The following is a 57,671-nucleotide window of genomic DNA, read 5'->3' as shown; positions in this document are numbered from 1 at the left end:
CGCCGCCGACGTCGATGCGTTGTGGCGCAACGTGCTCGCACAAGTGGAAGCCGTCACCGAACTGGATGAAGCGCTGCTGCGCGAGCGCGGCGTCGACGCGTCGGCCTTGGCGGATCCCGGCTACGTCAGGAAGGCGATTCTGTTCGATGGGATGGAGCGCTTCGACGCCGGTTTCTTCGGTTACGCGCCGCGCGAGGCGGAGCGTATCGATCCGCAGCATCGCCTGTTCCTGGAGACCGCATGGCAGGCGCTCGAGCATGCCGGCTATGCGGGTGCCGACGGCCAGGCCGCCGCGCGCTTGACGGGCGTGTATGCCGGCAGCGGACCTAGTCTTTACATGATGCGCCACCTGCTGCCGTCGCTGAACCTGGAGGATAGCGACATCGCTTCGCTGCTCGGGGTGCTGAACGGCAGCGATCCCGATGCGCTGGTGTCGCGCGTGGCCTATAAGCTCGATCTGAAGGGGCCTGCGGTCGCCGTGCAGACGGCGTGTTCCACCTCGCTGGCGGCCGTGCACCTGGCCTGCCGTGGGCTGCTCAATTACGAGGCCGACATGGCGCTCGCCGGCGGCGTCTGGCTCAATCTGCTGCAGGGACGCGGTTACCGCCACCAGCCCGGCGCCATCCTGTCGCCGGACGGCCATTGCCGCGCCTTCGACGCCGGCGCCGGCGGCACGGCGATCGGCAGCGGCGTCGGCATCGTGGTGCTCAAGCGCCTGGCCGATGCCATCGCGGACCGCGACACCATCCATGCCGTCATCATTGGGTCGGCATTGAACAATGACGGCGCCGACAAGGTCGGATATACCGCGCCGAGCGTGGCCGGCCAGACGGCGGTGATACGCGCCGCCCACGCGATGGCCGATGTCGACGCCGGCTCGATCGGCTATGTCGAAGCGCACGGCACCGGCACGACGCTCGGCGACCCGATCGAGGTGGCGGCGCTGACCGACGCCTTCCGCGCCAGCACGGCCCGCGTGGGATACTGCGCGCTCGGTTCGGTGAAAACCAATGTCGGCCACCTGGACGCGGCGGCCGGGGTGACGGGCCTGATCAAGACGGTCATGGCGCTGAAACATGGCGTGCTGCCTCCCAGTTTGAATTTCACGCAGCCCAATCCGCAGATCGACTTCGCCGCCAGCCCGTTCCGTGTCAATACGGAGGCCCGGCCCTGGCCGGCGCAGGCCACGCCGAGGCGGGCCGGCGTCAGCTCGTTCGGCATGGGCGGCACCAACGTTCACCTGGTGCTGCAGGAGCCGCCCAAAATTACATCGGCATCGACGGCGGCGCCGGCCGGCGACGGCGTCGTGGCGCTGATGCTGTCCGCCCGCAGCGCGGAGGCGCTGGATGCGGCTTGCCGCGACCTGGCGGCGCATCTGGCCGACCATCCCGAAACGCCATTGGCCGACGTCGCGCATACCTTGCGCGTGGGCCGCAAGCACTTTGGCCATCGTGCCGTCGTCATGGTGCGCAACCACGCCGAGGCGCGGCGTGCACTGGCGGAAGACGACCCGTTGCTGTTGCTGCGTGGCGTGGTGGCGGTGTCGCCACCACCGGTGGCATTCCTGTTCCCCGGCCAGGGCTCCCAGCATGCGAATATGGGAAGGGCACTGTACGAAGCCGGAGGAGTATTCCGGGAGACGGTCGATCGTTGCAGCGTGCTGCTGCAAGCCGACCTGGAACTGGACCTGCGCACCTTGCTGTTCCCGGAACCGTCGGCGCAGGCGGACGCGGATCGGGCGTTGGCGCAAACCGCGCTGACCCAGCCGGCCTTGTTCGTCATCGAATACGCGCTGGCCCAATGGTGGCTTGCCCAAGGCGTGCGCCCCGACGCCATGCTGGGCCACAGCATCGGCGAATACGTCGCGGCGTGCCTGGCCGGCGTCTTCTCTTTGGAGGATGCGTTGCGCGTCGTCGCCGCCCGGGGGCGTCTGCTGCAGGCCACCGTGCCCGGGGCGATGCTGGCGGTCGGTCTGACGGAAGCGCAGTTGCTGGCGCAGCCCCAAGCCGGTTGCGACGTGGCCGCCGTCAACGCGGTCGACAAGTGCGTCCTCTCCGGCGCCGTGGAAGCTGTCGCCCGGGCCGAGCGGGCGCTGGGCCAGCGCGGCGTCGCCGTGCAACGGCTGCACGTATCGCACGCGTTCCACTCGGCGCAGGTCGAACCCATGCTCGCCGAATTCGCGGCGCTGCTGTCGCAGGTGCCGCTGGGCGAGCCCCGCATTCCATTTGTTTCCAATGTCAGCGGCCGCTGGATCACGGCCGACGAGGCGCGCAGTCCGGCTTACTGGGTAAGCCATGTGCGCGGTGCCGTGCGATTTGCGGACGGGCTGGAGGTACTGCTGGCCAAAGCGGGCCGGGCGCTGCTCGAAGTCGGACCTGGTGACACGCTGGCCGGCTTGGCGCGCCGCCACCCGGCGGCAACCGGTCATGCCGTGCTGGCCTCTCAATGCCATGCGCGCCGCGCCGAGCACAATGCCGGCCAGCCGGCACGCTGCCTGGCGCAGTTGTGGAGCCTCGGGGCCGAAGTCGGGCAAGCGCCATTGTTCCATCAGTCCGAACCCCGTCGCGTGCCGTTGCCCACCTATCCATTTGAACGGGAATCTTATTGGCTGGAGCCGGCCGCCACGCGGGTATCCAGGTCGGAAACCATGCCGCCCGCCCTGGATCCGGGCATCGATGGATGGTTTTATACGCCGGTCTGGCGCCGCGTGCCGCTGGCGGCGCGGGACCATGCAGGCGGCACGGTGCTGGTGATCGGCGACGCCGGCGGCGACACGGAGCAGCTTTGCCTTGCCTTGCGAACGCGCGGACGGCGGGTGCTGCGGGTGGAGCGGGGCGCCGAATTCGCGCAACTGGGTGAATACCGCTTCACGGTGCGCGCCGGTGAGCGCGAGGACTACGCCCAGGTTCTGCGGCGGATCGGCGGCGAGCACGGGCCGCTGGCCGATATCTGCCACGTATGGAATCTTAACGTCGTGTCGACGCCCGAGGATGAAGCCCAAACACTGGAATCCGGCTTCTTCGGCCTGATCGCACTGGCACAGGCGCTTGGCGCCGACGATGGGAACAAGCTGCGGATTACCGTGGTGGCCAATGGTCTGGAAGACGTGACCGGCGACGAACCGCTGCAGGTGGCGAAGGCGACCCTGCACGGGGCTTGTAAGGTCATTCCGCAGGAATATCCGCATATCGCCTGCCGGGTTGTCGATGTCGTGCGGCCGGCCGGCACGGCCTTGCCGGAGCGGGTCGTGGCGCAGATCGTCGCCGAGATCGACGCCGGCGATGACGCGCCGGTCGTGGCGTATCGTGGGGCGTACCGTTGGACGCGGACATTCGAGCGGGCCTCGCCCGCAGCCATGGGCATGCGGTCCGCGGCGCCGCCACTGCGCCGCCACGGCGTGTACCTGATCACCGGCGGCCTGGGTGGCGTCGGCCTCGCGCTGGCACGCTATCTGGCCGAACGCTGGCAGGCGCGCCTGGTTTTGATCGGGCGTGGCATGTCGCCGATCCACGCCGCGACCATCGCCGAACTGGAAGCGCTGGGTGCCCGGGTGTGGTGCCCCCAGGCCGATGTGGCCGACGCCGAACGATTGCGCGCGGTGGTCGACGAGGCCACGCGGCGTTTCGGCCCGCTGAACGGCATAGTGCACGCCGCCGGCGTGGCGGGCGGTGGCATGATTGCCCGCCTTGAGCGCTCCGCCGCCGCGAAAGTCCTGCATCCAAAGCTGCACGGCACCAGGAGCTTGCTGGCCGCGCTGGCCGGTACGTCACCGGACTTTGTCATGCTGTGCTCTTCGCTGACGGCCATCACCGGCGGCTATGGCCAAGCGGACTATTGCGCGGCCAATTGCTATCTCGACGCCATCGCCGCGCAAGCCGCGCGTGACGGTGGCCTGCCGGTGGTATCCGTCAACTGGGATACCTGGCACGGGGTTGGCATGGCGGCCCATCATCGCCTGCAGCCGGGAAGCGGCATCGTCGCCTGGCAGGCCGGCGCGCTGCTGGAGCGATTATCGTCGTTGACGCAGGTGCCGCAGGTGCTGGTGTCGACCGTCGCGATCGAGGAACAGTTCGCGCAGGCCATGTCCACCGAACTCGCCGACCGCCTGTTGCCCGCCGCGCCGGCGCGGCGGCGCTCGCAGCCCCGTCCCGCGCTGCGTACGCCGTGGATGGCGGCCGACGGCGAACTGGAACAAGGCCTGGCCGGCCTGTGGGAGGAATTCCTGGGGATCGCCGCTATCGGCGCCGACGACAACCTGTTCGAGCTGGGAGGCGACTCGCTGCTGGCGATCCAGCTGCTGGCGCAGGTCCGGCAAGGCTATGGCGTGGCGATTCATCCCGCCACTTTCTTCCAAACGCCGACGATCCGGGCGCTGGCCCTGCTCGTCGAGGAGCGGCTGATCGAAGAGCTGGAGCAAGCCGCTTCCGGCGACGCGGCCGCAGAACACATTGCAGCACCTGCCTGAGGGGTATAGATGTCCAAAGTTAATGATCTTTCCGCACGCCGCGCCAACCTGAGCGCCGACCAACTTGCCATGCTGGCCAAACGCCTGCGCGGCGGCACCGGTGCGGTTCCTTCGCGCCAGGCGATGCCGCGCCGGGACAGGGAGGCGCCCGCAGTGCTGTCCTTCGCCCAGCAAAGGCTGTGGTACTTATGGAAGCTCGATCCCGACAGCGCGGCCTATAACCTCGCCGGTGGCCTGCGCTTGCGCGGTCCGCTCGAAGCTGCGGCGCTGCGGCAAGGCTTGTCCGCGCTGGTGGCGCGTCACGCGTCGCTGCGCACGGTCTTCCGCGAAGGCGGCGACGGCAGCGTGGAGCAGGTCGTCATGCCCGCCGGGCAGATGCCGCTGCCATGCATCGACCTGGCAGGTATCGACGCGGCTGTGCGCGAAGAGCGGATGCATGACGAGGTGCGGCGCCTTTGCGCGCTGCCGTTCGACCTTGCCGGTGCCGGGCCGCTGCGGGCCGCGCTGATCCGGCTCGACGCCGTCGAGCATTGCCTGATCATGGTGATGCACCATATCGCGTCCGATGCGCAATCGACGCAAGTCCTCCTTGAGGAGCTGCCTGAACTTTACCGGGCGAGCGTTGAAGGGCGCCCGCCGAAGCTTGCCGAACTTCCCGTGCAGTACGACGACTACGCGGCATGGCAGCGGCAATGGCTGCAAGGCGCGGACGCGCAGCGCCAACTCGGCTGGTGGAAGGATTATCTGGGCGACGCCTCCCCGGTGCTGGAACTGGCGACCGATATGCCGCGCAAGCCGAATGGTCGCTATACTGCGGCGGCGCACACTGTGTCAATCGATCCGGCCTGCGCGGACCGGGTTCGCCAGGCGGCCCGTTCGCAAGGCGGCACCTTGTTCGCTGCCTTGCTGGCCGCGTTCCAGGGGCTGTTGTTCCGTCATTCTGGCATGCGCGACATCCGCATCGGCGTGCCGATCGCCAACCGTCACCACGCCGACATCGCCGGCGTGGTCGGCTTCTTCGTCAATACACAGGTGCTGCGCGCCGAGCTGTCCGGACGGACCACGCTGGCCGAATTGCTGGCGCGGAGCCGCGAGGCCGCGCTGGGTACGCAGGCGAACCAGGACACGCCGTTCGAACAATTGGTCGAACTGCTACAACCGGCGCGTAGCCTGACGCATACGCCGCTGTTCCAGGTGATGTTTAACCATCTTCGCAGCGACGACAAGGCTCTGCAGGCTTGGCCAGGCGTGTCCGCCGAGCGCCTGGACTTCGACGCACCGGTGGCGCAGTTCGAAATGACGCTGGAGACCAACGAGGACGCCGCCGGCCGCGTAAGCGCGACCTTCCGATACGCGTCGGAGTTGTTCGACGCCCGCACGATCGAGCGCATGGCGATGCACTACACCGCGCTATTGGGCGCGCTGGCGGAGAAGCCGCAGCAGACGCTGGGCGAGGTGGCGTTGCTGGACGCGGACGAGTTGCGTCAACTGCGCGGCTGGGGCGTCGGCGAGCGTGCGTATCCGGACACGACGCCGGTGCACCAGCTGTTCGAGCGCCAGGCGCGCCGCCAGCCCGACGCGCAGGCGCTGTTGTTCGGCGACGAAGCGCTCACGTATGGAGAACTGAACGTGCGCGCCAACCGCCTGGCGCACCGGCTCATCGCCATGGGCGTGGCGCCGGAAGTGAAGGTGGGCATCGCCGTCGAACGTTCGATGGGGATGGTGGTCGGACTGCTGGCGATCCTGAAGGCGGGCGGCGCCTACGTGCCGGTCGACCCGGACTATCCCGCAGACCGCATGGCCTACATGATGCAAGACAGCGGCATCGGCCTGCTACTGACTGACCGCGAGGTGGGACCGAAACTGCCGGCGGTCGCCGCCGTCACGGTGCTGGAGATCGAGAGCCTCGATCTCGGCGCGGAACCGTCACACGATCCGCAAGTGGCGCTGCATGGCGAGAACCTGGCCTACGTGATCTATACCTCCGGTTCCACGGGCCGCCCGAAGGGCGCGGCCAACCGCCACGGCGCGCTGCACAACCGCCTGGCGTGGATGCAGGAAGCCTACCGGCTGGACGGCTCGGACACGGTGCTGCAGAAAACCCCGTTCGGCTTCGACGTCTCGGTCTGGGAATTCTTCTGGCCTTTGATGACGGGCGCGCGCCTGGCGCTGGCCCGTCCGGGAGACCACCGCGATCCCGCAAGGCTGGTCGACGCGATCCTGAAATTCAACGTGACGACGCTGCACTTCGTGCCGTCGATGCTGCAGGCGTTCCTGGCCCACGAGGGCATCGAGGCGTGCCGCAGTGTGCGGCGTATTGTTTGCAGCGGCGAGGCGTTGCCGGCCGAAGCGCAGAACGGCGTGTTCGCGCGCCTGCCCGGCGCGGCGTTGTACAACCTGTACGGCCCGACCGAGGCTGCCATCGACGTCACGCATTGGACGTGCCGCGACGACGGCCGCAGCCAGGTGCCGATAGGGCGGCCGATCGCCGGAATCGGCACCTATGTGCTGGACGAGGAATTGAATCTGGCGCCCGCGGGCGTGGCTGGTGAACTGTATGTGGGCGGCGCCGGCCTGGCGCGCGGTTACCTGAACCGACCGGCCCTGAGCGCCGAGCGCTTTGTCGCCAGCCCTTTAAGCGAGCAGGGCGAACTGCTGTACCGCACCGGCGACCTGGTGAAGTGGAACGCCATGGGCAGCCTCGATTACCTGGGCCGCATCGACCATCAGGTGAAGATTCGCGGCCTGCGCATCGAGCTGGGCGAGGTCGAGGCGCAGTTGCTGGCGCAGCCCGAAGTGCGGGAAGCGGTGGTGGTGGCGGCCGAAGGCCCCGGCGGCGCGCGCCTTGTGGCCTATGTGTCGGCGGCGGCGGGCGCGGTCATCGATATCGCCGCGCTGCGCGAGCGGCTGGGCAGGCAACTGCCGGAGTACATGGTGCCGGCCACGCTCATGATACTTGAGAGCTTGCCGTTGAACGCCAACGGCAAGGTCGATCGCAAGGCGCTGCCGGCGCCGGAAGCGGTGGCCGTGGCGGCATACGAGCCGCCGCAAGGCGAGGTTGAGGAAGCGCTGGCCGCGATCTGGGCCGAGGTGCTGGGTGTCGAGCGCGTGGGCCGGAGCGACAACTTCTTCGAGCTCGGTGGCGATTCGATCCTCAGCTTGAAAGTCATCGCCAGGGCGCATGCGCGGGGAATTTCATTGACGCCACGCCAATTCATGGAGCATCAGCGGCTGTCCGAAGCCGCGACGGCCAGCAGCAGCCGGCAGGGCAGCGCCATCCCCGCACTGGCGCGAGACAGCCGCAGCGGACCGGCGCCGGCCTCGTATGCGCAGGTGCGGCAATGGTTCATGTGGCAATTCGATCGCGACAACACCGCTTACCACATCAGCGGGGCGCTGCGCCTTATGGGTAGCCTGGATGTCGAGGTGCTGAGGGCGAGTTTCGCGGCGCTGGTGGAGCGTCACGAGTCACTGCGTACGGTATTCCTCGCCGACGACGATGGCCTGGTCGAGCAGCATATTCGGGCTTCGGTCCCGATCGAGGTCGCGCTGATCGACGCCGCCGAAGAGGGAGTCGGCCCGCATCAACAGCGCATCGTCGACGAGCCTTTCGATCTGACGGCGGGGCCGCTGCTCAGGGTGGCGCTGCTGCGCGAGGCCGCCGACAAGCACGTGCTCGTGGTGGTGGTACACCACATCGTCTCGGATGGCTGGTCGATGCAAGTGATCATCGATGAATTCGTGCAGCAGTATTGCGCGCGCGTGCAAGGCCGCGTGCCAATGCTGGCAGCGTTGCCGATCCAGTATGCCGACTATGCCGTTTGGCAGAGGGGCTGGCTGGCGGATGGCGAACGCGATCGCCAGCTGGCGTACTGGCGCGAGCAGTTGGGAGACGTGCATCCGGTACTGCAACTGCCGACCGACCGCGCGCGCCATGCGGATCAACGCTACACGGCCGCGCGCCATGACGTCGAGTTGCCCGCCGCCTTGGTCCGGCGCCTGAAAATACAGGCCCAGGCCAATGGCGCGACGCTGTTCATGGCGCTGCTCGCAGGGATGAACGCGCTGCTGTACCGCTATACCGGCGAAGCCGATATTCGGCTGGGTGTAGCCGTCGCCAACCGCCACCGCGTTGAGGTGGAAGGCGTGGTCGGTTTCTTCGTCAATACGCAGGTGCTGCGCGACGTCGTGGACGGCAGGGCAAGCCTTGGCGAGCTGCTGCTGCGGGCGAAGCAATCGGCGCTGGGTGCGCAGGCGCATCAGGACCTGCCGTTCGAACAGTTGGTCGAAGCGTTGCAGCCGGAGCGCATCGTAGGAACGAATCCACTGTTCCAGGTGATGTTCAATCATCAGCGGCAGGACCACAGGGCGCTGGCCGCGTTGCCGGGTTTGTCCTTCGAGTATGGCGAACCTGGCAAGCAGCGCGCCCAGTTCGAGCTTACCGTGGACACCATTGAAGGCCAGGATGGCCGCGTGCATCTGGGCTTCGTTTACGCGGAGGAGCTGTTCGGCCCCGAGGCGATCGGGCGCATGGCGCGGCACTACGAGACGCTGCTGGCCGCGTTGGCGGACCAGCCGCACCAGGCGGTGGGCGACGTGCCGCTGCTGGACGCCGCCGACCTGCGACAGCTGGCAAGCTGGGAATCCGGCCCCCAGGACGACGGCGAGACGGTACCCGTACACCAGCTGTTCGAGCGGCAGGCCCACCGTCAGCCGGACCAGGTGGCGTTGCTGTTCGGCGAGGACGTCCTGACCTACGGCGAATTGAATGCGCAGGCCAACCGTCTGGCGCACCGCCTGATCGCGCTTGGCGTGGCGCCCGAAGTCAAGGTGGGCATCGCCGTGGATCGCTCGGTCGGCATGGTGGTGGGATTGCTGGCGATTCTCAAGGCGGGCGGCGCTTACTTGCCGCTCGACCCTGAATACCCCGGCGAGCGCATGGCTTACATGATGCGGGACAGCGGTATCGGCTTGCTGCTGACGGACTGCGAGGTAGGGCAGCGTCTCCCGCCGGTCGCCGGAGTCGAAGTTCTCGATCTGGAAACGCTCGATCTCGGCGCCGAACCGGAACACGACCCGCAAGTGGCGCTGCACGGCGAGAACCTCGCCTACGTGATCTACACCTCCGGTTCAACCGGCCGTCCCAAGGGCGCGGCGGTCCGCCATCGCTCCCTGGCCGGCTGCATGCGCTGGATGCAGGATACCTACGGCCTGACCCGCGACGACACCGTGTTGCACAAGGCGCCGTTCGGTTTCGACGTCTCTGTGTGGGAGATCTTCTGGCCGTTGACCACCGGCGTGCGCCTGGTGGTGGCCAACCCCGGCGACCATCGCGATCCGGAGCGGATCACGGCGCTGGTGCGCCGCCATGCCGTCACCACGATGAACTTCGTGCCGCCGATGCTGCAGGCCTTCCTGGCCCACGAGGGCATCGAGCGCGAGACGCGGCTGCGCTATGTGATCTGCGGCGGCGAGGCCATGCCGTCGGCGACGCAGCGCGAGGCGCTGCGGCGGCTCCAGGGCGTCAGCCTGCAAAATTTGTATGGTCCGACCGAAACGACGATCCACGTCACCCAATGGACGTGCCGGGACGATGACCGCAGCCGCGTGCCGATCGGCCGGCCGATCGCGCGGACGCAGGCCTACGTGCTCGATGCGGACCTGAATCCCGTGCCGGCCGGTGTCGTCGGCGAGCTGTATATCGGCGGCGGGCTGCTGGGACGCGGCTACCTCGGCCGGCCTTCGCTCAGCGCGGAGCGCTTTGTCGCCGATCCGGTGGGCCAAGCCGGTGGAAGGCTGTACCGCACCGGCGACCTGGCACGCTGGAACGGAGAAGGACAGCTGGAATACCTGGGACGTACCGATCATCAGGTGAAAATCCGTGGCCTGCGCATCGAATTGGGCGAGGTGGAGGCGGAACTGCTGGCGCAGCCCGATGTGCGGGAGGCCGTGGTTGTGGCCCAGCAGGGGCCGGCCGGCGCGCGCCTGGTCGCGTATGTATCCGGCGCCGCGCTGGACGCGGCGCCATTGCGCGATCGATTGGGCCAGCGGCTGCCCGGCTATATGGTGCCGGCGGCGCTGGTGGTGCTCGATGCGCTGCCGTTGAACGCCAACGGCAAGGTGGACCGCAAGGCGCTGCCGCCGGCGGAATTCGGCAACGAGCGCGGCTATGCGGCCCCGCAAGGCGACGCCGAGGCGGCACTGGCGGCCATCTGGTCCGAAGTGCTGGGCGTCGAACGTGTCGGCCGCGACGACAACTTCTTTGAAATCGGTGGCGACTCGATCCTCAGCCTGCAGATCCTGGCGCGAGCATACCGCGCCGGGTGGAAAATCGCCGCGCGCCAGATGTTCGAGTACCAGACCATCGCCAGGCTGGTGCCGCAACTGGAACGCAGCGAGCCACGGTCCCAGGCGGCGCCTGCGACCAGACCGGAAGGACCGCTGCTGCGACTGACGGCGGACGAAATCGCCGCCTTGGGCGTGCCGGCCGAAGCGATCGAGGACATCCTGCCCCTGACGCCTATGCAGCAGGGCATGCTGCTGCATACTTTGCTGGACCCGCGTTCGGGCATGTACCTGATGCAGGACCGTTTCCATATCGTCAGCGGCATCGACGTCGAGAAATTCTGGCGCAGCTGGGATGTGGTGTTCGCTGCGAACGCCGCGCTGCGGGCGGGCTTCGCCTGGCAGGGCGGTGGCGCGCAGTACCAGGTCATCCGGCGCGATGCGGTGCTGCCGAAGGAGTATATCGACCTGCGCCACCTGGAGCGGCCGATGGCCCACGCCGCCCTCGATGCGGCCCTGAAGGCTGAACTCACCACCGGTTTCGATATGACGGCCGCGCCGCTGATGCGTATCCGCCTGGCGCGCGTGGCGGACGAGGAGTTCCTGCTGGTCGTCAGCTTCCACCATATCCTGATGGACGCGTGGTGCTCCGGCTTGCTGATGGGCGAGGTCCTTGCCGAATATGACAGGCGCACAGGCGGAACCGATCATCCCCGCGTCGCCGCCACGCCGTACCGCGCGTTCTTCGAGTGGCTGATGGCGCGCGACTACGAGGCGGCGCGCCGCTACTGGCAACAGGAAGTGGCCGGATTCGACCAGGTCACGCCGCTGCCGATACGGCGACGCGCGGCCGGCGAGGGCGGATCGAGCATGATGAATGTGCGGACCACGCTGCCCGCGGCCCGAACGCGCGAACTGAATGCCATGTGCAAGCAGCACCGCATCACGCCGAATACGCTGATCCAGGGCGCCTGGGCGCTGGTGCTGTCGCGTTATTCCGGCATGCCGGACGTGTTGTTCGGCGTGACCGTGGCAGGCCGCCCGGCGGAGCTGCCGGAGCTGCACCGCACCATAGGGCTGTTCATCAATACGATCGCACTGCGGGTGCGACTGCCGTCACCGGCGGCCCAAACGACGGTGCTCGACTGGCTGCGCGCCTTGCTGTCGCAGAACCTGGCGTCCAGGGAGTGCGATTTCGTACCGCTGGTCGAGGTGCACAAGATGACTGGCCTGCCGCACGACCAGCCGTTCTTCGATAGCCTGTTCGTCTTCGAGAACGCGCCGGTCGAGGCGGCGGTGCTGGACCGGGCGAAGCAGTGGTCGGTGGAGGACGCGAGCTCGCGCACGCATACCAACTACCCGGTCACCGTGGTGGTCACGCCGGCCGAGGAGCTGCAACTACAAATTACCTACGACGAGCGCCTGGTCGAAGCGGCGGTGGCCGAGCAATTGATGGACAGCTTCCGGCATGTCATCGGGCAGTTCGTCGCGGCGCCCGACGCCACCTTCCACGCGGTCGGAACGCTGCCGGACGCGCGGTCATCGGCGCTGGTGGCGCTGGGGCGCGGACCCGACGTGCCAAGGCGGTTCGAGACCGGCTATGCCGGACTATTCGCCGAACAGGTGGCCCTGCATGGCGCGCGGACAGCCGTTCGCCATCAAGACCGTACGCGCAGCTATCGGGAACTGGACGACGCCAGCGACCGCGTGGGGCAACTGCTGCGCGAGTCCGGCGTGGTGCCGGGACAGACGGTGCTGGTATTCGTCGAACGCGGCGTGGCCCTGCTGGACGCGATCCTCGGCTGCTTCAAGGCCGGTGCCGCCTATCTCGCGGTGGACGTGAACCTGCCGGTCCAGAGGCTGGCCAGGATCGTCGATTGCGCGCGGGCCGGCCTGTTCCTGGTCGACCGCAACTGCCAGGAAAAGCTGGCGTCCGTGCTGCAGGCCGCCTCTGTGCCGCCGACGGCGGCAACGATCATCGACATCGGGGGCGTCGCCAAATGCGAGCAGCCTTTGGCGGCCGTCGGCCACCACCCGGATCAGCCGGCGTATGTGATTTTCACCTCCGGTTCGACCGGGGAACCCAAGGGCGCGGTAGTGACCAGCCGGGGCATGCTGAATAATCAGCTGAGCAAGATCGATCTGTTCGGCCTCGGTAGCGACGATGTCATCGCGCAGACCGCGCTGCAAAGTTTCGATATCTCGGTGTGGCAACTGCTGTGCGGCCTGCTGTGCGGCGCGTGCATCGAGATCGTTCCGACCCCGGTCTCCCGCGATCCGCTCTCGCTGCTGCACTTGCTGCGCGAGCGCGGCGTCACCGTGTTCGAGGGCGTGCCGTCCATGATGCAGGCCATGGCGGATGGCGCCGACGTGCCGCTGCCGAAGCTACGTGTGGCGATGGTGACCGGCGAGGCGGCCAAACTGGCGCAGGTGCGCGCATGGCGTGAGCGCTATCCGCAGTCGTTGTTGGTGAATGCCTACGGCCCGGCCGAGTGTGCGGACGACGTGGCGCTGTATCTCAAGTCCCGGGATGAGGAGCTACAGGCGGGCGACGCCTGGGCCGACGGCATTTTCCCGATCGGCCATGCGGTGGAGAACACGCACCTGTGCGTCCTCGACGCCGGCCTCGATCCGGTTCCCGCCGGCGTGCCGGGCGAGTTGTACGTCGCCGGCGCCGGCGTCGGACAGGGCTACATGCTGCGGCCGGACCTGACCGCCGAGCGCTTTATCGCCGACGTCTATTCCGGTATCCCCGGCGCAAGGATGTACCGCACCGGCGATATCGTGCGCAGCCAGATGGACGGCACGCTGGAATACCTGGGGAGGTCGGACAGCCAGGTGAAGATACGTGGACACCGCATCGAGCTGGGCGAGATCGAAGCGCTGCTGGCGCAGCATGACGCCGTGCGGGATGCGGTGGTTGTCCCTTGCGCCGACGGTGGCGGTAGCCAGCGCCTTGCAGCCTATGTGGTGCCGGCGGCGGACGGCCCGCAACGCGACGAGCTGCCGGCTGTCCTGCGCGGCTACCTGGAGGGCCGCCTGCCCGAATACATGGTGCCGCCGGTCTGGATGATGCTGGATGAATTCCCGCTCAACGCGAACGGCAAGGTGGACCGGAGGGCATTGCCGGCGGCGGACTTCGGCCAGGCCGGCAAAGCATACCGGGCGCCTGTCACCGAGACCCAGGTATGGCTGGGCGAAGTGTGGCGGCACATCCTCGGGGCGGAACGCGTCGGGCTGGACGACCACTTCTTCGACCTTGGCGGACATTCGCTGAGCGCCATGCAGGTGATGTCGAGGATACAAAACGTGCTGCGCAAGGACGTGCCCATCAACCTGTTGATGACGGCGCCGACGCTCGAGCGGTTCGCCGCGGCGGTCGATCGGCACACGATGTCGGCGAGCGATGAGAAGTTGGAAGATCTGGAGGAATTTTTGAATTCATTGGGAGATGCATGATGGAGCGCGCGGTTGCTGTTCGTTTGATGGAGCGATTTAATTCGACTTCCGCTGAAAATCGGCGCATTTTTTACAAGAAGATGCGGGCGGAAGGCGTCGCCCTGTCTCAACTTCCCATTCTGGCAAGGCCGGCGCATCCGGGCGGGGCGGAAATGCCGTCGGCCGCCCAGCGCCGCCAGTGGTTCCTGTGGCAGCTCGAGCCGGGTAGCACCGCTTATCACATCAGCGGCGCGCTAAGGTTGCGCGGTACGCTGGATGTGGCGGCAGTGCGCGCCACTTTCGCGGCCCTGGTCGAGCGGCACGAGTCCTTGCGTACAGTGTTCCACGCCGATGCGCATGGCCGTGTGGCCACCGAGATCCGCGCGGGCATGCCGGTTGATGTCACAATGCTGGACGTCGCCGGCTTGCCGGAACAGGGTCGTGCGCAGCATGTGCTGCGGGAGGTACAACGCGTCTGCGACCAGCCGTTCGATCTGGAACAGGGCCCGTTGCTGCGGGTAGGGCTGGTGCGCGAGGCGGAGGACAACCATGTGCTGGTGGTCGTCATGCACCACATAATTTCGGATGGCTGGTCGATGCAGATCATCATCGACGAATTCGCCCAGCAATACCAGGCGCGCGTCCAGCGACGCTTGCCGGAGCTGGCACCGCTGTCGATCCAGTACGCGGACTACGCGCTCTGGCAGCACAACTGCCTGGAAGCCGGCGAACGGGAACGCCAGTTGGACTATTGGCTGGCGCAGCTCGGCCGGGAGCAGCCGGTGCTTCAACTGCCGACCGATCACCCACGGCGCACCGATGGCGCTTATACGGCGGCCCGGCACGAGATCGTGCTGTCCGCCGGCCTGGTCGCCGGTCTGCGCGACCGCGCGCGGGCCGCCGACGCCACTGTTTTCATGGTGCTGCTGGCAGGTTTGCAGGCGCTGCTTCATCGTTATACGGGCGAGCCGGATATCCGCGTGGGTGTGCCGATCGCCAATCGCCACCGTGTCGAGACCGAGGCGTTGGTAGGCTTCTTCGTCAACACCCAGGTGCTGCGCGGCGTGGTCGGCCCGCGCCAGCGTCTCGACGCGCTGCTGGCGGAAACCAGGACTGCGGCGCTGGGCGCCCAAGAGCACCAGGACCTTCCGTTCGAGCAGCTGGTCGAGGCCTTACAGCCGGAACGCCATCTTGGCACCAATCCGCTGTTCCAGGTGATGTTCAACCACCAGCGGCAGGAAGCCGGGCCGCTGGCGCAGCTGCCGGGCCTCACGCTGGAGGAATACGCGCTGGGCGGGCAAGCGGCCCAGTTCGAACTGATGGTGGAGACCACGGAGGATACTTCAGACCACATGAGTGTGACTTTCCGCTATGCGGCGGAGCTGTTCGACGCCCGCACGATCGAGCGCATGGCGACGCACTACACCGCGCTATTGGGCGCGCTGGCGGAGAAGCCGCAGCAGACGCTGGGCGAGGTGGCGTTGCTGGACGCGGACGAGTTGCGTCAACTACGCGGCTGGGGCGTCGACGAGCGTGTGTATCCGGACACGACGCCGGTGCACCAGCTGTTCGAGCGCCAGGCGCGCCGCCAGCCCGACGCGCAGGCGCTGTTGTTCGGCGACGAAGCGCTCACGTATGGAGAACTGAACGTGCGCGCCAACCGCCTGGCGCACCGGCTCATCGCCATGGGCGTGGCGCCCGAAGTCAAGGTGGGCATCGCCGTCGAACGTTCGATGGGGATGGTGGTCGGACTGCTGGCGATTCTGAAGGCGGGCGGCGCCTACGTGCCGGTCGACCCGGACTATCCCGCCGACCGCATGGCCTACATGATGCAAGACAGCGGCATCGGCCTGCTGCTGACGGACCGCGAGGTGGGGCCGAAACTGCCGGCGGTCGCCGCCGTCACGGTGCTGGAGATCGAGAGCCTGGATCTAGGCGCGGAACCGTCACACGATCCGCAAGTGGCGCTGCATGGCGAGAACCTGGCCTACGTGATCTATACCTCCGGTTCCACGGGCCGCCCGAAGGGCGCGGCCAACCGCCACGGCGCGCTGCACAACCGCTTGGCGTGGATGCAGGAAGCCTACCGGCTGGACGGCTCGGACACGGTGCTGCAGAAAACCCCGTTCGGCTTCGACGTCTCGGTCTGGGAGTTCTTCTGGCCTTTGATGACTGGCGCGCGCCTGGCGCTGGCCCGTCCGGGCGACCATCGCGATCCCGCAAGGCTGGTCGACGCGATCCTGAAATTCAACGTGACGACGCTGCACTTCGTGCCGTCGATGCTGCAGGCGTTCCTGGCCCACGAGGGCATCGAGGCGTGCCGCAGTGTGCGGCGTATTGTTTGTAGCGGCGAGGCATTGCCGGCCGAAGCGCAGAACGGCGTGTTCGCGCGCCTGCCCGGCGCGGCGTTGTACAACCTGTACGGCCCGACCGAGGCTGCCATCGACGTCACGCATTGGACGTGCCGCGACGACGGCCGCAGCCAGGTGCCGATCGGGCGGCCGATCGCCGGAATCGGCACCTATGTGCTGGACGAGGAGTTGAATCTGGCGCCCGCGGGCGTGGCTGGTGAACTGTATTTGGGCGGCGCCGGTCTGGCGCGCGGTTACCTGAACCGACCGGCCTTGAGCGCCGAACGCTTTGTCGCCAGCCCTTTAAGCGAGCAGGGCGAACTGCTGTACCGCACCGGCGACCTGGTGAAGTGGAACGCCATGGGCAGCCTCGATTACCTGGGCCGCATCGACCACCAGGTGAAGATTCGCGGCCTGCGCATCGAGCTGGGTGAGGTCGAGGCGCAATTGCTGGCGCAGCCCGAAGTGCGGGAAGCGGTGGTGGTGGCGGCCGAGGGCCCCGGCGGCGCGCGCCTTGTGGCCTATGTGTCGGCGGCGGCGGGCGTGGTCGTCGACATCGCCGCGCTGCGCGAGCGGCTGGGCAGGCAACTGCCGGAGTACATGGTGCCGGCCACGTTCATGGTGTTGGAAAGCTTGCCGTTGAACGCGAACGGCAAGGTCGATCGCAAGGCGCTGCCGGCGCCGGAAGCGGTGGCCGTGGCGGCATACGAGCCGCCGCAAGGCGAGGTTGAGGAAGCGCTGGCCGCGATCTGGGCCGAGGTGCTCGGCGTCGAGCGCGTGGGCCGCAGCGACAACTTCTTCGAGCTCGGTGGCGATTCGATCCTTAGCCTGCAGATCGTCGCCGGCGTTCGGCGCGCGGGATGGCGGCTGGCGCCACGCCACATCTTCGAGCGGCAGACGATCATCCAGCTCGCCCCTGCGGTCATAAAGGACGACCAGCCGGTCGACGTGCCGGACAGCCAGGTCGAAGGCGAACTGCCGTTGCTGCCGATCCAGGCGGAGTTCTTCGACACGCCTGTGCAAGCACGCCATCATTGGAACCAATCGGTGCTGCTGGAATGCCGCGAACCACTGGACCTGGCGGCGATGAAGACGGCACTGGCGGCGTTGGTCAATCATCACGACAGCTTGCGACTGCGTTACCACCGCAACGAAACAGGTGTGTGGGGGCAGGTCTATGTCACGGTGCCGGACAGCCGGTTACAGGAACTGCTGTGGGTGCGGCAAGCCGAGAGTGAACGGGACATCCCGGCACTGTGCGATGTCGCCCAGCGCAGTCTTGATCTGTCGCGGGGATCGTTGATGCGCGCGCTGGCCATCGAATTGAAAGATGGCGGCTCACGCCTGCTGTTGGTGATCCATCACCTGGTAGTCGATGGCGTGTCCTGGCGCATCCTGCTGGAAGACCTGCAACTGGCGTATGCACAAAGCCGGGCGGGCAAAGATATTGCCCTGCCGGCGAAGACCAGCAGCTATAAGGATTGGGCTTTGCTGTTGCAGTCTATGGCTGACAGCTTCGGCCAACAAACCGCTTATTGGCAAGCGGCTGCCGAAGGACAGCCCGAGCTGCCTTGCGACGATCGGCATGGTGCGAACCGCGTCGATCAACAAGCCGAGGTGACGCTGCGCCTCGATCACGATCTCACCGATGCCTTGCTCCGGCAAGCGCCGGCCGCCTCGCGCACGCGCGTCAGCGATATCCTGCTGACGGCGCTGGGGCGCGCGCTGTGCCAGTGGAGTGGCCGGGACAGGGTCCTGATCGACCTCGAAGGTCATGGGCGCGAGGACCTCTCCGCCGATATCGACCTGTCACGTTCGGTCGGTTGGTTCACCAGCCTGTTCCCGGTGCTGCTCGATCCGATGGGCGAGCCCGGCGCCGCCCTGCGGCGGGTCAAGGAGGGGCTGCGTACGGTGCCTGATGGCGGCATCGGCTTCGGCGTGCTGAAATATCTCGGCACCACGGAGCAGCAACGGCTACTCGGAGCCTTGCCAAGACCGCAGGTGATCTTTAATTACCTGGGCCAGTTCGACGGCAGCTTCGACGAGGCGGCGATGTGGCGGCCAGCCGAGGAGGGCGGCGGAGCGGCGCTCGACCCGGCGGCGCCGCGCACGCACGAGCTGTCCATCGAAGGCCAGGTGTACGGCGGCGAGTTGGCCCTGACGGTCGGCTACAGCAAGGCGCGCTACCAGCACGCCACGATCGAAGGGCTGGCGCAGCGGTTCAGGGAGGAGCTGGACGCGCTGATCGGCCTTTGCGTCGGCGGCGAATCTGCCGTCACGCCTTCGGACTTCCCGCTTGCCCGGCTCCCACAGGAGCAAATCGATCAACTGCCGCTGCCGTGGCGCGATGTGGCCGACCTCTATCCGCTGTCCCCGATGCAGACCGGGATGCTGTTCCACAGCCTGTCCGATCCGGACGGCAGCACCTATGTCACGCAGATGCGCGTCGACATCGGCGGACTCGATGCCGGCCGTTTCCGCCTCGCGTGGCAAGCCGCGCTGGCGCGCCATGCCGTGTTGCGCACCGGTGTGCTGAGTCACGACGATCAGGCGTTGCAATGGGTGGCCCGACAGGCCGAGCTGCCGCTGCGTGAGCTTGACTGGCGCGGACGCGAAGCTCTTGAGGGTGCGCTGGAGGGACTTGCCAAAACCGAATTGGAGCAAAGCTTCGATCTGGCCACTCCGCCTTTGATGCGCATCGCGCTGGTGCGTATCGGCGACGACCGCCATCGCTTCATCTGGACCGTCCACCACTTGCTGCTTGACGGCTGGAGCACCTCCCGCCTGCTGGGGGAGGTGTTGACCGTTTATTCGGGCGGTGTGCCCGACGCCTGCGGCGCCAGCTATCGCGACTATATCGGCTGGCTGCAGCGGCGCGACGTGCCAGCCAGCCTGGCTTATTGGCAAAGCCGGCTGGCCGCCCTGGAGGGACCCACCAGGCTGGCCGCCGCGCTGCCCGCCTCGAGCGACACGGCGGATTACCGGGAGTACTCGCGGGTGTTGAGTACCCGGGAGACCTCCCGGCTTGCGGAATCGGCGCGCACGAAGCACGTGACCTTGAACACGCTGGTGCAAGGCGCCTGGGCGCTGCTGCTGCAGCGCTACACTGGCCAGCGCGCGGTGTGCTTCGGTGCGACGACGTCCGGCCGGCCGATGGACTTGCCGGAAGCCGATCGCATGCTGGGGCTGTTCATCAACACCCTGCCGGTGATCGTAGCGGTGCCCGCCGATCTCGGCGCGGACGACTGGCTGCGCGCGTTGCAGGCGCAGGGCACGGAAATGCGCGAGCATGAGTACACGCCGCTCAACGAGATCCAGCGGCTGGCCGGCAGCGCCGGCGCAAGCTTGTTCGATACCATCGTCGTGTTCGAGAACTACCCGGTCGACAAGGCGTTGAACAGTGTGGACCAGGCGCGGCTCGCGTTCGATAGCCTGCACTTCTCGAGCGGGAATCACTACCCGCTGACACTGCGGGTGAGTATCGACGGTGAACTGCGCCTGGATTATCTGCACGATACGGCGCTGGTTGACGCGGCCGCCGTCGAGCGCATCGCCGGACAGTTCGCAGGACTGCTGAACGAGCTGGCGGAGCATGGAGCACGCCCGCTGGGCGCATTCGAACTGCGCGATGTCACTCCGGTGTTGCATGGGCCGGTGCCACCGCAGGCGGCGCCGGACATACTGACCCTATGGTCGGCGGCGGTATCGGCACAGCCGGACGCCCCCGCGGTAATGGACGAACACGCGAGCCTGAGCTTCCGGGCGCTGGATGCGCATGCGGCGGCGCTGGCCGCACGCCTTCGCGACGCGGGCATCGCGGCCGAGCAGCGCGTCGCCATTCATGCGGGACGCGGCTGCGAGTTTGTCGCGGCGGTGCTCGCGGTCCTCAAGGCCGGTGGCACGTATGTCCCGCTGGATCCGGCCCTGCCTGCGGACCGGCTGGCTTATGTGCTGCGGGACAGCGGCGCGCGACTGGTGCTCAGCGCGACGCCGCTCGCTTGCGACACGGCGCTGCCAGTGCTGCGGATCGATCTCGCGCAAGCGCCCGCCGAGCGGGCGGATTTTGCGGTTGTGCCGACGCCGATGCAGGCCCAGGGCGCGTACCTGCTCTACACTTCCGGCTCGACCGGCCAGCCGAAGGGCGTGCTTGTCAGCCGTGGCGCGCTGGCCGGCTACGTGGCGTCCGTGCTCGATCGGATGGATTTGCCGGCCGAGGCGCGTTCGATGGCGATGGTATCGACGGTCGCGGCCGACCTGGGGAACACCGTGCTGTTTGGCGCGCTTTGCTCGGGCAGGCTGCTGCATTTGATGTCCACCGCGCTAGTGCTGGACCCGGACGCCTTCGCCGGGTACATGCGGCGTCATCGGGTGGATGTGCTGAAGATCGTGCCGAGCCACCTCCAGGCGCTGCTCAGTGCCGCCGTGCCGGCCGATGTCCTGCCTTCCAGCCGGCTGGTGGTGGGTGGCGAAGCGACCCGTTGGCCTTTGTTGGAACGCGTCGCCAGCCTGAAGCCGGGTTGTCGCGTGCTGAATCACTACGGACCGACCGAAACGACGGTTGGCATCCTCACCCAGGAAGCCGGCGACGCGTTGCGGGCGGCCGATACGCTGCCGGTCGGCCGGCCGCTGGCCGGCAACCTTGCCTGTGTGCTGGACGCCGATCTGCATCCGGTGCCGGCCGGCGTGGCGGGCGAGCTGTATCTGGGTGGCGCGAACCTGGCGCGCGGCTATCATGGACGGCCCGCGCAGACGGCCGAGCGCTTCATCGCGCATCCGTCCGGGGCCGGGGAGCGCCTGTACCGCACCGGTGACCGTGTGCGGATGCTGGCCGACGGCACGCTGGAATTCCTCGGCAGGATGGACGGCCAGGTGAAGATCCGCGGCTATCGGGTGGAGCCGCAGGAAGTGGCGCAGGCGCTGCGGGAGATCGACGGCGTGGCGGAGGCGGAAGTCATCGCACGCACCGACGACGATGGACAGACCCGCCTCCACGCCTACGTCATCGGCCGGGACGGCATGCGACCCGATAGCGGCGACTTGCAGGTCCGGCTCGCGCGTGCGCTGCCGGAATATATGGTGCCCGCCGCGATCGTACCGCTTGATGCCTGGCCGCTGACGGCGAACGGCAAGATCGATCGCAAGGCCTTGCCCGATCCGCAGGAGCGTGAGGGTGGGCGCGACCCTGGGCGCCATGCGGCGCCGCTTGGCGCCGCCGAGCAAACACTGGCCGCCGTCTGGAGCGATGTCCTCGGCGTGGAACAGGTCGGGCGCGATGACGACTTCTTCGAACTTGGCGGCGATTCGATCATGGCGTTGAAGCTGGTGGCGCGCGCTCGCAAGCGCGGCCTGCAGGTGCTGCCGCGCCATTTATTCGAAGGCCGCACGCTGGCTGGCGTGGCCCGTTTCATCGGCGGTGGTGCCGCCGAAGCGACCCAGGTGGCGATTCCACGGCTGTCCGACGACAGGCGCACCGGTCCGCTGCCGGCATCCTATGCCCAGGGTCGGCAATGGATACTGTGGCAGATGGACATGGCCAGCACGGCCTACCATATCGGCGCCGCGCTGCGCCTGTCCGGGGAGATCGACACTGTGGCGCTGAGCGCCGGTTTCGACGCGCTGGTAATGCGTCACGAGTCGCTGCGGACGGTGTTCCGCGGCGGCGTCGATGGCCAGGCGGAGCAGAGGATTCTTGAAACCGGCGCGCCATTGGAGTACATCGATGTGTCCCGGCTTGCGGCATCGGAGCGCGATGAACGGGTGTGCATCGAGGCGGCGCGGCTGCACGCGGCGCCCTTCGATCTGGAGCACGGTCCGCTGCTGCGGGTGGGGCTTATACGAGAGGCGGCGGACAATCATGTGCTGGTGGTCGTCATGCACCACATCATCTCGGATGGCTGGTCGATGCGGATTATCATCGACGAATTCGCGCAACAGTATCGGGCGCGCGTCCAGGGATGCGTGCCGGACCTGGCGCCATTGACTATCCAGTACGCCGACTATGCGGTGTGGCAGCGCGACTGGCTCGACGCCGGCGAGCGGCAGCGCCAGTTGAACTATTGGCTGGCGCAGTTGGGCCGCGAACAGCCCGTGCTTCAACTGCCGACCGACCGTCCGCGCCGCATCGACGGCCAGTACACGGCGGCGCGTCACAACATCTCGCTCCCCACCGGCCTGGCCGACGGCTTGCGCGGCCGCGCGAGGACCGCCAACGCCACCGTGTTCATGGTGCTGTTGGCGGGCGTGCAGGCACTGCTCCATCGTTACACGGGCGAGCGTGACATCCGTGTTGGGGTGCCGATCGCCAACCGCCACCGCGCGGATACCGAAGCCGTGGTCGGCTTTTTCGTCAACACGCAGGTGCTGCGCGGCGTGATCGGGCCGCGCCAGCGTCTCGACGCGCTGCTGGCCGCGGCCAGGGCCGCCGCGCTGGGCGCCCAGGAACACCAGGACCTGCCGTTCGAGCAGCTGGTCGAGGCCTTGCAGCCGGAACGCCGCCTCGGCACCAATCCGCTGTTCCAGGTCATGTTCAACCACCAGAGGAAAGATGACGGCGGGCTGGCGCAGTTGCCAGGCCTCACTCTGGAAGAATACGCGCTGGGAGGGCAGGGCGCCCAATTTGAATTGATGGTCGACAGCGTCGAGGAAGGCGCCGGCGGGATGAAGGTGTGCTTTACATATGCTGCGGAGTTGTTCGACGCCCGCACGATCGAGCGCATGGCGACGCACTACACCGCGCTATTGGGCGCGCTGGCGGAGAAGCCGCAGCAGACGCTGGGCGAGGTGGCGTTGCTGGACGCGGACGAGTTGCGTCAACTGCGCGGCTGGGGCGTCGACGAGCGTGTGTATCCGGACACGACGCCGGTGCACCAGCTGTTCGAGCGCCAGGCGCGCCGCCAGCCCGACGCGCAGGCGCTGTTGTTCGGCGACGAAGCGCTCACGTATGGAGAACTGAACGTGCGCGCCAACCGCCTGGCGCACCGGCTCATCGCCATGGGCGTGGCGCCGGAAGTCAAGGTGGGCATCGCCGTCGAACGTTCGATGGGGATGGTGGTCGGACTGCTGGCGATCCTGAAGGCGGGCGGCGCCTACGTGCCGGTCGACCCGGACTATCCCGCCGACCGCATGGCCTACATGATGCAAGACAGCGGCATCGGCCTGCTGCTGACTGACCGCGAGGTGGGACCGAAACTGCCGGCGGTCGCCGCCGTCACGGTGCTGGAGATCGAGAGCCTGGATCTCGGCGCGGAACCGTCACACGATCCGCACGTGGCGCTGCATGGCGAGAACCTGGCCTACGTGATCTATACCTCCGGTTCCACGGGCCGCCCGAAGGGCGCGGCCAACCGCCACGGCGCGCTGCACAACCGCCTGGCGTGGATGCAGGAAGCCTACCGGCTGGACGGCTCGGACACGGTGCTGCAGAAAACCCCATTCGGCTTCGACGTCTCTGTCTGGGAATTCTTCTGGCCTTTGATGACGGGCGCGCGCCTGGCGCTGGCCCGTCCGGGAGACCACCGCGATCCCGCAAGGCTGGTCGACGCGATCCTGAAATTCAACGTGACGACGCTGCACTTCGTGCCGTCGATGCTGCAGGCGTTCCTGGCCCACGAGGGCATCGAGGCGTGCCACAGTGTGCGGCGTATTGTTTGCAGCGGCGAGGCGTTGCCGGCCGAAGCGCAGAACGGCGTGTTCGCGCGCCTGCCCGGCGCGGCGTTGTACAACCTGTACGGCCCGACCGAGGCTGCCATCGACGTCACGCATTGGACGTGCCGCGACGACGGCCGCAGCCAGGTGCCGATCGGGCGGCCGATCGCCGGAATCGGCACCTATGTGCTGGACGAGGAGTTGAATCTGGCGCCGGCGGGCGTGGCTGGTGAACTGTATTTGGGCGGCGCCGGCCTGGCGCGCGGTTACCTGAACCGAGCGGCCCTGAGCGCCGAACGCTTTGTCGCCAGCCCTTTAAGCGAGCAGGGCGAACTGCTGTACCGCACCGGTGACCTGGTGAAGTGGAACGCCATGGGCAGCCTCGATTACCTGGGCCGCATCGACCATCAGGTGAAGATTCGCGGCCTGCGCATCGAGCTGGGCGAGGTCGAGGCGCAATTGCTGGCGCAGCCCGAAGTGCGGGAAGCGGTGGTGGTGGCGGCCGAAGGCCCCGGCGGCGCGCGCCTCGTGGCCTATGTGTCGGCGGCGGGCGCGGTCATCGATATCGCCGCGCTGCGCGAGCGGCTGGGCAGGCAACTGCCGGAGTACATGGTGCCGGCCACGCTCATGGTGCTGGAAAGCTTGCCGTTGAACGCGAACGGCAAGGTCGATCGCAAGGCGCTGCCGGCGCCGGAAGCGGTGGCCGTGGCGGCATACGAGCCGCCGCAAGGCGAGGTTGAGGAAGCGCTGGCCGCGATCTGGGCCGAGGTGCTCGGCGTCGAGCGAGTGGGCCGCCACGATAACTTCTTCGAACTGGGAGGACATTCGATCTCCGTCCTCCGCGTGCATGCGAAGGCGCACCAGTATTCCGGCATTCGCGTGCCGTTGCGCAGCCTGTTCGAGAACCCGACGATCGCCGCCTCGGCGGCCTTGCTGTCACCATCGCCAGACGCAAGTGGCGCCGAAGACGACATCGAACGTATGTTCGCCATCATGGAACAGCTGGAGCATTGAATGAGAACCAAGGACTATGACATCGCCGTCCGCTTTGCGGGCTTTTCGAAGGAAAAGCAAACGGCCTTCCTGCAAGCGTTGAAATCCCAGGGTATCGACTTTGGCAGGCTGCCCATCGCCGCAGCCGCCGCCAACCATGGCGTCTGTTCGTACGCCCAAACGCGGCAATGGATGCTGTGGCAGCTGGATCGTGACAGTTCCGCCTACCATATCACCGGCGCGCTGCGGTTACAGGGCGAGCTCGATACTGTCGCGCTGGGCGCCAGCTTCGATGCACTGGTGTTGCGTCACGAGTCGCTGCGCACGGTGTTCCGGGCCAACCCGGATGGCGGCATCGATCACAAGGTGCTGGGGACGGAGGCAAAGCTGGAGTACATCGACCTGGAAGGCCAGGCGGCGCCGGTGCGCGAAGAGCGCGTTCAAGCCGAGGCGGCGCGGCTGCACCGCACGCCGTTCGACCTGGAACACGGTCCGCTGTTGCGGATTGGGCTGATTCGTGAGGCGGCCGACAGGCACGTATTGGTGGTGGTTATGCACCACATCGTCTCGGACGGCTGGTCGATGCAGATCATCATCGACGAATTCGTGCGGCAGTACCGGGCGCGCATCGAGGGCCGGTTGCCGGACCTGGCGCCGTTGCCTATCCAGTACGCCGACTACGCGGCGTGGCAGCGCAACTGGCTCGAAGCCGGCGAGCGGCAACGCCAGTTGGATTATTGGCTGTCGCAGCTGGGCGGCGAGCAGCCGATGCTGCAGCTGCCCACCGACCATCCGCGCCGGTCCGACGGCCAGTATACGACCGCGCGGCACGACCTGGCGCTGCCCACCGGCCTGGCCGCCGCCTTGCGCACCCGCGCGCGCGCCGCCGACGCCACCGTCTTCATGCTGCTGCTGACGGGTATGCAGGCTCTGATGTATCGCTATACCGGAGAACGGGATATCCGCGTCGGTGTGCCGATCGCCAACCGCCACCGCGCGGAAACCGAATCCGTGGTCGGCTTCTTCGTCAACACGCAGGTGCTGCGCGGCGTAGTCGGCCCGCGCCAGCGCCTCGACGATTTGCTGGCGGCGACCAGGGAGGCGGCGCTGGGCGCGCAGGAGCACCAGGACCTGCCGTTCGAACAACTGGTCGAGGCATTGCAGCCGGAGCGTCATCTCGGCACCAATCCGCTGTTCCAGGTGATGTTCAACCACCAGCGGCAAGATGGCGGCGCCCTGGCGCAATTGCCCGGCCTGACGCTGGAGGAGTACGCGCTGGGCGGGCAGGGGGCGCAGTTCGAACTGGTGATCAACGGCGTGGAGGACAACGAAGGCAAGATACATATCGGCGTCACCTATGCGGCCGAACTGTTCGAGGCCGGCACTATCGCCCGCATGGCCACCCACTACGTGACACTGCTGACCGCATTGGCGGAGCAGCCGGATCAGGCGCTGGACGAGGTGGAACTGCTGGACGCGCACGAGCGGTCTCAGTTACGCCGCTGGGGCGTCGACCGGCGTTCGTATCCGGACGCGGAGCCGGTGCACCGGCTGTTCGAGCAACAGGCCCGCAGCCAGCCGGACGCGGAAGCGCTGCTGTTCGGCGACGAGGTGCTGACCTATCGCGAATTGAACACGCGCGCCAACCGCCTGGCCCACCGCCTGATCGCGCTTGGCGTGGCGCCCGAAGTCAGGGTGGGCATCGCCGTCGAGCGCTCGGTCGGCATGGTGGTCGCATTGCTGGCGATCTTGAAGGCCGGCGGCGCCTACGTGCCGCTGGACCCCGAATATCCCGCCGACCGCATGGACTACATGATACGGGACAGCGGCATCGGCCTGCTGTTGACGGACCGCGAGGTAGGGCAGCGTCTCCCGCCGGTCGCCGGAGTCGAAGTTCTCGACCTGGAAACGCTCGATCTCGGCGCCGAACCGGAACACGATCCGCAAGTGGCGCTGCACGGCGAGAGTCTCGCCTACGTGATCTACACGTCGGGATCGACGGGGCGGCCCAAGGGCGCGGCGGTCCGCCATCGTTCGCTGGCCAGCTGCATGCGCTGGATGCAGGAGACCTACGGCCTGACCCGCGACGACACCGTGCTGCACAAGGCGCCGTTCGGCTTCGACGTGTCGGTCTGGGAGATCTTCTGGCCGTTGACCACCGGCGTGCGCCTGGTGGTGGCCAACCCTGGCGACCAGCGCGATCCGGAACGGATCACGGCCTTGATCCGCCGCCACGCCGTCACCACGATGAACTTCGTCCCGGCGATGCTGCAGGCCTTCCTGGCCCATGAGGGCATCGAGCGCGAAACGCGGCTGCGCTACGTGATCTGCGGCGGCGAAGCCATGCCGGCCGCGACGCAACGAGAGGCGCTGCGGCGGCTCCACGGCGTGAGCCTGCAAAACCTTTACGGTCCGACGGAAACCACGATCCACGTCACCCAATGGACCTGCCAGGCCGACGGCGCGACGCTGGTGCCGATCGGCCGCCCCATCGCCGCCACCGAGGCCCACGTGCTGGACGCGAGCCTGAACCTGGTACCGCGCGGCGTGGCCGGTGAACTGTACATCGGCGGCGAGCTGCTGGGCAGGGGCTACCTGCACCGGCCGGCGCTGAGCGCCGAGCGCTTCGTGGCCGACCCGTTCGGCGGTGGCGGACGGCTTTACCGCACCGGTGACCTGGTGCGCTGGAACGGCGAGGGGCAGCTGGAATACCTGGGCCGCATCGATCACCAGGTGAAGGTGCGCGGTTTGCGCATCGAGCTGGGCGAAGTCGAAGCGCAATTGCTGGCGCAGCCGGAAGTGCGCGAAGCCGTGGTGGTGGCGCAGGAGCTGCCGGCCGGCACGCGGCTGGTGGGCTATGTGGCGTCGGCCCCGGGGCACGGCGCCGATCCGGCGCGACTGCGCGCCAGCCTGGGCCGGCAACTGCCGGACTATATGGTGCCGGCCGCCATCGTGGTGCTCGATAGCCTGCCGTTGAACGCCAACGGCAAGGTCGACCGCAAGGCCTTGCCGGCGCCGGAGTGGAGTGCCGATGCCGCCTACGAACCGCCGCAGGGTATCGTGGAGCAGGCGCTGGCGGCGATCTGGAGCGAGGTGCTTTGTGTCGAGCGCATCGGCCGGCACGACAACTTCTTCGAGCTCGGCGGGCATTCGATCTCGGCGCTGCGGGTCGTCAGCGCCGCGCGCCGGCGCGACATCCCCGGCCTGCAGTTGACGCTGAAGGACATGCTGGGCAAGCCGACGCTGCACGCGCTGGCGCAAAGCGTCGCCAACCCCGTCGTGCCGTTGAACCGCCATCTTGCCGAACCCGGTCCGCTGTTCTGCATCCACTCGGGCATCGGCACGGTGCTGGGCTATCTGTCGCTGGCGCAGCGGCTGGCGGGCGTGCGGTCGGTGTATGGCGTTACCTGCCGCACGCTGATCGACCCCGCGCATCGCGACCATTCGCTCGAGACCATGGCCGTCGACTATGCGCGCCTGATCCAGGCGGTGCAGCCGCAGGGACCCTATCATTTGCTGGGATGGTCGCTGGGCGGGCCGCTGGCGGCGCTGGTCGCCTCGCACCTGGAGCAAAAGGGGCAGAGGGTCGCGTTCCTGGGCCTGGTGGACACGCCGGAGCTCAGTCAACTGGGCGACGGCGAAGGCGACGCCTGGCGCGGCGAGTTTGAAGGACTGTTGCGCAAAGTCTGCGGCGAGGGCACGGACATGCCGCAGCTGCCTGCCGATATCGTCGATCCGCTCGAGGACGAGCGGCCGCTGCTGGCATGGGTGCGGTCGCGCATGGCGCAAGGGCTTATCGTGCCGGACGGTTCCTTTGCCGGGCTGGCGGCCGAAGACCTGGTGCGGCGCTGCCTGATCGGGCGGGCGCTGGACCGGGCGGTCGGGCGCTCGGCGGACACGTATCCAGCCGTGCAAGCCGCAACGCATGCCTGGTGGACGCCGGGACGGCGCCCGGAGGATATCGCGCGCATTGCGGCGCAACTGGGCACCGGTCGGCTGCGCCACTGGCCGGTCGACGCAGATCATGAAACCATGGTGAACGACGCCATGTTCCTCGATTCGTGCGTGCGCGGCCTGGCGGAAGAGTAGGGGGAGTGGTGATGGCGTACGGGTTGCGCTGGCGCGCGGCCCGTACGCCTGGCCGGGATGGCCTTAGAAGTCTATCGTGGCCGACAGCGATACGGTGCGTGGCTGCGAAAGGTTCAGCCAGGCGCCGGAGCCGCTGGTCCAGTAGTCGCGTCCGAACAGGTTGTTGACGTTGGCGCGCAGCACCAGCGGACGGCTCCATGCCACCATGGCATAACGGGCACCGGCGTCCCAGCGGGTCCAGCCGGGAATGGTGCGTGAATTGTCCTGGTCGATGACCTGCTTGCTGGTGGCGATCATGCGCGCCGTCAGCGTCAGTCCGGCTGCGCCCGGCACGTCGTACTCGCCGCCCAGGTTGAGCTGGCGGCGTGCCACGTTCGGGGCGAAGTTGTCGTCATAGCGGCCGCCGTCGGTGTGGGTCAGGCGGGCGTCGGTGTAGACCACGCCGCCCAGCGCGCGCACGCCCGGCAGCGGTTCGCCGAAGAAGGTCAGTTCCAGCCCGCGGTTGCGTTGCTCGCCGTCGACCTTGTAGGTGGCGGTGCCGTCGCCGTTGCCGATGATCAGGCCGCTGGGACGGGTGATCTGGAAGATGGCGGCGGCGGCGCTGAAGCGGCCGAAGTCGTATTTCGCGCCCACTTCGTACTGCTTGGTGTCCTTGGGCGAGAAGACCTCGCCGGCGTTGGTGGTGCCCACCGGCGCGGTGTCGCCCTGGCTCAGGCCTTCGATGTAGTTGCCGTACAGGGACAGATTGGCCTGCGGCTTGAACAGCACGGCCAGCATTGGCGTGGTGGCGCCCTGGTCGTAGGTGGTGCTGCCGGCGCCGGTGCGGGTGTCGTAGGCGATGTACTTGACGTTCTGGCGGCGCACGCCCAGCGTGACGGCGACGCGGTCGTCGGCCGACGAGATCGTATCGGCGATGGCGTACGACGGCAGTTCGACCTTGTCCGTCTTCGGCGCGGTGGAAGGGAAGCCCGCCAGCGACGGAGCGCTCACGAACGACGGTTGGTAGATGTTGGTGTCGAAGCTCTTGATGCCGTAATAATCGGCCGTGAAGCCGTGCGTGCGTTTCAGGTAACTGGCGTTCAGGTTCACCTGGTGCTTCAGCCCGCCGGTTTTGAACGTGCCCCGCATGCCGACCTGGGCGCTGCGGTGCTTGTAGTAATCGGGCCAGTAGTACGCGGTCGCTTGGGCGTTGCCGGCGGTATCGGTGACGAAGATGTCGGTGGACAGGTATTCGAAGTGGTTGTCGCTGTAGCCGGCCGCGCCGTACACGGTCCAGTCGGGCGCGAAGTCGTATTCCACCTTGGCCAGCGCGTAATCGCTCTTGGTGTCGGAGTATTCCCAGTCCTGCGCGGCGCGCCGGCGCGCGTTCGGCGCGGCCGGAATGGCGACGCCGTCGGCGAAGCCCAGGCCGCCGGCGCCCTGCGGCGCCTCGTTGTTCATGGTCTGGTGTCCGGCGTCGAGCGAGGCCCGCAGGTTGGCGCCGCGGTAGTCGAGGGCCACCGTGCCGGCCTGCAGATCGACCTTCTGGCCGTCGGTGGCGGTGTTGCCGTTGCGATAGACGCCGTTGAAGCGCACGCCCCATTCCTGCTGCTCGCCGAAGCGCCGGCCGATGTCCACATGGCCGCCGAAGACGCCGTCCGACAGGTAGGTGGCCGTCAGGCGCGTGAGCGGCTTGTCGCCGGCGCGCTTGGGCACCATGTTGATGGCGCCGCCCGAGGCGTCATAGGGCGCCATGCCGTTGAGCAGCGCGTTCGGTCCCTTGAGCACTTCCACGCGCTCGGCCGTTTCGACCGGCAGCGTGCGCGACGGCGCCACGCCGTACATGCCGTCGAACAGGATCGAGTTTTGCACATAGAAGCCGCGGATCATGAAGGAATCGCCGGCGCCGGCCGCGTTGGTCAAGCCGTAGGAAACGGTGCGCACCGACGGGTCGTTGGCCATGACGTCGGCCACGGTGACCGCTTGCTGGTTGGTGATCAGCTCGGCGGTATAGCTGGTGACGCTGAACGGCGTGTCGATCACCTCGCGGTTGCCCAGCAGGCCGAGCCGGCTGCCGCTGGCGACCTGGCCGCCGGCGTACGCCTCCGGCAGGTCGCCTGGCAGCAGGGCGCTGGCCGCCACGCTCACCAGCGGCAGCGTTTTTTCGGCCGTCCTGGGCGTGGCGGCGCCGATGATGATGGTCGCGCCTTCTTGTCGGGCCTCCAGGCCGCTGCCGGCGAGCAACTGGTCCAGCGCCTGGCGCGTGGCGACCGTGCCCTGGACGGCCGGCGCCGTCTTGCCGGCGACCAAGGCCGGCGGGAAGGCGACCGGGATGCCGGTCGCGGCGGAGAACTCGTTGAGCGCGGCGCCCAGCGGCTGGGCGGCGATGGAAAACGCGACGGTGCCGTTATTGCCGGCGGTTTGGGCGTGGACCCAGGCCGGGCTGGCGAGCGCCAGGGCGACGGCGAGGGAAATCGGGGCGAGGTGGAGGCGGGGTAGCGCGTGCGGCATGGGTTTCCTGGACGATAGTGGTTAGTATAAATGAAACGTGTAAATGAAAATCGATCTCATTACTGATCTCATTACTATCTAAGACGCACGACCGGCCGAAATGTACACCCCCGTCAGCGGATTACTTTGCCCGCACCACCTCGGTCATGCCGTCGGCGCGCCGGACCAGCCTGACCGGCAGGATATGGGGGAGGGCTTGCGCGAACGCGGCTGGATTGCCCACCCGATAGCTGCCACCGATTGGCATCCGCGCCACCTCGGGGTCGGCGACCACCAGGTTGACGGCGCCGTAGCGTTCGAATTCGCGCACCGCTTCGGCCAGCGGCGTGCTGGCGAAGCGGATCAGGCCCTTGCGCCAGGGGGCGATGCCGCCCGGGCCGACGGCGGCGACCGCGCCCAGGCCGGCGGTGGTCGACACCCGGACGAACTGGCCCGCGCGCAACTGCGCCGTCCCGACGGCGCCGGCATCGCCGTCGAGGCCGGCACGGCTCACGCCGACACGGCCTTCCTCGACCTCGATATCGACCTCGGCGCTTTGGCCTGCACAGTCCCGGCAGCGGACCGCGAAGCGGGTGCCGAGCACCGTCACGCGGGCCGGACCGGCCAGCACGGTGAACGGCCGGGCGGCGTCGCGGGCGACGCCGAACATCGCCTGGCCGTCGGGCAGGCGCACCAGGCGGCGGTCGCGGTACAAGGTCACCTCCGCGCGGGTGCCGGCGTCGAGCGTGAGCCGGCTGCCGTCGGGCAGCGCGACGTCGAGCAACTGGCCGCGCTGCGCGGTGTAGACGTGCTCGAAGGTCGGTTGCCGCCACCATTGCCGCCAGCCGACGCCGGCGGCCACCAGCGCCACGCAGCACAACGCCAGCGCCGCCGGGCGGACGGCCAGCGCGGCGGCCAGCCAGGCGCCCTGGCCGGGCCGCGCTTGCGGCGGAGCAGCGGGAGTGGCGGCGGGAGTAGAGGCGGGAGTTAAGGCGGGCGCCGAAGCCGGCGGCCCGCCGGCAGGCTGCGGGCTGGCGCGGCGCAGGTGGGCGGTACGGCCGGCCGGCAGGCCGCGCAGCATGCGCAGGCCCTCGTCCAGGCGGGAAAACGCCGCCCGGTGCGCCGGATCGGCCGCCAGCCACAGGCCGAACAGGGCCTCGTCGCCGGCGTCGAGGCCCTGCTCGCGGCGGCCATGCCACGCCATCGCGGCGACGTCGACCGGATCGCTGGCGCGCAGATGGGCGGCCGATTCGTTCATGGCGATGTCGTCGGGGCCGGGCGCGCCGGACGGGCCGGTGGAGGAGGGAGGGGAGCTCATCCTTCGAACGCCGCGCGGCAGGCGGCGCAGGCCAGCTTGCCCCGTCCGATGTATTGATTGACCATGCTCAGCGAGATGCCCATGTGCCGGGCGATCTCCTTGTTGGACAGATCGTCGAAGGCGTACAGGCAAAATGCCTCGCGGCAGCGGTCGGGCAGTTGCTCGATGGCCTTCAGATACGCCTCGGCCGCCTGCGAGGAGGAATAGACTTCTTCCGGCTGAAGGTGGGCCGGCTGCACCGGCATGTCCGGTTCGGCCAGGGTGTCGATGTCGTCGTGGCGCCGGATGTCGGCGCGGCGGTCCATGTCGATCTTCAGGTGGACCGCCACTTTCCTCAGCAGCGCCCGGGGATCGAGGATCGCCTGCCCGGACTGTTCCATCGTCAGCACGCGGACATAGCTTTCCTGCGCCAGGTCGGCGGCCAGATCGGGGTCCCTGACTTTACGCAGGCAGAAATTAAACAGTTCTCGATAATAATGCGTGATCACAATCCGTCCCGGCCACAGAACCAGCCACCCCGGACCTTGTGCGGCCGGGGAACCATGCCTTTCCCAGGCTCGCTACGGTGGCGATGTGGCTGGCGCAGGCCGGGCTCGGAGGGCGAGCCGGCATATGCAGCGAACGGCGGCCATGCGCGCATGGGCCGCCCGCTCGGCATCTGGCGGGATGAGGGCGTTGTTATCCTATCATGGAAAGCACTTTCCGGCCACCCGCCGCAATCCCGGCATCATCGGCGCCGTCGCCGGCGGCGACCGCGGCCTGCAGCGCGGCGCCGAAGATGTCGGCCACCCGATCGATTTCGCGGTCGGTGATGATCAGCGGCGGCAGGAAGCGCATCACGCAGCCGTGGCGGCCGCCGCGCTCGATGATCAAGCCCCGGCGCAGGCATTCCTGCTGGATCGCCAGGGCCAGCGCCGGCGCCGCCGCCGGATTGCCCTGGACATCGGGCGCGGCGTCCGGGTCGACGATCTCGGCGCCCAGCATCAGGCCCCGGCCGCGCACGTCGCCGATCTGCGGATAGCGTTGCCGCAGCTGGTCCAGCGCCTTGGACAGGCGCGCACCGCGCGCGTTGGCCAGCTCGGCCAGGCCTTCCGCGCGCAGCAGCCGGATCGTGGCCGAGCCGGCCGCCATCGCCAGCTGGTTGCCACGGAAGGTGCCGGCGTGGGCGCCCGGCTTCCAGCCGTCGAGCTTGTCGCGGTAGACCACCACCGCCAACGGCAGCCCGCCGCCGATGGCCTTCGACAGCGCGACCGCGTCGGGCATGATGCCGGCGTGCTCGAAAGCGAACATCTGGCCGGTGCGCCCGAACCCGGTCTGCACCTCGTCGAGGATCAGCGGCACGTCGGCGGCGGCGGTCAGCGCGCGCAGCCCGGCCAGCCAGTTGGCGGGCGCGGGGATGACGCCGCCTTCGCCCTGGATCGCTTCGACGATGACGCCGGCCGGCAGCGGCACGCCGCCTTCCGGATCCTGCAGCACGCTTTGCAGGTAGGCCAGGTTGGCGCGCACGCCGGGCTCGCCGCGCAGGCCGAGCGGGCAGCGGTAGTCATATGGGAAGGGCAGGAACTGCACGCCGGTGAGCGTGTCGTTGACCGGGGTCTTCGGCCCCAGGCTGCCCATCAGTTGCAAGGTGCCCTGGGTCATGCCGTGGTAGGCGCCCTGGAAGGCCAGCATGGTGCCGCGGCCGGTGGCGGTCTTGACCAGTTTGACGGCCGCCTCGATGGCGTCGGCGCCGGTCGGGCCGCAAAACTGGATGCGGGCGTCGCGCGCGAAGCCGGCCGGCAGCAGCTCGAACAGGTCCTGCACGAAACGGTCCTTGACCGGCGTGGTCAGGTCCAGCGTGTGCAGCGGGGTGCCGTCGCGCAGCACGGCCATGATGGCCTCGACCACCGCCGGGTGGTTGTGGCCGAGCGCCAGCGTGCCGGCGCCGGCCAGGCAGTCGATGAAGACGCGGCCCTCGATGTCCTCGACGTAGATGCCGGCCGCGCGGTTGAGCACCAGCGGCAGGCGGCGCGGATAGCTGCGCGCGCTCGATTCCTGGCGCGCCTGCCTTTCCAGCATGGCGTGCGGGGTCAGTTGGTAGGGCTGCGACAGCGCCGCGTGCCGGCGCGCCAGCTCGCGCTCCAGCGCCTGGTTTGTGTGGATGTTGAGATGGTCCATGGTTTCTCCCTGTGTGATGTGAGCGAAGCGTCGGCGTTCAGCCGGCCAGCGCGGCGCGGCGCGGCTGCGCGTCGACGACCGCCGGCGCCGTTTCCACGGGCAGGGCGTCGATGATTTCCTGCACCCGCAGCGCGGTCACCGACAGCAGCGTGTCGCTCAGCCCGTGCGTGTCCTCGCAGGCGCCCTGCAGGAAGATCGCCGGCCGGAACGCCGCGCCGGCCTGCAGGCGGTAGTTGCGGTCGACGACGAAGTCGCCCAGGTGCGGGCCCAACTCGGCGAGCAGGTGCCGGTGGTGCTCGCGCCCATAGCCGGTGGCCAGCACCACGGCGTCGTAGCGCCGCACCAGTTCGCTGTCGCGCTGCTCGTCGCGCATCACCAGCTCGATGCCGTCGGCGCGCGCGCGCACGGCGCCGATCTGGTGCTGGCGCAGCAGTTGGTGGCGGTCGCCGCGCGCTACGCGCTCTTCATAGAAGATCTTGTAGATCTGCTCGATCAGCGCCAGGTCGGGCGCGGCGTAGTTGGTGCGATGGAATTCCGACAGCAGGCCGGCGCGCGTGGCGTCGTCCTGGCGGAAGATGTAGTCGGTGAAGTCGGCGTTGAAGACGCCGTTGACGAAGGGGCTGTCGTCGGACGGATGGAGGGTGCGGGCGCGCATGATCATGTCGATTTGCGCCGGTTCGGGCCGGTTGTGCAGGTCGACGAAGATCTCGGCGGCGCTCTGGCCGGCGCCGATCACCGCGATCTTGCGGGCCTGGCGGTTGGCGGCGATGCCCGTCAGGTAGCGGCTCGAGTGGAACACGCGCGCATCGCCGGCGACGTCGGCGAAACACTCGGGCAGCCTGGGCGTGCCGCCGATGCCGAGCACCAGCTGGCGCGTCAGCCGCTCGTGCATGCCGCCGTGGGCGTCGCGCGAGCGCACGCGCAGCGCGACGACGTCGCCTTGCCGATGCTCCGGCAGCACTTCGACCACCTCCTCGCCGTAGACGCAGCGGTCGTTGAACTGGCGCGCCGCCCAGCCGAGATAGTCGCTGAACTCGCGGCGGCTGGGGAAGAAGGTTTTCAGGTTGATGAAGTCGGGCAAGCGGCCGTGCTCGTGCAGGTAATTGACGAAGGTGTAGCGGCTGCGCGGGTTGCGCAGCGTGGCCAGGTCCTTCAGATAGGAGATCTGCATGTGCGCATGGTCGAGCAGCATGCCGGGATGCCAGGCGAAGCTGGCCTGCTTTTCAAGGAAGAGCGCATCGACGTGGCGGCGCCCGGCTTGCCGTTCCTCCTGGAGGGCGATGGCCAGCGCGATGTTGGACGGGCCGAAGCCGATCCCAATCAAGTCGTGAATGTGCATTCGAGAAACCCCACGAAAACGTTACTGGTTAATGGTGATGGAAAGCCGGTGATGGAAAGTCGGCGAGGGAGCGTCAGCTCCGGCATGTACCGGCCACCCCCTCAGGACGGCGCCCGCGCGCATCTGTTTAGTCGCGCCGGCTTAAACAAGCGCGGCGCGGGCGCGTCTTGGGAATGAAACACGGCGCTTCGTCGTCCCCCATGGTTGCCCCTCAATCCCTCGTCCAAGGATCACGCTTATGCCTCGTCGCCGTTCCACCCAGCCGCCGCGCCGCGCCGCCGCGCCGTTGTACGCGCTGTTGTCGTTATTGTTGTCGCTGTCGCTGTCGCTGTCGCTGTGCTTGCCATCGCCGGCCCGGGCCGGCGCCGCCACGCCGCCGGGCGCGGTCGAAATCCGCCGCACCACCGACGGCATCGCCCACATCCGCGCCGCCGACTGGCGCGAGCTGGGCCTCGGCGTCGGCTATGTGCAGGCGCAGGACGCGCTGTGCACCCTGGCCGACGCCTTCGTCACGTACGCGGGGCAGCGCGCCTGGTACTTCGGCGCCGACCAGCGCCTGCCCGGCGCCTCGAGCATGGGACGGCCGAAGAACATCGATGCGGATTTCTTTTTCAAGGCCTTCGCCGACGAGGACATGGTCGCCACCATGCGCCAGGCGCAGCCGGCCGAGCTGACCGCGCTGGTGGCCGGCTACGCCGACGGCTACAACAAGCTGCTGCGCGAGGCGCGCGCCCGCCCGCGGCGCCACGCGGCCCGCACCTGCCTGGAAGAACCGTGGGTGCGCGAAATCGCCCCGTCCGACATCTACCGGCGCCTGTACGCGGCGCAGGTCATGGCCGGCTACGGCCACTTCATGACCGACATCGTCAACGCCAGGCCCGCCTCGGAACGCGTGGCCGACGCCGCCGACGTGGCCGCGCTACAGGCCCGGCTGGCCAACAACCTCGGGGCGCGGGCCGAACTGGGCAGCAACGCCATCGCCTGGGGACGGGCGGCGACCGGCGACGACGGCGCGCTGCTGTTCGGCAATCCCCATTGGTTCTGGGGCGGGCCGGACCGCTTCTACCAGATGCACCTGACCATCCCCGGACAATTGAACGTGGCCGGCGCCGGCTTTCTGGGCGTGCCGCTGGTGATGATCGGCTTCAACGACAACGTGGCGTGGAGCCATACGGTGTCGCGCACCCGGCGTTTCGGCCTGTTCGAACTGGCGCTCGATCCCGCCGATCCCGAGCGCTATCTGGTCGACGGCGTGTCGACCCCGCTGAGCAAGCGCCACGTCACCGTGGCCGTGCGCGACGCCGACGGCGGCGCGCGCCAGGTCGGGCGCACGCTGTATGCGTCGCGCTTCGGCCCGGTGGTCGATTTGCGCGGCCTGCATCCGGCGCTGGCCTGGTCGGCGCAGCGGGCGATGGCGGTGCGCGACGTCAACGGCGGGAACTGGCGCATCTTCCGCAACTTCCTCGCCTGGGACCGCGCCGCCTCGCTGGACGAGTTCATGGCCATCCAGCGGCGCGAGGCGGCCATGCCGTGGGTGAACACGCTGGCCGTGGGGCGCGGTGACGGCCGCGTCTGGTACGCCGACATCGGCGCCGTGCCCAACGTGCCCGACGACCTGCGCCGCGATTGCGCGGCGCCGCTGGCGGCCGCGTTCGCCGGGCTCGACCCGCGCACGCCGGTGCTCGACGGCACCCGCTCGGCCTGCGACTGGCGCCTCGACGCCGCCTCGGCGCAGCCGGGGGCGATGCCGGCGCAGCGGCTGCCCAGCCTGCTGCGCGAAGATTATGTGGCCAACATGAACGACAGCCACTGGCTGTCCAACGTCGATCAGCCGCTGGAGGGGTATTCGGCGCTGCAGGGCGACGAGCGCACGGCGCTCAGTTTCCGGGGCCGTCTGGGGCACGAGCTGGCGCTGGACCTGGCGCGGCGCGGGGCCGGCTCCGCAGCCGAGCTGGGCGCGTGGGCGGCGCGCGATGTGCTCAGCGCGCGCGTCTACACCGCCGAGCAATACAAGCTGCCCCTGCTCGAGCAGGCCTGCGCCGGCGAGTCGCCTTCGGCCGCCGCCGTCTCGCTGGTCCGGGCCTGCGCCGTGTTGCGCGCCTGGGGCAACACCGGCGAGGTCGGCGACCATGGCGCGCTGCTGTGGGAAACCTTCTGGCGCGAGCTGGAGAAGGGCGCCGGCAAGGACCTGTTCACCGTCGCGTTCTCGGCCGCCGCGCCGCTGCGCACGCCCGCCGCGCCGCGGCCGGCCGACGGCGTCGCGGCCAAGGCACTGGCGGCCGCCGTCGTGTCGTTGACCGCGCAGGGCGTCGCCCTGGACGAGGCCGCCAGTGCGCGGCGCGCCGTGCGCAGCGGCGGCAAGCGCTGGCCGATCTACGGCGGCTGCGGCGACGTCGGCTACTTCGCCACCGCCTGTCCCGACGTCGGCGAGCTGGCGCTGGGGCCGAACGTGGTCGCCAACAGCTACCTGCAGATGGTCTGGTTCGGCAAGCGCGGCGTCGAGGCGCGCACCTTGCTGGCCCACGGGCAGGACGAGCGGGCCGTGCGCGGCGGCGCCGGCAGCGCCGCGGTGGCGCGCTACGCCCGCAAGGACTGGCTCGCCTTTCCGTTCCGCGAGGACGACATCCTGCGCGATCCGCTGCTGAGCACGTCGGTACTGCGCCCTTGACGGGGCCCGCCGCACGCATTGACATCAACCATGACACGAGGTAGAGCATGACCATTTCAAACAACGAAGGCGGCCGGATACGCGATCTGTTGCCGCTGCTGCGGCCCTTCCTGCCCTGGATAGCGCTGTCCGCGCTGACCGGCGCGGTGGCCAGCATCGCGTCGGTGGCCTTGCTGGCGACGATCAACCAGGTGCTCAACCTTCCCGGCGGCATGTCGTGGCGCATCGCGTTGTTCTTCGGCGGGCTGTGCCTGGTGGCGCTGGCGGGACGGGCCACTTCCCACATCGCCATGAACCACGTCGGCCAGCGGCTGGTGGCCGAAGTGCGCAAGTCGCTGGCCAGGAAAATCCTGTCGGCGCCGATCGACGCGCTCGAGCGCTTCAAGACCCACCGCCTGATGCCGGTGCTGACCCAGGACGTCGACATGATCAGCGACGTCATCTTCGTGCTGGCGACGACCATGGTGTCGGTGGCGACGGTGTTCGGTTGCCTGGCGTATCTGGCGTATCTGTCGCCGCCGCTGCTGGCGATGCTGCTGACGGCGTTGATCCTGGGCTCGGCGATCCAGTTGTACGCCCAGTCCAAAGGGGTGGCCGGGTTCTGGAAGGCGCGCGAGCACGAGGAGCAACTGCACAAGGCTTACCGCGATATCAGCGAGGGCGCCAAGGAACTGCGCATGCACCGCGAGCGGCGCGCGCGGATACTGAACGGGCAGATCGAGCGCACCATCGACGCCATCCGCGACGTCAACGGCAAGGCCATCAACACCTATGTGCTGGCCGCCGCCTATGGCTCGGCGTTGTATTTCCTGCTGATCGCGCTGCTGCTGGGATGGGCGGCGGTGCGCCCGGTCGAGCCGGTGGCGCTGAGCGGCTTCGTGCTGGTGCTACTGTTCCTGAAGGGACCGATCGACCAGATCATCGGCATGTTGCCCGAGGTGGGGCGCGCCAAGGTCGGGTTCCAGCGGATCGCCGAACTATCGCAGCGCTTCACCAACCCCGAGCCGCACCTGCATCTGGACCAGCCCGCGCGCCGGGTGGGCATGTCGACCAGCATCGAGCTGCGCGGCGTGCGCTACGCGTTCACGCCGCAGAACCCGGAAGACCGGGGGTTCGCGCTGGGCCCGGTCGATCTGCGCCTGCAAAGTGGCGAGCTGGTCTTCATCGTCGGCGACAACGGCTCCGGCAAGACCACGCTGATCAAGATGCTGCTGGGCCTGTACCGACCTGGACAGGGGGAGATCCTGGTGGACGGGCAGGTCGTCACCGACGAGGGGCGCGACGACTACCGGCAGCTGTTCACCACGGTGTTCGCCGATTTCTACCTGTTCGACAACGTGCTGGCCGGCGGCATCGACGGCCGTCCGCACCTGGTGGCGGAGGCGGCGCTGGAATACATGGCGCGGCTGGAGATCGCCAACAAGGTCAGTTTGAAGGATGGCGTGTTCAGCACGCTGGACCTGTCGACCGGCCAGCGCAAGCGGCTCGCGCTGGTGCACGCCTACCTGGAAGGGCGTCCGGTGCTGGTGTTCGACGAATGGGCGGCCGACCAGGACCCGACGTTCCGCCATTTGTTCTACACGGAGCTGTTGCCGGAGTTGCGCGCCAAGGGCCATCTGGTGATCGCCATCTCGCACGACGACCGCTACTTCCACCTGGCCGACCGGGTGATCCGCATGGCCGGCGGCCATATCGTCGAGGACCGCCGCCAGCCGCCGCAGACCGGCGCCGGGGCCGGGGCCGACCTGGCCGGCGACGCCAGTCCCGTCGACGCGCTGGCCGGTCAGGCTTGTTGAGGCGCGCGCAGGCCGGGGTCGAGCGGGCAGGCGTCGCAGTAGCCCGGCTCGGGCAGCAGGTAGTACAGGCAGCATTGGCGGTGCAGCTTATGGGTGACCGCCGCGCCATCCCGGTGCAGCACCACCGAGCGGTCGCGCCCGAACAGGGGATTGGGCCGCGTCGGTGCGTCCCACGACGGCGCGTGCAGCAGCCGGTCGCGGTCGGCATCCAAGCGGGGCATGCCCGGCGCCAGTTGCCCGGCGGTCTCGAAGATCGCCAGCAGTTGGCGGGCGGTGTTCGCCCACAAGATCTTCTTGGGTAGCCGGGTGTGGGCGCTCACGGCGTCGAACAGCGGCAGCAGGTGCTGCCAGACCAGCGGCGTGTAGCGGGTGGCCGTGTCGGCGCCCGGCATGGCCGTGCCCTCGGAGGTGATGTGGAAGGTGGTCGGCGTGCCGTCCGGCGCCAGACTGACGGCGGTCTGGCCTGCGGCGACGGGAAACACATGGCCCAGCAAGGTGGCCGCCGCGCTGACCGGCGGCAGCAGCGCGCCGGTGTACGCCATGGCCCACGCGGAGGCGACCGGCCGTAGGTCGCCGCCGTCGTATTGCAGGCGGGCGGCGTAGCGGCGCAGCGTGTCGTCGAGCAGGGGCGAACCGTCGGTGAAGCCGGTGGCGGCATGCGCATGCGCCGGCATGGCCGGGGCCAGCGAGAGGGCGTCGGCCAGTTCGGCCAGCGGCCCTTGAAACAGGGGGGCCAGGATCGGTATCACATGGGTTCCGTGGAAGAGCGGCGTGTTGATGTCTCTTCCATGACGCGCCAGGCGGTGGGGTGTTTAGGGCGGGCGTTCCTAACTGTACTGGTTCATACTTGACCTGACACACGATGTCCGACTGGCGACCGGTAGCATGCGCTCCAAACCGGACAGCGACAAGCCGGCACTCTACGCCGTATCCAACGAAGTCCACCGCGACGAAGCGGGTCGCGTGGTATTCAACCTATTCGGCCAATCGACCAGCGCGCTCGCTTTCGAGCCAGATATTTCCCCAATATCTAACTGTCTCCAAGCGCCTTTTGGCAGTCTCGGCAAGGTTGCAATTCGCTTCGATTTCCTGCTTTGCAGAACGCATAGCCTTCATGCCGAACTGCTGCATTAAGTAAAAAACGACCTCCTCAATGCTTACATCCCAATCGGGAAGTAGCACTTCAAGGGCTTCCTTTGGCGTAATTTCACATTTTGGATTCAGTGCATTCAGCGCAATTGCCGCATAGGCAACCGGAAGGCCAGCCCCTTGTCGCTGGATGCTAAGGAAAAATAGCGTATTGAACAGCTCGCTTTCGTCGAATCGGCGCAGCAAGTCAATCGATTGCGCTAACTGCCCCGGCGATGGCGTCGAGCTCAGTGTTTTAACGATAATAGGATTCATTTCAGCGAGTCGGCCCTAATACGAAACGTGCCTGTCACGAACGGCCGCTCCTGGCCGTACGCGGCCGATTGGACACAGCGTAGCATCTTGCTTGTGCGAAAAGTGCACGAATTGTCACGCCAGGAGGCAACCGATGTTTGAGGACACTTCTCGTTAAATGGTTACAGTCATTGACGGGGAGAACTCTCAGCCCCCACCACCACACCAGTCATCTGTGCAAAATACTGGATCGAAGATGTTCCTCTCATGAGGGGGGCCACTACTCCAGCCATAGACCCTTGCGGCTTGCCCAAAGCATTGCTCGATCCATCTTCTATCTGGCTCCATATCCACAGGAAAGTCGTAAAAACTCACTTCGATGCCGTCCCAATGCTTACTACGAATATCGAACCAATGGCGCATAAAAAACATCAGATAATGACTCCGTCCGCTAGATTCGCGCGAGACTGCGTCAGTCTGAAACATGAAGGCATTACGCTGGCGGTCCTCAGCTAGTCGAAACTCGCTGAGGTGCAGTTTACCCACGCGATCTTCCATGGGCGTATTTTTCGCCAAGCTGGCTAACTCAGCAATCTCATTAATGGTCGGAAATCGATTGATATGGAACGTCATAAGCCGTCCGGTTGTTTAAGTGGTTAGGCATTACGTGGCCGTAAAAAATATGCTGCTGCAGCCACTGCGACGCCTGAAGCAACTGCTCCCAAAGTTGTTCTTGAAGGAGCATCTCCGAAAAACATGAGAAACGGTATAGCAAAGCCAACTGCACAGGTGGCCAGCATCAGCGCGTACTTGTGAGGCCGCAAAATCAAGAAAATCGGGATGCCGATAAGTAGCATACCCACAAAGGAAGCTGGAACCGCCAGCATGAGCCCAAAGAAAATTCCCCAACCAAAGTCGAATGCTGCACCCGCATCAGAACTTCCCAAGCCAGCAAGCGTCAAGGCCGGAACGCTAGCGAAAGGAGCCAAGAAAAGCGATTTCCAAGGGAACGGTCGAATTTGCATATAGCCTAAGCTTACTTGTTTGTGTGCCCCGAACGTCCGGTAGTGGCCGGTTTCAGCCCTATCTACGCACGAACATCAAGGCGCTTAATTTCAAAATCAACATAGCCATCACAGTGCACATTACTTAGCTCGATTACAAACCCATTGACTTCAACAAGACCCTCTGCCTCATCAACGACGCGGCCTCGTCCCTCATAAGAATAATGACCAGTACGCTCTATCCGTTCTGAAGACAACGCTTCTATTTCTTCTGCTGGCCAGTCTGAAAAATAGGCGGCACGAGCGGTTCCTTCCAGAGTGGAAAGCCGATTCTCAACCTCGTCTCCAACATGCAGTCCACATGGCCAACAAAATGCGACGAGTTGCCCCTTACCGCTATCGAGTGTCACAGATGCACTTTCATCTCCCGGAGAAACCGGGTCAACTGATACAACGTGGATTACTTCCATGTTTTATGTTCTCACTAGTTACGCAAGGGTTCGGTGATGGCCGGAAGCAGCTGAGCGTCATTCGTTCGGACCAAAAAGCTCTTGGCGTACGATTCGAAAAAACGCAATGTGATCGCGCATTGGCGCTTCAAATGGCATGCAAATTTTATTCATCAGCCTCTTGACCTCCCGTTCCGGAAAATCTTCGAGATCATCGAGCACTGCCTTCATAGACTGGTTAGATATCGCATTCAAATTTTCCACATCCGCGCGCATCGCCAAATCTATGATTCGACTCCAGTGCTTAGGATCATTTATGTCCAGCTTGGTTAAGCTTTCCCACTTTGGATCGTCGATGTACTCAACATCAAGATACTTCAACCAAGACATAAGGTCCTCGCAGTTCTTCATAGAGTTCCTACAGTAAGCCATACACACAAGGTACAGCGATCAATAGCATCCAACACGGCCGCTACGAACGGCGGCTTCTGGCCGGTCGCAGCCTATCGGAACTCTAACTCATCTGACAGTTGGTGTCAGGTCAAGTTTGAGCTAGTACACCTAAACAGACGGGCGCGCGCCGCGTCTTGATGGCAGCACGTCCCGATTCTTCAATTTCAACCGATGAGTGAGCACAGATGGCAAAGACAAAACTGGTATACATTTGGTCGCTGCGCAACGCGGCCGCCGACAAGGCCGGCCAGTACGTTGCGTACAAGGGCGGGCAGCGTTATATGAAATCGCCGCTCGAGGACCTGGCCGAGGCGCTGAATCAAACGGCGCTGGGCGACGCCTACTCGCTCGAGGCCGTTATTTTCGACGACGACCCCGAGTCGCCGCGCGACCGGGACATGATCAAGGACTACGGCTTTTCGTATGAACCCGGCAAGCAGTGGTTTTATCCGCCCGAACTGGCGATCGACGGGCGACCCGTCAATGACCTGCTGTGCGGCATCGCGTCGACATACCGGCGCTTGCCGCTGGATGCGGCGCAGCGGCCGGCCGGCAAGAGCGACTTCGAAGCGCGCTTGCTCGGCAAGCTGCAATCGCTGGGCGCCGAGCTGGTGGTGCTGGACGGCCTGCTGGTCATCCTGGACGAGCTGGTGAGGCCGGGCGCGCCGTTCCGGCAGAAGATCGTCAATATCCATCCGGGCATCACGCGCATCGAATCGCCCTATGAGCGGCGCGGCGCCACCGCCACCCTGGACGCCTTGCACGGGGCGCGCGGCGAGAAGGTGACGAACTGGCGCACCATGGAGACGCGGCCCGTCCCGGCGAAGGACATGACCGGCGCCTCGTTCCATTATGTCGACAACGGCATCGACTCGGGAGAAGTCATTGTCGATGTGCTCGGGACCAGGATCGACCCGTCCGACACCATCCTGGAGCTGCGCTGGAACAATTTCAACAACAGCCTGTTCCCGGCGCTGCGGCAGGGATTGGAGCACATGGCAGGTTTGCGGGAGGTGCCGTCGGCCAAGGCCGCGTGATCTGGAGGGGGCCGCGCTCGCCGCCCTCAGAAGTCTATCGCCGCCGACAATTGCGCGCTGCGCGGCGCCGACTGCGAGATCGTCCCGTACGAGGCCACGCCGGCCCAGTAGTGGCGGTTGAAGGCGTTCATCAGGCCGGCGCGCAGGGTGGTGGCGCGGCCGGCGATGACGGCGTGGTAGCGCAGTCCGAGGTCGACTTTGGTCCAGGCCGGCACCGATTGCAGATTGGCCTGGTCGACATACTGCTTGCCGGTGTGGCTGACGGCGCCGGTGGCCGTCAGTCCCGGCAGGAAGGCCAGCGCCCATTCGCCGCCAAGGTTGGCCATCACGCGCGGCACCCCGACCGGACGCATGCCCATGGTGGCCGCGCTGTTGGTCTTGACCAGGCGTCCGTCGAGCACGCTCACGCCAGCCAGCAGGCGCAGCGAGGGGCCCAGCGCCCCCGACAGGTTGAGCTCCACGCCCCGGTTGCGCTGCTCGCTGTCCATGCGGTAGGTGTTGCCGTACAACTGGCCGCTCGGCTTGTTGATCTGGAACACGGCCACGGTGGCCAGCGCCACGCCCAGGTCGGTCTTGGCGCCGAGCTCGTATTGCTTGCTCTTGTAGGGCGCGAACACCTGGCCGGCGTTGTCGGCGATGTTGGGCGCGATGTCGCCCTTGCTCAAGCCCTCGATGTAATTGCCGTAGAGCGAGACGCGCGGCACCGGCTGGAACACGATGCCGGCCAGCGGCGTGAGCGCGCCTTGTTTGTAGCGTGTGCTGCGGGCGCCGGTGGTGGCGCTGTAGTTGTTTGATTCAACCAACTGGCGGCGCAGGCCCAGTGTCAGTTGCAGGCGCTGGTCGGGCAGGTCGATGGTGTCGGCGACGGCCGCGCTTGACAGCGTCGAGGCCGACAGCTTGGGCGCGTCCGCCGGCGCCGCGATGCCGGGATCGGCCACCGCCGACGGCGCATAAATATTCGACGCGATCGGGCGGCCGGCGTTGCTGATGCTGCCGAAGCGGTCGCGGTAGACGGTGCCCATGGCGACCAGCGCGTGTTGCAGCGCGCCGGTGCGCCAGCGCAGGCGCACGCCGGTGTCGGCGCTGCCACGGCGCACGCGGAACTTCCAGTTCATCGGCGTGGACGTGGTGTCGCCGGCGCCGTTGACGATGGTCGGGGTCTGGTCGGAATAGCGCTCGACGTCCGAGCGCGTGCCGCCGACATCGGCGAAGAATGTCAGCTTGTCGTTCAGATCGTATTCGAGCTTGCCCAGGGTGGCCAGGTCGTTGGACTTCCACCAGCCCCACGCCTGCGTGATGTTGCGGCGCCCGTCGGCGGCGTCCGGCACCGGCAGGCGCGCGGCCAGCAGGAACGGCCGGGTCGGCGCGTCGATCGACTGGTACTGCTCGATCAGATCGAGCGAGGCGCGCACGCGGCTGCCCTGGTAGTCCAGCGCCAGGGCGGCCACGGCGGCGCGCGCGTGCTGGTTGTCGAGCGGCGTGTCGCCGCGCCGGTGCAGGCCGTTGACACGGACGCCGAAGCGTCGCTCCTCGCCAAAGCGCCGGCTGACGTCGACCGCCGCCCCCAGTTGCGCGGACGAGCCGTAGTCGAAGGTCACGCGGTTCAGGTCGCGCGGCAGCGAACGCTTGGGCACGGCGTTGACGACGCCGCCGACGCCGCCGTTGGGCGACATGCCGTACAGCAGGGCGGCCGGGCCTTTGAGCACTTCGACGCTTTCCAGGTATTCGGTGAACAGGTGATAGTTGGGCGAGACGCCGTAGACGCCGTCGAAGGCGACCTCGCTCAGGTTGCCCTCGTTGAGGGGGAAGCCACGGATGAAGAAGGAGTCGGTGACGCCGCCGATCTGGCCGGTGAAGCGGGTCGAGGCGTCGCCGCCGAGGACCTCGGCCAGGGTGAGCGCTTGCTGGTCGAGCATGCGCTGGTTGGTGTAGCTGCTGACGCTGAACGGCGTGTCGAGCAGGCTTTTCTCGCCGAGCATGCCGGCGCGCGCGCTCTTGGCGATCTGGCCGCCCGAATCGGGCAGCGCCTGCCCGCTGACCAATACAGTCGGCAGATTTTCGGGCGGGGCTTCGGCGGCTTGGGCGGATTGGGCGCACGCGGCGGGAGCGAGCTGAGCCGCAATCAGGCCAGCCAAGGCAAGGGTGGACGAACGCAAGGCGCGGGCAGGGAGGCTGGGCGTAACAATGGGCATGTACAAACGGGCTGGTAATTGATAAAAGAGAAAGCTTCTCAAGATAGCACAAAATTCTGCAAATGAGAATCATTTCTATTTAAGGCAGCGCGGCACGTTGATGCTAGGCCGCTCACACAGCGCTTGTCCGGCGCGACCTCAAGCTCGCTTGCTGTCAATGAAATTCACGTCCTCGCCTTTCTCGCGGCGTATCACGACCGTATTAGAGATCTTGTCATGCCACCCCTGCTTACGTGCATCAAAACCAATCCAAAAAAAACCCAATAAAAGTGGGATCGCCGACAGGTAATAGCCGAAGCAGCGTCCAATAAACTGGCCGGCGGAAGGTTTTTTCCCCGTCCGCGCATCAACAATTGTCGCGCCTATCGCCATCTTGCCAGGGGTTGTGGACAAGGCAATCCAAAACGCGATTTGAATAATTACTGGTAGCACATATGAAATGATGAGGTCAGCCGGGCCAAGAAGAAAGGAATCTTGTAATAAGTAGTCGCGCCCATATACCGCCATCGTCATCGGCACGGTGATCGCCAACAGAAGTGCGGTATCGATTAGGGTCGCCGCAACACGCGGCCAGAATCCCACATATACCATTTCGGAATTATCTTGCATGATTTCTTTCTAATAAGTGAAATTGGGCAATGAGCGGCGAACAGGGAGCGTAAAAAAACCCGCCGTCATAGAAGATGGGCGGGTTTTGACTGCTACGGGTGCGGTTGCTTAGAACCTGGTGCTCCGAGCCGGAATCGAACCGGCACGCCTTGCGGCGGGAGATTTTAAGTCTCCAGTGTCTACCAATTTCACCATCGGAGCAGCACAGCCCAATATTATGCCATGAACATGGCATAACTGCCATACCGGAACCGGGCGCGGCAGGATCAGACGGCCGTCGATCCGCCTGCGGCCCGCTGCCGCCACGCCGGCACGTCGACTCCTTTGATCAGCAGATACAGGCAAAACGCGCTCTCGCCGATGAAGCACGGCAGCAAGATGGCGGGGAACAGCATGTCCTGCAGCGGCGGGTAGAGGATCATGGCGAAGCTGTTGATCAGGTAGCAGGCGCCGGCCAGTTGCATCAGCCAGCCGATGGCCTTGGGGAAGTAGCCGGATTGGCGGATCAGGTGGCCGACGATCAGGCATTCGACGCCGAAGAAGATCAACGCCAGGCCGAACGCGTGGGCGTGGGCGACGATCGATTGGTAGGCGAGCAGGTGCAGTTGTTGTGGATCGACCACCTTCAGGTACGCCGAGCCGGACAGCGGCGTGAGCACCGCGTGCAGGTGCAGCGCGCTGACGCTTTCGACCGCCAGCGAGACCAGGCCGAAGAAGGCCACCGCCAGGGCCAAGTGCTGGTTGGCGGGGCGGAGCAGAATGTACCAGAGCAGGGTGAGGCCGACGGCGCACAGCAGCAACAGGTCCTGGCCGCCGACGCCGAGGCGCCATAGCCATTCGGCGGCGAGGATGCCGCGGGCGGTGGCTTCGGGGTCGCCGGAGACGACCAGCTTGCCCCGGATGACCGATTCGCCGAGCACACCGATGACGATGATGATCAGGTAGAGCACGCCGGCGAGGCGGGCGTGGGCTTTTATGTTGATGGGAATGGCTGGGTGGCGGTGCTCCGACATCTTTTCTCCTGTGGACCGGAGGCCGCCGGCTGCGACGCAGCCGGCTTCTCCTGTGGTGGGAAGATTATCATGTTGTTATGGTGGGGGCTTCATGGATTCTCTCCGATTCACGGGCCGTCGACGGAGCTTGGCCGATTACGCTTCGCTAATCCGCCCTACGTGGTTCCAGATGGGAGCCTGGTTTTTTTTGCCAGGCTTTGCGTCTTTTTACTCCAGCTTTAGCGCTTTGGCGATGTCTTCCCACGCGACGTATTTGAAGTTTTGCGGGCCGTCCGGCAGGCGCTTGTACCCGTCCTGGATGACCAGCATGCCTTTCGCATATGGCCCGCCGAAGTTGGCCGAGCTGACTTCCAGCCCGTCCGTCTCCGACGTGCCGTCGATGCCGGCCGCCAGGTTGTAGCCGACCCGGAAACTGCCGCGCACGCGGTACGGCGCCTTGGCGTCGAGCACCAGATAGCTGTTGTCGCCCTGGCTGGAGACGACCAGGTAGTCGTTCTTGTCGCCATGGTACAGGCCCATGCCTTCGACGTCGGCCACCAGTTGCGGGCCGACCGGCATGATCATGCTCAGCTTGGCCGGGGCGTCGCCACGGGCCGAGACGGTCCACACGCCGCGCTTTTCCTCGCCGAGGAACAGGCGCTCGTTGCGGTCGTCGACGACGCAGCCCTCGGGCTGGCTGGCGACCTTGAGGCGGCGCAACAGCTTGCCCGACATGCCTTTGCCGTCGGCGCCGGCCTCGATGCGGTATTGCAGGAAGCTGCCGTCCTTGTCGTTGATGAACGCTTCCAGGCCGCCGTCCGCCGGACGGTACAGGCACATGCCGTAGATATCCTCCAGCCCGGTGGCGAAGGCGCCGGCCGGCGTGACGGTGCCGCCGGCGTCGATGGCGAACAGCATCACGCTGTTGTCGTCGCGCTGGGTGGCGACGGCCACGTCGAGCGTGCGTCCGCCGACGGTGACGCCCTGGCGCACGTCGACGTTGTTCAGGCGGCCGACCTCCAGCAGTTGCAGCTGCTTGCCGTTCAGGTCGTAGACCAGCAGGCCCTGTTTCTTGTTGGTGCCCAGGATGCGCGCGCCGGCCGGGTCGGCCGGGTTGCGCCAGATGGCCGGGTCGTCGGCGGCGTCGCCCTGGCGCGCGACCGGCTCGGTCTGCGCGCGCGGCTCGATGACGGCCTTGGCGTTCGCCACCGGCGCCGCCGCCTTCCATGGCAGCACCCGCGCCTCGCCTTTTTTGAAGGCGTCGCCGCGCTGGACCAGCTTGCGGCTCGGTCCGCCTTCGGCGTCGGCGTTGTAGGCCCACACGCCCATTTTTTCTTCAGTGACCAGCAGTTGTTGCGTGGTGTCTTCGGCGCGGCAATGTTTGACGTGCGGCGGCAGGGCCAGCCTGCGCACCAGCTGGCGCTGGTCGCCGTGCATCAGCCATTGTTCGGCTTGGCCATCCTTGCCGATCATGAACAGATGGTCGATCTGTTGGGCGTCACGGTACAGGCACGACGACTCGATGCCGAAGGGCGGCGCCGGGAACGGCTTCTGCGCGCTCAAGGTGCCGGCCTTCATGTCGACCAGCACCGGAAGGACATGCTCGGCGTTGGCGTCGAGCACCACGGCCAGCACGCCGCCGCCTTGCGGTTGCGGACGCAGGTCGAGCTGCTTGGCGCGCACGGCCAGGTGGGCGCGCTCCTTGCCTGCGGCGTCGAGCAGGCGCAGGGCCTGCTTGTCGATGGCCAGCCAGCCGCCGTCGGGCAGCGCGGCCAGTTCGCTGGCCTTGGCGGCGAGGCCGGGCAGGACGGCCTTACGTACCGCCTGCGCCGCCGGTGCCGCAGCCGCCGCCTGGGCGGTTTGGGCCAGCACGCCGCACGAAACCATCGCGCCGAAGAGAATACCGTTGAAGATCGTTGTTTTCATTATTAGAACATGCTCACTTTGAGGCTGACTTTATAGGTGCGGCCGTATTGTTCATATTGCGCGTTTTGCGCTTTGCTGCCCAGATAAACGTAGTATTTTTCGTTGTTCAGGTTGGCCGCTTCGAAGTTCAGCTGCACCTGCTTGCTGATCTGGTACGACAGCGAGAAGTCGACCTGTTTCTGGGCGTCGACGATGCGGTCCTGGCCGGCGTCGAGGATGTCCTCGCCCATTTCCAGCAGATACGGCGATTTGTAGTTGAGCGCCAGGCGGGTGCTCAGCGGACCCTGCTCGTAGCCCAGCATCAGGTTCAGCACGCGGTCCGACTGGCCCGGCATGTTGATGCTGCGCGAGCGCGTGCGGCCGGCGTCGATGTCGTAGCGGCCGATGTTGGCGTCCGAGCGGGTCAGGCTGCCGTTGGCGCCGACGATCAGGCGGTTGAACGGTGCCGGCAACATGCGCAGCGGCTGGTTGTAGGCCAGTTCGATGCCCTTGACGGTGGCCTTGTCGCCGTTGGCGTAGGATACCGCCGAGCTGTAGTCGGCCCATTGGCCGCTGCCGGCCAGGTTGGTGGTGTAGGTGAAGTTCTTGATGTCTTTGTGGAACACATAGGCCGACATGCTGCCGTCGTCGCCCAGTACGCGCTCGATGCCCAGGTCGAGGTTGGTGGATTTCAGCGGCGCCAGGTCCGGGTTGCCGATGGTGGCCTCGGTGTCGCTGGCCAGGCTTACGCCCGGCGCCAGCTGGCTGAAGTTGGCGCGCACCACCGCGTGCGTCCAGGCCGCGCGGATGCTGGTTTTCGCGTCGAGGTCGTAACGGGCCTGCAGCGATGGCAGCCAGTTGGTGTACGAGCGCCGGCGGTTGACCGCATCGAAGCTTTCCTCTTCCTCGTTGACGCGCGAGCCGGCCGCGTCGAACTTGGTGTGTTCGGCGCGCACGCCGGCCAGCAGGTGCCAGGCGTCGATGTCGATGCTGTTTTGTACGTAGGCGGCGTCGATGTCCTCGTGCATGCGGTAGTCGTCGATGGTCGAGTCGACCAGCAAGCGGGCGTCGGCGCGGCTCAGGCCGGCCACCAGGCGGCGGATCGCGGCCTGGTCGATGGCTTTGCCGATGCGGCCCAGTTTGTAGTCGAGATCGTTGCCGGTGACGTAGTCGGCCAGCGCGGTGCTGGCGCCGCCGATTTGCTTGCTGCTGTACGACCACGCCTCGGTGTCGTTGGATTTTTCGCGGCGGCCTGCCTTGGCGCCGAACTTGAGCGTCGAGCTGCCTTCGCCCAGCTCGAACTTGTGGCTCAGGTCGAAGCGCACGTGGTGTTCCTTGTCGGTGGCGTCGCCCTGTTTGAGCGCGATCGAGTTCAGCTTGTAGTTGGCGGCGTCGACCAGGCCGGCCGGGCCGGTCAGGCGCGGGATGTCGGTGCCGGTGAAGCCGACGCCGGCGAAGTCCTTGGCGCCACGGAAGCGGGCGTCGTTGATCGATTCCGGCGCCTCGTCGGTGGCGCGGCTGATGCCGCCTGCAAGGTCGAGCTTCCAGCCGTTCCATTTCTGTTCGGTGCCCAGCACCACCGAGCTGATGGTCTGGGTGTACTTGCGCTGGCGCAGGCGGCGTTCGCCGCGAGCGCTGGCGGTCTGGCCCTCTGCCAGTCCGTCGCCGGCGATGTTGCTGATGGTCAGGCGGTCGCGCACTTCGTCGTCGCTGAAGTCGCTGATGAAGCTGCGAACGAAGTATTTACTCAGGTTGTCGGCGTGGTAGTCGAGGTTGAGCGCGGCGGCGCGGCGTTTGCGCGTCGGCAGGTAGTCGCGCAGTTCGACGCCGGTGAGTTTGCCGTCTTCCCAGGCGCCGCCGGTTTCGACGTTGTCGGAGCCGAATTCACGCTTTTCGTAGCTGACGCCGCCGGCCACGCCCAGCTTGCCGTTCAGGAAGCGGTCGGCGAACAGGATGCTGCCGTTCGGGCTGGTTTTGCCGATGTTCTGGTCGCGGCTGGCGCCGACGGTGGCCGACAGCAGCTTGCCAGGCAGGTCGAAGGCCGACAGCGTTTTGACTTCGACGGTGCCGCCGAGGGAATTGGCGTCCTGGTCGGGCGTCAAGGTCTTGCTGACCGACAGCGAGCGGATCAGGCCGGCCGGCAGCACGTCCAGCGCCACCGCGCGGCGGCCCGATTCCGGCGAGGGCACCAGCGCGCCGTTGATGGTGACCGAATTCAGGTCCGGGCCGAGGCCGCGCACGCTGACGTAGCGGCCTTCGCCTTGGTCGCGCTGCACCGACAGGCCCGGCAGGCGCGCCAGCGCTTCGGCGGCGTTCTTGTCCGGCAGGCCGCCGATGTCGTCGCTGCTGATGACGCTGACGATATTGTCAGCCTGTTCTTGCGCGGCGATCGAGTTGCGCAAGCTGGAGCGCTGGCCCGAAATCACCACGCTGTTGGCGCTGGCGGCCACGCTGGCGGCGGCGCCGTCGTTGGCCTGGCTGGCTTGTCCGCCGGCATGCGATTGTGCGGCCAGCATGGACAACATGGACAGCACGCCGAGGCTGAGCACGGACAGGCGGCAGCCATGACCTTGGTGCGTTGGCTGTTTGGACATTTTGTATTGGGTGGTTTTCATTCTGTGCCGTCATAGTAGGTGGAGGACGGGCGGATTCTAAGTAGTCAATGTGTCAATTGCATGACAGCTTGCCGCGTTGGGCGGCCAAAAGCGCGTTAGGGCGGCTCAATTCGGGTGAGATGAGCTGGATTGACCTGGCAAACAGACTGCCTGTGCCTTAGCCGGAGGTGGCGTGGGGACATCACACTACAAATCCGTCGGGGAACCGGTCTCTTTTGGCTGTCTCTTTCTGTCTCTTTTTGTCTCTTTTTTACTCCAGCCCGCTCTTACGCAACGAGGAGACCGAAAGAGACTAAAACCGACAGAAAGAGACAGCCCAAAGAGACGCGTTCCCGCACGGAGTGGGAGCGCCTTGCCCATTAGCTGTGAGCCGTTTGCACCTGTCGTTGCGTCGAAGCGTGTTGCCGCGCGTTGTGACCCGGTGTCACGACGTTGTCATAAATCTCCTCTATGCTGCGGCCGCACTACCGACGCCGTCATGATGAGCCCGCCCATGCTGCAACTTCACCGTTCCACCCTGATCGCGGCCGGCCTGGCCCTGCTGGTCTGCCTGTTCCTGTACGCCACCCTTGGCGTGGCAAAATCTTTCCAGTATTGGAGATGGACGGACATCGTCAGTGAAGGCGGCACCGCCGTCATGGCGGGCAGCTGGGTGTTGTTTACCTTGAGCAGCCGTCCCGGCGGCCTGGTCACGCGCCTGCTGGCCGGCGGCCTGGCGCTGATCATGATCGGCTCCTTCGCCGATTGCATGGACGAATTCTTCACCATCAGCAAGGCGGCACGGTGGGATCACTGGCTGGAGAGCATGGTGCCAGTCGGCATGCTGGTGGTCACCATCGGCATGTATTACTGGCGGCACGAGCAGTTCCGCCTCAACGAGCATCTGCAAAAGCGCGAACGGCTGTTCCGCGATCACCGCGCCTTCGACCGTATCACCCAGCTGGCCAACGCCGACTATTTGCGGCGCCAGATCCGCCACGAGCAGGCGCGGCGGCCGGGCCGGCCCTGCGCACTGGTGCTGCTGGATATCGACGGCTTCCACTTGATCAACCGCGAATTCGGCCAGCCCGAGGGCGACCGCGTGCTGCAGGCGGTCGGCCACATGCTGTTGCTCAACCTGCGCAACGACGACTTGCTGTGCCGCTATGCCGGTGATCGCTTTGCCTTGCTGCTGCCGGACACCAGTGTAGTAGAGGCCGCGTCGCTGGCCGCGCATCTGGCGGCCATGGTCGGCCAGATGCGCCACCACGCCAAGGGCGGCCGGGTCGGCATCACCCTGCGCCACGCCTGCTCGAATGCGGACGCGGCGCCGGACGTGCTGCTGGCCGAGCTGAGCCGGGCGGTGTCGCAGCAGGCGATGGCTTCGCCGGCGGCTTCGACAACCGTCGTGACGGCCGGTATGGCGGCGGGCCCGTCCGCCCAGGCCGCGACGGCGCCAGCGTGATCGCCTACCGGCAAATCGGCGACAGCTTCATCCCGGCGCAGCACCAGCCGGCGCTGATACTCGACTACGCCCGCAGCCGCGAGCTTGACGAGCAGGGCGACAAAGCCTTGCGCGGCACCGGCCTGGCGGGATGGGAGATGCCCGACGCCGACGTCGCGCTCAGCCCGGCGCAGTACCTGCAATTGCTGGCGAACGTGATGCGCGAACTGGGCAGCCCCGACACCAGTTTCATGCTGGGCCAGCAGATGCTTCCGGGCCACTTCGGCGCGTTCAGCCACGCCTTGCTGCAGGCGCAGAATCTGCGGCAGGCGCTGGAGATCCTGTGCGCCGGCGCGGTTCGTTTGTGTCCGTTGTTGACGCCGCGCCTGCGCGAGGAGGGCGGTTTGGCCGTGCTGTACTGGACCGACAGCTTCGGCGCCCCCAGCCAGCTGCCGGCGCTGGTGGAGATGCACATGACGGCGGTGACGGCGATGTGCCGTTGGCTGGCCGGCGAGCGCTTGCCGTGGCGTTACTGCCTGAACCGCAGCGCGCCGGCGCACGTGGAGCAGCACGAGGTGCATCTGGGCGGCGACCTGCGCTTCAACTGCCACCTGGACGCGATGCTGATCAATCCGGAGTGGCTCGACCGGCCCTGGCCGCGCGGCAACGCGATGGCGGCGTCGGTGGCGCTCAACGGCGCGGCGGCGGAGGCGGGCGCCGACAAGCTGGCGCTGGCCCCGAGCCTGCTGTCGGCGCTGTACGACCACTTGCTGGCTAACATACGGCTCGGTCCCACGCTGGAGTTGAGCGCCGCCGCGTTCGGCGTAAGCGCGGCGACGATGAAGCGCCATCTGGCGCGTCACGGCAGCCATTTTCAGGCCGAGCTCGACCAGGTGCGAGCGCATGTGGCGATCCACCTGTTCCAGGCGCGCGGCTACGACAACGAAGCGGTGGCGCAATACCTCGGCTTCCACGACGCCACCAATTTCCGCCGCTCGTTCAAGCGCTGGACCGGCCTCACGCCCAGCCTGTTGCGTGACGGCCTGCTCAGCGTGCCGCTGTAATGCGCCGCCAGCGGCTCATCGATGTCGGATTACGGCGTTCCGCCTAATCCGCCCTACGTGGAACCGTTGTAACGCCATCGCCACAGGGCCGTCGCGGAGATGCTTTGCACCTCAACTGCCGGTCCGTCGCGAAGACACGTAGGGCGGATTAGCGAAGCGTAATCCGCCGTGGCTGCGCCGCCAACAACCCGTGCATGAACCGACTAAGGCGTATGCACCGGCTCCTGCACAAACGTCCCCATTCCCGCGCCCAGATAGAAACTAGGATGCGGCGGCTGGTTGTACCCGGCGTTCTGCGCCGCCACCTGCGCCCGGTATTGCGGATTGTGCATCAAGGTCGGCAAGCGCGTGGTCGTCGGCGCCGTGGTGCTGTAAATCAACAGCGCCGTATTCGCGCTATTCCTCCACACCACCTCCTCGCGCCAATCCCCCAGCAAATCGGCGCTCAACACCGGCGTCGCCTTGGTACTGTTGTTGGAAGCCGCACCAGCATCCGCCGCGTTCACCAACACACTCGAACTGCTGCTCGACGGATTCCACTTGCTGATCTGCGTACCATCTAGCGCCTCCCGCAACAAATCCCCATCCCACCACGCCGCGAAGTTCATCTGGCTCGGCCGGTTGGTGCCGATCTGCACCCCGGTCGCGCTGCGCAAGCCGCCGCGGCTACCCCAGCATTCCTCGCCCGGATAGGCCGGATCGATGTCCATGCACACGCCGCGCCCCACGTCCACGCCTTCGCCGCTGGTGCCCCACAGCAGCGCGCCGGTGGCCGCGTTGTGCATGCCGGTGCCGCTGGCGCCGTAGCAGCTCGGCGTCTCGTGCACCATGTACACCTGCAACCCCGCCAGATTCGGATTGAATTTGCCCACGTGTAAAGCATCGCCGTGGCACAAGCCGGTCGAATAGAGCAACTGCCCATAGCTGTCGATGGTGGCCGCCCCGTAGACGATGTCGTCCTTGCCGTCGCTGTTGACGTCGGCCACGCTGAACCAGTGCGCGCCCTGGCCGCGCGCGGCGCTGCCGGCGACGTCGGTGTCGAACACCCAGCGGCTCGTCAGCGCGCCGTCGCGCCAGTCCCAGGCGGCGATGACGGCGCGCGTGTAGTAGCCGCGCGAAAACACCGCGCTCGGGCGCGCGCCGTCCAGATTGGCCACGCCGCCGAGGAAGCGGTCGACCCGGTTGCCGTAGTTGTCGCCCCAGCTCGAGACGGTGCCGCGCGCCGGCAGGTAGTTGGTGGTCTTCATCGCCTTGCCGGTCTGGCCGTTGAACACGGTCAGGAACTCCGGCCCCGTCAGGATGTAGCCGGAACCGTTGCGGTGGTCGGCGCTCGCCGAGCCGATCGTCGCGCCGGTGCCGTCGACGGTGGCGTCGGCCGTCTTCATCATGATCTCGGCCTTGCCGTCGCCGTCGAAGTCGTAGGCCACCATCGTTGTGTAGTGGGCGCCGGCGCGGATGTTGCGCCCCAGGTCGATGCGCCACAGGCGCGTGCCGTCGAGTTTATACGCGTCGACCAGGGTGTTGCCGGTGTAG

26 protein-coding genes and 1 tRNA gene (2 of these 27 cut by a window edge) are annotated in these 57,671 nt (G+C 66.9%); 9 read left to right on the top strand and 18 right to left on the bottom strand.

Translation table 11 applies throughout. From position 1 onward, the window contains the following. From AC07P1_RS21520 to AC07P1_RS21505, 4 genes are all read left to right on the top strand, one after another. A protein-coding gene (locus tag AC07P1_RS21520) for a type I polyketide synthase (RefSeq protein WP_494697746.1) crosses the window boundary here: on the top strand, positions 1–4,465 show its 3' portion. The gene continues 71 nt to the left of window position 1, outside the view; 4,465 of the gene's 4,536 nt are visible here — the last part of the coding sequence; its start codon lies beyond the left edge, outside the window; the stop codon is at positions 4,463–4,465. Positions 4,466–4,474: 9 nt separating this feature from the next. After that, positions 4,475–14,209 (top strand): amino acid adenylation domain-containing protein, encoded by a 9,735-nt coding sequence (locus AC07P1_RS21515; RefSeq protein ID WP_494697745.1) that lies wholly within the window; start codon positions 4,475–4,477, stop codon positions 14,207–14,209. A gap of 152 nt (positions 14,210–14,361) precedes the next feature. After that, positions 14,362–25,197: an amino acid adenylation domain-containing protein gene (locus AC07P1_RS21510; RefSeq protein ID WP_494697744.1), complete on the top strand. Its 10,836-nt coding sequence runs from the start codon at positions 14,362–14,364 to the stop codon at positions 25,195–25,197. Next, on the top strand, positions 25,198–29,265 hold the full coding sequence (locus AC07P1_RS21505; RefSeq protein ID WP_494697743.1) for an alpha/beta hydrolase family protein: 4,068 nt from the start codon (positions 25,198–25,200) through the stop codon (positions 29,263–29,265). A 63-nt stretch (positions 29,266–29,328) separates the two neighbouring features. Here the strand turns inward: AC07P1_RS21505 and AC07P1_RS21500 are convergent, their stop codons facing one another. The 5 genes from AC07P1_RS21500 to AC07P1_RS21480 form a co-directional block, all read right to left on the bottom strand. Continuing rightward, entirely contained in the window at positions 29,329–31,755 is a 2,427-nt protein-coding gene (locus AC07P1_RS21500; RefSeq protein ID WP_494697742.1) for a TonB-dependent siderophore receptor, read from the bottom strand. Between the two features lie 121 nt (positions 31,756–31,876). Further along, positions 31,877–33,052, bottom strand: coding sequence for a FecR family protein (locus AC07P1_RS21495; RefSeq protein ID WP_494697741.1), 1,176 nt, complete (start codon positions 33,050–33,052; stop codon positions 31,877–31,879). After that, on the bottom strand, positions 33,049–33,540 hold the full coding sequence (locus tag AC07P1_RS21490) for an RNA polymerase sigma factor (RefSeq protein ID WP_315223031.1): 492 nt from the start codon (positions 33,538–33,540) through the stop codon (positions 33,049–33,051). Before AC07P1_RS21490 ends, AC07P1_RS21495 begins: the two co-directional genes overlap by 4 nt. 190 nt (positions 33,541–33,730) lie before the next feature. Continuing rightward, entirely contained in the window at positions 33,731–35,209 is a 1,479-nt protein-coding gene (locus AC07P1_RS21485) for a diaminobutyrate--2-oxoglutarate transaminase (protein WP_494697740.1), read from the bottom strand. Between the two features lie 37 nt (positions 35,210–35,246). Continuing rightward, a complete protein-coding gene (locus AC07P1_RS21480) occupies positions 35,247–36,548 on the bottom strand; it encodes a lysine N(6)-hydroxylase/L-ornithine N(5)-oxygenase family protein (protein WP_494697739.1) in 1,302 nt (433 codons plus the stop codon). 238 nt (positions 36,549–36,786) lie between these two features. On the opposite strand from AC07P1_RS21480, the gene AC07P1_RS21475 reads away from it, so the two are divergent. Further along, positions 36,787–39,216 carry a penicillin acylase family protein gene (locus AC07P1_RS21475; RefSeq protein WP_494697738.1) on the top strand — a complete coding sequence of 810 codons (2,430 nt, stop codon included), beginning with the start codon at positions 36,787–36,789 and terminating at the stop codon, positions 39,214–39,216. 47 nt (positions 39,217–39,263) lie between these two features. Next, positions 39,264–41,012: a cyclic peptide export ABC transporter gene (locus AC07P1_RS21470; protein WP_494697737.1), complete on the top strand. Its 1,749-nt coding sequence runs from the start codon at positions 39,264–39,266 to the stop codon at positions 41,010–41,012. On the opposite strand, the gene fhuF is transcribed toward AC07P1_RS21470, so the two are convergent. The 6 genes from fhuF to AC07P1_RS21440 all read right to left on the bottom strand — a co-directional run bounded on the left by fhuF (position 41,000) and on the right by AC07P1_RS21440 (position 44,238). Continuing rightward, positions 41,000–41,761: a siderophore-iron reductase FhuF gene (gene fhuF, locus AC07P1_RS21465; RefSeq protein WP_494697736.1), complete on the bottom strand. Its 762-nt coding sequence runs from the start codon at positions 41,759–41,761 to the stop codon at positions 41,000–41,002. The two genes, AC07P1_RS21470 and fhuF, sit on opposite strands and share 13 nt — an antisense overlap. A gap of 226 nt (positions 41,762–41,987) precedes the next feature. Beyond that, entirely contained in the window at positions 41,988–42,416 is a 429-nt protein-coding gene (locus AC07P1_RS21460) for a hypothetical protein (RefSeq protein ID WP_494697735.1), read from the bottom strand. A 186-nt stretch (positions 42,417–42,602) separates the two neighbouring features. Next, the gene (locus AC07P1_RS21455) at positions 42,603–43,028 is read right to left on the bottom strand and encodes a hypothetical protein (protein WP_494697734.1); all 426 of its coding nucleotides are present in this window, start codon (positions 43,026–43,028) and stop codon (positions 42,603–42,605) included. Positions 43,029–43,051: 23 nt separating this feature from the next. Next, on the bottom strand, positions 43,052–43,420 hold the full coding sequence (locus AC07P1_RS21450) for a hypothetical protein (protein ID WP_494697733.1): 369 nt from the start codon (positions 43,418–43,420) through the stop codon (positions 43,052–43,054). Between the two features lie 62 nt (positions 43,421–43,482). Further along, the gene (locus AC07P1_RS21445) at positions 43,483–43,869 is read right to left on the bottom strand and encodes a hypothetical protein (protein WP_494697732.1); all 387 of its coding nucleotides are present in this window, start codon (positions 43,867–43,869) and stop codon (positions 43,483–43,485) included. Between the two features lie 57 nt (positions 43,870–43,926). Next, complete coding sequence (locus tag AC07P1_RS21440) at positions 43,927–44,238, bottom strand: hypothetical protein (protein ID WP_494697731.1); 312 nt, start codon at positions 44,236–44,238, stop codon at positions 43,927–43,929. A 248-nt stretch (positions 44,239–44,486) separates the two neighbouring features. Between AC07P1_RS21440 and AC07P1_RS21435 the strand changes: the two genes are divergently transcribed. After that, positions 44,487–45,338, top strand: coding sequence for a formyltransferase family protein (locus AC07P1_RS21435; protein WP_494697730.1), 852 nt, complete (start codon positions 44,487–44,489; stop codon positions 45,336–45,338). Between the two features lie 26 nt (positions 45,339–45,364). Here the strand turns inward: AC07P1_RS21435 and AC07P1_RS21430 are convergent, their stop codons facing one another. The 6 genes from AC07P1_RS21430 to AC07P1_RS21405 form a co-directional block, all read right to left on the bottom strand. Beyond that, on the bottom strand, positions 45,365–47,380 hold the full coding sequence (locus tag AC07P1_RS21430; protein WP_494697729.1) for a TonB-dependent receptor: 2,016 nt from the start codon (positions 47,378–47,380) through the stop codon (positions 45,365–45,367). A gap of 288 nt (positions 47,381–47,668) precedes the next feature. Further along, positions 47,669–48,139, bottom strand: a complete 471-nt coding sequence (locus AC07P1_RS21425; protein ID WP_494697728.1) for an RDD family protein — start codon at positions 48,137–48,139, stop codon at positions 47,669–47,671. A 116-nt stretch (positions 48,140–48,255) separates the two neighbouring features. Then, a tRNA-Leu gene (locus AC07P1_RS21420) sits at positions 48,256–48,340 on the bottom strand. Positions 48,341–48,405: 65 nt separating this feature from the next. Then, a complete protein-coding gene (locus AC07P1_RS21415; protein ID WP_494697727.1) occupies positions 48,406–49,152 on the bottom strand; it encodes a DUF4386 domain-containing protein in 747 nt (248 codons plus the stop codon). 207 nt (positions 49,153–49,359) lie between these two features. Beyond that, entirely contained in the window at positions 49,360–51,057 is a 1,698-nt protein-coding gene (locus AC07P1_RS21410) for a phytase (RefSeq protein ID WP_494697726.1), read from the bottom strand. A gap of 2 nt (positions 51,058–51,059) precedes the next feature. Further along, the gene (locus AC07P1_RS21405; RefSeq protein WP_494697725.1) at positions 51,060–53,630 is read right to left on the bottom strand and encodes a TonB-dependent receptor; all 2,571 of its coding nucleotides are present in this window, start codon (positions 53,628–53,630) and stop codon (positions 51,060–51,062) included. A 514-nt stretch (positions 53,631–54,144) separates the two neighbouring features. Here AC07P1_RS21405 and AC07P1_RS21400 point away from each other — a divergent pair. Both AC07P1_RS21400 and AC07P1_RS21395 read left to right on the top strand, forming a co-directional pair. Then, positions 54,145–55,095, top strand: a complete 951-nt coding sequence (locus tag AC07P1_RS21400; protein ID WP_494697724.1) for a GGDEF domain-containing protein — start codon at positions 54,145–54,147, stop codon at positions 55,093–55,095. Continuing rightward, entirely contained in the window at positions 55,092–56,138 is a 1,047-nt protein-coding gene (locus tag AC07P1_RS21395; protein WP_494697723.1) for an AraC family transcriptional regulator, read from the top strand. Before AC07P1_RS21400 ends, AC07P1_RS21395 begins: the two co-directional genes overlap by 4 nt. Positions 56,139–56,341: 203 nt before the next feature. Here the strand turns inward: AC07P1_RS21395 and AC07P1_RS21390 are convergent, their stop codons facing one another. Continuing rightward, on the bottom strand, positions 56,342–57,671 hold the 3' portion of the coding sequence (locus AC07P1_RS21390; RefSeq protein ID WP_494697722.1) for a rhamnogalacturonan lyase. The gene runs 518 nt beyond the window's last position; the window shows 1,330 of its 1,848 coding nt (coding positions 519–1,848); its start codon lies off the right edge, out of view; the stop codon is at positions 56,342–56,344.

Source organism: Duganella sp. GW821-FHT07F09, assembly GCF_059418705.1.
This window is presented reverse-complemented; position numbering and strand designations above follow the sequence as displayed.

Coding starts and splice junctions, on each gene's coding strand:
- AC07P1_RS21515 (WP_494697745.1), top strand. CDS start 4,475: ATGTCCAAAGTTAATGATCTTTCCGCACGCCGCGCCAACCTGAGCGCC.
- AC07P1_RS21435 (WP_494697730.1), top strand. CDS start 44,487: ATGGCAAAGACAAAACTGGTATACATTTGGTCGCTGCGCAACGCGGCC.
- AC07P1_RS21460 (WP_494697735.1), bottom strand. CDS start 42,416: ATGAATCCTATTATCGTTAAAACACTGAGCTCGACGCCATCGCCGGGG.
- AC07P1_RS21470 (WP_494697737.1), top strand. CDS start 39,264: ATGACCATTTCAAACAACGAAGGCGGCCGGATACGCGATCTGTTGCCG.
- AC07P1_RS21440 (WP_494697731.1), bottom strand. CDS start 44,238: ATGTCTTGGTTGAAGTATCTTGATGTTGAGTACATCGACGATCCAAAG.
- AC07P1_RS21450 (WP_494697733.1), bottom strand. CDS start 43,420: ATGCAAATTCGACCGTTCCCTTGGAAATCGCTTTTCTTGGCTCCTTTC.
- AC07P1_RS21480 (WP_494697739.1), bottom strand. CDS start 36,548: ATGCACATTCACGACTTGATTGGGATCGGCTTCGGCCCGTCCAACATC.
- AC07P1_RS21415 (WP_494697727.1), bottom strand. CDS start 49,152: ATGTCGGAGCACCGCCACCCAGCCATTCCCATCAACATAAAAGCCCAC.
- AC07P1_RS21410 (WP_494697726.1), bottom strand. CDS start 51,057: ATGAAAACAACGATCTTCAACGGTATTCTCTTCGGCGCGATGGTTTCG.
- AC07P1_RS21400 (WP_494697724.1), top strand. CDS start 54,145: ATGCTGCAACTTCACCGTTCCACCCTGATCGCGGCCGGCCTGGCCCTG.
- AC07P1_RS21510 (WP_494697744.1), top strand. CDS start 14,362: ATGCCGTCGGCCGCCCAGCGCCGCCAGTGGTTCCTGTGGCAGCTCGAG.
- AC07P1_RS21505 (WP_494697743.1), top strand. CDS start 25,198: ATGAGAACCAAGGACTATGACATCGCCGTCCGCTTTGCGGGCTTTTCG.
- AC07P1_RS21485 (WP_494697740.1), bottom strand. CDS start 35,209: ATGGACCATCTCAACATCCACACAAACCAGGCGCTGGAGCGCGAGCTG.
- AC07P1_RS21455 (WP_494697734.1), bottom strand. CDS start 43,028: ATGACGTTCCATATCAATCGATTTCCGACCATTAATGAGATTGCTGAG.
- AC07P1_RS21500 (WP_494697742.1), bottom strand. CDS start 31,755: ATGCCGCACGCGCTACCCCGCCTCCACCTCGCCCCGATTTCCCTCGCC.
- AC07P1_RS21405 (WP_494697725.1), bottom strand. CDS start 53,630: ATGTCCAAACAGCCAACGCACCAAGGTCATGGCTGCCGCCTGTCCGTG.
- AC07P1_RS21495 (WP_494697741.1), bottom strand. CDS start 33,052: ATGAGCTCCCCTCCCTCCTCCACCGGCCCGTCCGGCGCGCCCGGCCCC.
- AC07P1_RS21475 (WP_494697738.1), top strand. CDS start 36,787: ATGCCTCGTCGCCGTTCCACCCAGCCGCCGCGCCGCGCCGCCGCGCCG.
- AC07P1_RS21425 (WP_494697728.1), bottom strand. CDS start 48,139: ATGCAAGATAATTCCGAAATGGTATATGTGGGATTCTGGCCGCGTGTT.
- AC07P1_RS21445 (WP_494697732.1), bottom strand. CDS start 43,869: ATGGAAGTAATCCACGTTGTATCAGTTGACCCGGTTTCTCCGGGAGAT.